Below are 57671 nucleotides of genomic sequence, written 5' to 3' on the forward strand. Positions count from 1 at the left end.
TCACACCCGTTCCCATACCGAACACGGAAGTTAAGCTCTTTAGCGCCGATGGTAGTTGGGGGCTTCCCCCTGTGAGAGTAGGACGTCGCTAGGCACAAAGTAGCCACTGAGAAATCAGTGGTTTTTTATTGTTTTAAAAACGCAGTAATAAATCCCTAAAAATGTTAAAATTAAATTAAACAAATAAAGGGGTGTGTTGAGATGGCAACAGGGTTATACCGTGAAAATATTCAAATTGAGAAAGCAAAGCTACAAGCGTTTATTAAAAATAAAGAGCAATGGGCTGTACTAATACCCGGTTATTTACATCATGAATTTCCAAATGAACAAAATATGATTTGGGTGTTTAAAGGGGATTTTGGCATTATCCAAAAAGCTGTAAAGGTTAATCTTAAGGACAAGGAATCGAACCCTAATCAAGTTATGTTTGATTTGGTAGGCTTATCAGACCCGATAAACGGTGATGGTTATATTGAAATTACACAAGATCAAAATGGTACATGTCAACTAATAGGCAATTTAACAATGAAGGCAAGTGGTTTCTTAGCAGGGATGATGAATCCAGTTTTAGAGAAGTTTGTACCACAATTAGTTGAACAGCTTGTACAAGAGATGGCGGTAAAGGCTCGTATGTTGTAGAGAAATTAGAGTTAAGTACATTTTAAAAAGTTTTACTGTTAAACGTAGAATATCATGTAATATAAAAGAAAGTTGCTATTAGGTGCAATGATCCTTTTATGGTTTAACACCAAAAGTTGCGGATGACATTGTTAATACGTGTACAGTTGATATAAGCTGATTGGAGAGAAGATTGGGCGACTTCTCTGATAACATTAATGTCACAGAGAGCGAAGGGGCTTATCGGACGCCCCGAGAAAGCGACCAATCGGAAACTGAAATCACTTTATGATGAGGGCTTTGGGGGAGGAATCATCATGGAACAATGGCTAGGTATTCAAACACTTATTTGGTTATTTCCTATTATGTTTATTCTTCATGATTTTGAAGAGATTATTATGGTTGAAAAGTGGCTAAATAAGAATTCTACTATATTGTACGAAAGATTGCCGGAAAAAATGGCTGATCGAGTTATGAAACAGTTTTCGATGTCGACTGCGCAGTTTGCGGTAGCGGTCATCGTAATATTCATGTTTGTAAGTAGTTCCACTTTTGTAGCAAATCAGTATGTGAATCATGGGCCATATGGAGAAATCTACTTTTTTACTGTTGTTACGCTAACTTACTTTTTACATGCATTCACTCACCTTGCACAGTCTATTTTTCTTCGTTCCATTACACCAGGTGCACGCACATCTTTGATAATTGTTATTCCATACAGTTTAATTTTGTATCATTCGTTATTAGTTAATAAAGTCATAACATGGAATATTATTTTTGTATGTTTACCATTTTGTCTTTTATTGATACCTATTGCCTTACTAGCACATTGGATCGGGAAAAAGGTTATATGAATTTCACTTTATTTATAGCCAATCAGCAAATGTTTTTGTACCGTAAGTGTTATAATTAACTGAGAATATAACGGAAATGAGTGTTTTGTTTTGCAAAAGAAAAGGCCGATTGTAGAAGGGTTAGAGCGCTTTCGACAACAACAAAATATTTCCTTTCATGTCCCAGGTCATAAGCATGGAGAACTCTCCCATCTTCCTCAGCCATTTAAAGATGTAATGCGATATGACGTAACAGAATTATCGGGACTTGATGACTTACATCACCCAGAGGAAATGATATTAGAGGCAGAAAACTTGTTAGCAGATACATATGGCGCGATGAAAAGTTTCTTTTTAGTAGGGGGATCTACAATTGGAAACTTAGCAATGATTTATGCCACATGTAAAAAAGGGGATAAGATTATTGTCCAACGTAATGCACATAAGTCTATATTTCACGCATTAGAGCTTGTTGGAGCAAAACCTGTATTTGTTTCCCCGCTTTGGGATGAACGTACGTTAACTGCAACACATGTTTCTTATAAAGATTTAAAGGATGCAGTTGATAGGTATCCAGAGGCCCGGGCTGTCGTTTTAACATATCCTACTTATTATGGTATGGCATCTAAAGAAATGCAGCAGCAAATTGCGTATTGTCATGGCAAGGGTATTCCTGTTTTAGTGGATGAAGCACATGGAGCCCATTTTAGTGCATGTACTTTATTTCAACCATCAGCATTGACATTTGGTGCAGATATAGTAGTACAGTCTGCACATAAAACATTGCCTGCTATGACTATGGCATCCTTTATGCATGTTAATTCTGATTTAATCGATGTCGACAAAATAAATTACTATTTACGTATGTTACAATCTAGCAGCCCATCCTATCTTCTATTGGCTTCATTAGATGATGCACGCTATTATATACAGACATATATGGAGAGTGACGGTGCATATATAATAGAAAAAAGAGATCAATGGGTAGAGGCATTACAAGCTATTGGCTCTTTGGAAGTTATTGAGGTAGACGACCCTATAAAATTATTGTTACGTGTTAATGGTTATAGCGGTTTTCAATTACAAGAGGCATTAGAAGCAAAGCATGTATATGTAGAACTAGCAGATGCCAATCAAGTGTTGCTTGTGCTACCCTTATTGAAACAGGGACATAGCTATCCATTTGCAGAAATACGTGTTCGTATTAAGGATGCTATAACATTGTTAGTAAGTACACCAAAGGCAGAAATAATAACGGCTTCACAAACAGCCTATAATTTTGTAGCTATTACGGAACCAGCCTACACATTTGATGAAATTGAAAAGGCGGAAAAAGAATGGTTTCCGTATATGCGAACAATAGGACGTATTTCTGCTAGTATGATTATTCCTTATCCACCAGGCATTCCATTGCTTGTTCCGGGAGAAAAAATAACAGTAGCAAAGCTAAGTCAGCTAGAGGAATTACTAGCTTGTGGTGCAACGTTCCAAGGAAATCACCGTTTAGAAGAAAAGATGATTGAGATCATTAAGTAGTTGGAGGCAATAACAGCATGAATTGCAATTTATTTATTACATTTGAAGGTCCAGAGGGTGCCGGAAAAACAACAGTTATTCAAAAAATAGCCGAGCGACTTGCAGAGGAAAATATTGATGTATTAGCAACGAGAGAACCTGGTGGTATTGAAATTGCTGAGAAAATTAGGAGCATTATTTTAAACCCTGAACATACAGCCATGGATGAGCGTACAGAAGCATTATTATACGCAGCAGCGAGAAGTCAGCACTTTTTTGAAAAAGTACGACCTGCGTTGGAGGCTAGTAAAACGGTTATTTGTGATCGATTTATCGATTCTTCATTAGCATATCAAGGATATGCGCGTGGTATTGGCGTTGATGAAGTATTATCTATTAATGAGTTCGCAATCGGTAAGATGTTACCTGATTTGACAATATTATTTGACCTTGCACCAGAGGTTGGCTTGGCACGCATTCATGCTCATGGAGAGCGAGAAGTAAATCGCTTAGATGTTGAAAGTTTAGCTTTTCATAAGAAGGTTCGGGAAGGATATTTACAGTTAGTGGAGCGTTACCCTGAGCGTATACGTGTCGTCAATGCGGATCAAAGTATTGAGCGTGTTGTTGAAGATGTATGGTCATTAATATATGAAGCAATACAGTAAATGCATGAAGTTGTCTACCACAATGTGATATAATGGTAACATCTATAATCATTCAGTAAATGTTTTCTGCGCGAAGCGAAGCGACAATAGCTGAATGCGGATATTGTTCCTATGCAGGAGATATCCAAACACCTACTGAAATAGAGGAACTCGGGCGTATATCATGGAATCGGAAAGGCGTACTTTGTGCAAGTACGAATCCGAACACAATTATGCCTCGGCATAATTGAAAAGGTAATAAAATTTATTTAGTTAAATTTTATCAAAGGGGTGAGTGCGAATGAAGTTAGTCGTAGCTGTAGTGCAAGATCAGGATAGCAGCCGCTTATCGAATGCTTTAACGAAAAATCAGTTTCGTGCAACTAAGTTAGCAAGCACAGGAGGATTTTTACGCTCTGGAAATACGACGTTTCTTATTGGGACGGAAGACTCTCTCATACCCAAAGTTTTAGATATTATTCGTGATAATTGTCGAGCGCGAGAACAAATGGTTGCTCCTGTTTCGCCATTAGGCGGGAATACAGATTCTTATATACCGTATCCTGTCGAGGTAGAGGTAGGAGGAGCGACAGTTTTTGTATTACCAATTGAACAGTTTCATCATTTTTAAATAATGCGACGTTAAAAGAAATACAACACATTATATATATTTGATAGCAAGTGGGGGCGAACAGCTTGAAGATCAATCAAGATATACGTGTCGGGTTAAATACTAATCGTAAAGAGCCGCTGCATAATAATAATCAAAATAACCGATTTGGAGATATGGTCGTCAAGCAAGGAACCAAATTACAGACTGAACAGCTTACACGATTGCTAGGGGATATTTCTACAGCAGGTGATCGTGTTGCAAGATCACGTAATTTACGAGAACTTGCTCGTTTTAAAATGCTTGTTAAACGATTTCTACAAGAAACGGTAGAGCATGGTATGGATTTAAAGCAATCACATACTTGGAATCGTTTTGGTGAAGGAAGACGCTTGAAAATAATCGAAACTATTGATACGCGTCTTGTAGAGCTTGCACAAGATATTTTAGATGAAGAAAAGGAAGCAATTGACCTTCTTGATAAAATCGGTGAGATTAAAGGCTTATTAATTAATTTGTATATGTAAAACCCGTGTCTCGTTCTCTTGTAGGCGCGGGCTTTTTTCAAATCTATTCAGCAGCCAAACTTATTTGTTGAATGACATAAAACCAATCTATATGCTCTAAGATATTTCCAAATTTGAGCAATAGGAAACAATTATGCTATGAGTGTAATGTAGGAAGGAATTTAAATATATGGCCAAGAATGTTGAAGAGCTATTCACACTACAACCAGTTGTAATGAAACAGCTTCAAACGATTTTTGACAAAAATAGATTAGCGCATGCATACATTTTTGATGGCGAAAAAGGGACAGGCAAAGTAGATATTATGCAGTTTTTTGTCAAATTAATGCTATGTGAGCAACCAAAGCAAAATGTTCCATGTGAAACATGTCGAAATTGCCGACGTGTTGATTCGGGTAATCATCCAAATATTCATCAAATTTATCCAGAAGGTCAATTTATTAAAATTGATCAAATACGTGAATTAATTGCAGAAATGAAGATGATGGGTGTGGAAGAGGGACGTAAAATTTATGTACTTCATCATGCAGATCGTCTCAATATTGCATCTGCAAACATGATACTTAAATTTTTAGAGGAACCAGAGGGGGAAGTAACGGCAATTTTGTTAACGGAGCAAATGCAGTCAATTTTACCAACGATTCGTTCTCGCTGCCAGCACATTAAATTCCAAAAAATGCCTCGACACATATTATTAAAGCATTTGCAAGATAACAATATTTCTTATTCGATGGCATCTACAGTGAGCATGATGACGAACGAACTCGAAACAGCTATGATTTTAGCAAATGATGAGCAGTTTGCACATGCTCGAAAAACAGTGTTAAAATTAGTAGAGGCAATTCGCCAAAATGTACATGAGGCAATGCTTGTTGTACATGAGGAATGGCTACCACTGTTTAAAGAAAAAAGCGAGATGGAGCAGGCATTAGATTTACTACTATTTGCTTACCGTGATATAGTGTCAATAAAAGCTAATCCCGAAGCAACTTGTACTTACCCAGACATGTTACAAACATTTAAAGAAGCTGCGCTACATTCGACTTATGAACGTCTATCTAGTCAAATGGAGTCTATTTTACAGGCACGTTCATCTTTACAGCGTAACATGAATAGGACGTTAATGATGGAGCAGTTAATGCTAAATCTGCAGGAGGGATATACATTTGTATAATGTAGTGGGAGTCCGTTTTAAAAAAGCGGGTAAAATATATTACTTTGATCCAGCATCATATCTACTTGAGGACAGCCAATATGTCATTGTAGAAACAGCTCGCGGTGTAGAATATGGTAAAGTAGTTGTCCCCCAAAAGGTTGTTGGGGATAATGATGTTGTATTACCACTTAAACAAGTTCTACGACCAGCGGATGAACGTGATCGTATCCAAGTAGAGGAAAATGCAGCCGAATCAAAGCACGCATTTGAACTAGCAAGCGCAAAAATCATTGAGCATAATTTAGAAATGAAGCTCGTTGATGTTGAATATACATTTGATCGTAATAAAATCATCTTTTATTTTACGGCTGAAGGACGCGTTGATTTCAGAGATCTTGTAAAAGATTTGGCTTCAGTTTTTAGAACACGTATCGAACTTCGTCAAATTGGTGTTCGTGATGAGGCGAAGTTGTTAGGTGGAATTGGCCCTTGTGGCCGAATGCTTTGCTGTTCAACGTTTTTAGGAGATTTTGAGCCGGTTTCTATTAAAATGGCTAAAGATCAAAACTTATCTTTAAATCCATCCAAAATTTCAGGTCTGTGCGGTCGTTTAATGTGCTGCTTGAAATATGAAAATGATGAGTATGAGGAAGCAAAAGAGGGTATGCCAGACGTTGGTGATATGACGATGACACCAGATGGCCGCGGTAAAGTTGTCGGTTTAAATGTATTAGAAAGACTCATTCAAGTATATTTACAAGAGCAGGAGCGCACAGTCGAGTATACATTAGAAGAACTGCTAGCATGCGAAAAAAATCTTATTTAAGATAGAGAATTGGACGAGGTGGCTTGGGTGAAGGACCGTAATTTCTTAGATACCGTTATGGAGTTCGAACAACAGCTCGAAGCAATGCAGGAGCAATTTGGTGCATTGAAACAATTTGTAGCGTTAATGATGGAGGAGCATAAGGCACTCGAAACAGAAAATCATCACCTTCGTACACGTCTAGAAGAGTTACTTTCTAATGAAAACATTGTACAGGCTTCTGATGAGAAGAAAGAGAATCCGTTAGATATTGGCGAAGGTTATGATAATCTAGCACGTTTATACCATGAAGGCTTCCATGTTTGTCATGTTCATTTCGGAAGTTCCCGTAAAGGTGAAGACTGTCTGTTTTGTCTATCATTTTTAAATAAACAAAATGTGTAATAGAAGGCTGATTCCCACTATAGTGGTGTCAGTCTTTTGTTTTGTATAGTAGGAGGAAGAAAAATGGAAAATTGGTTGAAGGGTGATGAACGATTAGACTATTTATTAGCTGAGAATTTGCGTATTATTCAAAGTCCCTCCGTCTTTTCGTTTTCATTGGATGCAGTGCTACTTTCTAAATTTGTCAATGTCCCATATCATAAAGGGAAAATTGTTGATTTGTGCTCAGGCAATGGTGTTATCCCACTTTTTCTAAGCGCCAGAACGAAGGGACATATTACAGGAGTAGAAATTCAACCACGTTTATTTGATATGGCTGAGCGAAGTATCCGTTACAATAAGTTAGAAGAACAAATTCATATGGTCCTTGGTGATGTGAAGGAAATTCCTAAGGAGCTTGGTATTGAAAAATATGATGTTGTAACCTGTAATCCACCATATTTTTTAGCACATGAAGCTAGTGATAAAAATTTAAGTGAGCATTACGCTATTGCACGTCATGAACTATATTTAACGTTAGAGGAAGCAATACAATCAGCAAGCAAATTATTAAAGCAGGGCGGAAAGGCAGCTTTTGTTCATCGTCCAGGTCGGTTACTAGATATTGTTACGGCAATGCGTGCAAATCGTATAGAGCCCAAACGTATGCAACTTATTTACCCGAAAGAAGGCAAAGAAGCCAATACACTATTAATAGAAGGAATTAAAGATGGTAAGCCCGATCTGAAAATATTACCGCCCTTGTATGTTTATAATGCGAATAATGAATATACAGCAGAAGTGAGAGAAATCCTTTATGGAAAAGAGCAATAGCCATTATTTTTATGTGTTAGAGTGTGCCGATCAATCCTTTTACGCTGGCTATACGAATAATGTAGACAGGCGTGTTGATATGCATAATGCTGGTAAGGGAGCAAAATATACGAGAGCGCGAGGTCCAGTGGAATGTATTTATGTAGAGGAATTCGACACAAAACAAGAAGCGATGCGTGCAGAATACGCTTTTAAACAGCTAACACGAAAGCAAAAAATGAAATATATAGGGAGGGATGACGCATGAAATCTCAGAAAAGTACAATGCACGGTCATACAGGTTGTTTATATTTAGTGGCAACGCCTATTGGTAACTTAGAGGATATGAGTGTACGTGCGTTACGTATTTTAAAGGAAGCAGATATTATTGCTGCCGAGGATACACGTAATACAAAGAAGCTATGCAACTACTTTGATATAGAAACACCACTGATCAGCTATCATGAGCATAATTTAGAGGTAGGGGGAGAAAAGCTATTAGCTTTCTTACGTGAAGGAAAAACAGTCGCATTAGTTAGTGATGCTGGTCTACCTTGTATTTCCGATCCTGGTGCAGATATAGTCGAAAAAGCAATCGATCAGGACTTTCCAGTTGTGCCGGTGCCAGGACCTAATGCTGCAATATCAGCATTAATCGCCTCTGGGTTAACACCGCAGCCATTTTTCTTTTATGGATTTTTACATCGAGGAAAAAAGGATCGTCGACAGCAATTAGAGCAACTAAAAAAACGTCAGGAAACTATTTTGTTTTATGAGGCTCCTCATCGTTTAAAGGACACTTTAAAAGATATGGAATCCATTCTTGGTAATCGTCGAATCGTATTAGCTCGGGAGTTAACTAAAAAATTTGAAGAGTTTTTACGTGGTACGTTGGCTGAAGCAGTGGAATGGTCACAAACAGAGGAAATTCGAGGGGAATTTTGTATTGTCCTTGAAGGAAACGAGAATGCCGAGGAAGAAATAAACGAAGAAACCTATTGGATGACAATGTCTGTCGTTGAACATGTCGATTATATTATGAATGATACAGGCATTACATCAAAAGAAGCGATAAAGGAAGTAGCAAAACTACGTCAAGTAGCTAAGCGAGAAGTCTATAACGAATACCATAGTTAATGGAAAGAAAGAGGTTGCCTTAATAGGGCGACCTCTTTTTTGTATATCTATTTAAATGGAGACTCTTCACCAATAGTCTTCGGGATGATAGTTGTTAAAACAATTGCCATGTGAGGCTGGGCTGCTCCGTGGGGGTTAGCAATAGAGGAGCGAAGGCTAAAACCATCACGTCCTGTGATAACCCCTTCGTAACCAACATCGTATTGGAGCGAGCAACACGAGTGAAGTGGCTATCGGACGCCCACAGAAAGCTTTACTTTGCGCGAAAGTGATGCGTCAGTCACAAAAGCGTCAGCAACAACAATAACAAAGCGTCTAGCCAGACGAAAATCAACCCCACATTAGTAGAGAGGAGTCTATAAATCATATAAATTGATAATAATTGTAAAAAATAGTATCCTTATTCATAAAAGGTCTGACATGGACATTATAAGGGGCTCCAAAATTGGGCATATTATAGTTATCTTCTATTAAATGAAGATAACGCCTACCGACCCAATTAAGCAAGGCGAAATTGATAAAAAAACACCTAAATCACAGTGCTTGATTTAGGTGAGTATATCAAATTATTTTTTTAAGTTAGATTGAATTTCTTTCACTAACATTTCTGCGCCTTCAGGGCTTAAAATTAATTTGCCTCCAACTAGACGGAAGTTATCATCAGAAACTTCACCAGTTACAGCACATGTCATGTTTGGCATATATTTTTTTAAGATGATTTTGTCATCATCCACATAGATTTCTAAAGCATCTTTTTCTGCAATACCTAGTGTACGGCGAAGTTCGATTGGAATTACTACACGTCCTAATTCATCGACTTTACGAACGATTCCTGTTGATTTCATAATTAATTTTCCTCCTAATGTTTAAAAAGTTATATTGGTATTTCGTCAAATTTCGACATAATTTCCTTGTCTGATAGTTATCATACCAAGTAATGCCATAAACGTCAATTAATTAATACACTAAGATTATTGTTTTTAAAAAAATTTTTGAGGAGAAAACAGATATTTTGGTTATTTTAAAAGGTTTTTATTATATATTTTAATTTCTAGTAAAAAAGCTTCTCATTTAAGACATTAAATGGATTGATTCTATCATTCGACATTTTTCGCGTCCGGCATCGCTTTTGTGCTTTGGCCTCCGTAATGCAGGTCAGTTAGCCGTTAATGATGCGATCGTTTTAGGCTAACTTCTTATATAAGAGCTCTTTTCCGATTCCGTGACATCCACCGGAGACTTTAACTTCTCTGGAGCGAGTGCTTGGACACTCGCTGAAAGAAGTTGAAACGAATTTCGTACTTAGTTAGAATAGATAGTATACTGTGAAACAATGGAGGCAGTTCTTGTGAGCGAACAAAACAAAACATTCTATATAACAACCCCTATTTATTACCCAAGCGGGAAATTCCATATTGGTACAGCGTATACAACTGTAGCATCAGATACAATTGCACGTTATAAACGTTTACGTGGTTATGATGTACGTTTTTTGACTGGAATGGATGAGCATGGGCAAAAAATTCAAGAAAAAGCTGCAGAAGCGGGTAAACATCCCCAAGAATACGTGAATGAAATTGCAGATGCTGCAAAAAAGCTTTGGTCATTAATGGACATTTCATACGATGACTTTATTCAAACGACGCAAGAGCGTCATACGAAAACTGTCGAAAAGATTTTCCAAAAGTTTTTAGATAATGGTGATATTTATAAAGGTGAGTATGAAGGGTCGTACTGTACACCATGTGAATCATTCTTTACTGAGACACAATTAGTAGATGGTAACTGCCCAGACTGTGGTCGTCCCGTACACAAAGTTAAAGAGGAATCTTACTTCTTTAATATGAAGAAATATGCTGATCGTCTATTAGCTTATTATGAAGAGAACGTTGATTTCATTGAGCCTGAATCTCGAAAAAATGAAATGATTAATAACTTTATTAAACCGGGGTTAGAAGATTTATCTGTTTCAAGAACTTCATTTGATTGGGGCATTAAAGTTCCTGGAGATCCTAAACATGTCATTTATGTATGGGTAGATGCCTTAACTAACTATATCACGTCATTAGGTTATCTTTCAGAAGATGAAGCATTATTCAATAAGTATTGGCCGGCAGATGTACATGTAGTTGGTAAAGATATTGTTCGATTCCATACTATTTATTGGCCAATTTTCCTAATGGCACTAGATTTACCACTTCCGAAAAAAATATTTGCCCATGGTTTTATCATGATGAAAGACGGTAAAATGTCTAAATCAAAGGGCAATGTTATTTATCCTGAGATGTTAATAGAACGTTATGGGTTAGATGCGACACGATATTTCCTATTACGTGAGTTACCATTCGGATCTGATGGTGTATTTTCACCAGAATCTTTTGTTGAACGTACAAACTTCGACTTAGCAAATGATTTAGGTAATTTATTGAATCGTACTATTTCAATGATAAATAAATATTTCGATGGCATGATTCCAACTGAAAGTCTTCAGTCGACAGAATTTGATGCGGCTTTAAAAGAACAAGCTGAATCGGTACGTATTAAATATGAAGAAAGTATGGAAAAAATGCAGTTTAGTGTCGTATTAGCAGATGTATGGACACTTGTTTCAAGAACGAATAAATATATAGATGAAACTCAACCGTGGGTGCTAGCAAAAGAGGAATCAGATAAGCCGAAATTAGGAGCTGTTATGCGAAATTTGGCGGAGAGTTTACACCAAATTGCTGTCATGCTACAACCATTTATGACATCTACCCCTAAACGAATTATTGAACAATTAGGTTTGGATGACAAATTCTTAGCATGGGAAACAATTGAAACATTCGGCAATACTATTCCAGCAAACATTAAAGTGGTAGAAAAAGGTATTCCGATTTTCCCTCGTTTAGAGAGTGAAGTTGAAATTGCGTATATTCGTGAAGAAATGCGAGGCTCGGTGAAAACTCCGCAAGTAGAAGAAACAAAAAATGAGCAAAAAGCAGCTGAAGTTCCAGAAATTCCTGAAATTACTATTGATGATTTTATGAAAGTTGATTTACGAGTAGCTACTGTAACAGCGTGTGAAACGATTCCGAAGGCAGATAAATTATTAAAGCTTCAAGTGGATCTTGGATATGAGCAACGACAAGTAGTTTCAGGTATTGCAAAGTTTTATTCTCCAGAAGAATTGATTGGTCAAAAAGTGATTGTAGTCTCTAACTTAAAGCCGGTTAAATTACGCGGTGAATTATCACAAGGAATGATTTTAGCTGGAGAAAAAGATGGGATTTTAAAATTAGCATCGGTTGATCCGAAACTAGAAAACGGCGCAAAAGTAAAGTAATAAATTTTAGGAAGGCCTGCTGAATGTAAAAAGTTCAGTAGGCTTTTAAAATCCGTTTCGAAAAGGAGTAGTTTATTATCTTGAAATAATTTATGCATACTATTCATTGCGTTTTTTTAGGTATATAGTAATGGATGGGGTGTCTGAGGTTGTGAGTAATGTTATAATACAAAATTGTTTGTAACAAAATTGTAACACTGCCGAAAAATATGAAATAATAATTTTTAATAAAATCTATGTTAGGAGAATGACGATGTTCATTGATACACATGTACACTTAAATGCAGATCAGTATGAAGAAGACTTACAAGAGGTTATAGATAGAGCTCTTGCAGCCAAAGTAGAAACAATGGTTGTTGTTGGTTTCGACCGCAAAACTATTGAAAAAACAATGCAACTGGTTGAACAGTATGATTTTGTTTATGGTGTCATTGGTTGGCACCCTGTTGACGCCATTGATTGTACAGAAGAGGATTTAAAATGGATTGAGGAATTGGCAGCACATCCGAAAATAGTAGGTATTGGTGAAACTGGATTGGACTACTATTGGGATAAATCCCCGAAAGATGTTCAACAAGCGCTTTTCCGCAAGCAAATTCATTTAGCGCAAAAGCTGAATTTACCAATTATTATTCATAACAGGGATGCTACTGGAGATGTTGTACAAATTTTACGTGAAGAAAACGCAGCTTCCGTGGGAGGCGTTATGCATTGTTATAGTGGCAGCGTGGAAACCGCACAAGCATGTATTGCTATGAATTTTATGATTAGTCTTGGTGGGCCGGTGACATTTAAAAATGCACGAATGCCGAAAGAAGTGGCGACAGAAATACCTTTAGAACATTTAATGATTGAAACTGATGCACCGTATTTAGCACCTCACCCATACCGAGGAAAACGTAATGAGCCAGCTTTAGTGCCATTAGTTGCAGAAGAAATTGCCCGTTTAAAAGGATTAACAATTGGGGAAATTGCACAAGCAACGACAGCCAATGCGAAAAAATTTTTTAGGATTGACAATTAACTAGCTGAGATGCCTCCAATACTGGGTTTGTGGTTGGCTAAAAAGGTAATGTCAATTTTCTTTGAAATACATTCGGGTTGACAGTGCCAAATCTAGTACGTATAATCCAACTTTGTATTAAGGAGGCGTTTTTTCATGTCAAATAATTCCATGAAAAACTTGTTCTTAGGATCATTGAGGAGTAAGCAAACAGTGATAAGCATTATTTCACTTGTCCTGTTTGTATCTGTAATTTCATTTGTACTTTATCAAGGTACTAAAAAGTCCGTAACGCTTGATGCGAACGGAGAAACAATCGAAGTAACAACACATGCCAAAACTGTAGAACAATTATTACAAGATCAAAATATAGACGTAGCAGAGCATGACAAAATATCACCCTCTCTGAACACCAAAATTGTTAATGGATTAGCAATTTCATGGGAACAGGCAAAAGAAGTAACTATTTCAGTTGATGGAAATCAGTCAAAAGTTTGGACAACTGAAACACAAGTGAAAGACATTTTGAAAGAAGCAAATATTGAAGTATCAGAGCATGACTCATTAGTACAAGGTCTAGATACAGAAATAGGAGCAGACAACAAGATCGATATTCAAAAGGCGTTTCAAGTATCGCTTGTCGATGGCGTAAACAAGAGACAAGTTTGGTCCACTTCGACTACGGTCGCTAACTTTTTAAAACAACAAGGAATTCAACTAAATGAATTCGATCGTGTCGAGAATAACCTGAAGGACGTAATCACTCCGCAGAGTAAAATCACAGTAGTTCGCGTAGAAAAGGTTATCGATGTAGTGGAAGAATCTTTAGATTTCGCAATTGAAAAGAAACAGGATGCTTCATTGCAAAAAGGAAAACAAAAAGTTGTAACAGCTGGCCAAAAAGGTTTAATGACTAAAACGTTTGAAGTTGTGAAAGAGAATGGCCAAGTTGTAGCTAAAAATCTACAATCAGAAAAAGTTGTGAAGGAATCGCAAAAGCAAGTGATTGCAGTAGGTACTAAAACTGTAGTAGCTAGTGCTGCGACTGTATCACGTGGTTCATCAGAGCCAGCTAGTGGTAAAGAATTTTATGTAACGGCAACCGCTTATACACCTAATTGTAACGGCTGCTCGGGGATATCTGCCACTGGAATTAATTTAAAATCAGGATCGGGATTGAAAGTAATAGCTGTAGACCCATCTGTTATTAAGCTTGGCTCAAAAGTTTGGGTTGAAGGCTATGGAACAGCTATTGCAGGAGATACTGGTGGTGCAATTAAGGGTAATCGGATCGACATACTTGTACAATCTGAATCCCAAGCTAGTAATTGGGGAGTAAGGAAAGTGCGTGTAAAAGTATTAAATTAAAAAAATTGTAAAATTAATCAAAATGTTTTTCACTATTATTAGCTTTCCTGTTTTGACTGGCGGGAAAGCCTTTTTATTTTTTTAGTAATTTATTTTGGAGAATCGCCAATAACAAAATCAAAAAGGTGAATAGCCGGGTATTTCTGTACAATCGTACAGTGCAGTTGTAAAATGGTCTGAAGATAAGGTAGAAAAGAGGAGCCTTTTTGCAAATAAAAGAAATCATTGTTGTTGAAGGAAAAGATGATACAACAGCTATTAAGCGAGCTGTACAAGCAGATACTATAGAAACAAATGGATCGGCTATTTCAGAGGAAACACTAAAGAGAATTCAACATGCACAGGATAAAAGAGGTGTTATTGTTTTTACTGATCCAGATTATCCAGGACGTCGAATTCGTTCCATTATCGAGGAGCATGTAAAAGGTGTAAAACACGCTTTTTTACCGAAAGCTAAAACAATTGCGAAAAACGGTAAAGGACTAGGCATTGAGCATGCAGCAGATGAAGATATACGCGAGGCACTGCAACATGTCTATACCCCAAATGAGGTTGAGCCAACCACAGATGACATCACTCTCGAAGATTTAATGACGGCACATTTAATTGGCCATCCACGGGCGAAGACTCGACGTGATCGTCTTGGAGAAATTTTGAATATTGGTGCAACAAACGGCAAACAACTTCATAAAAGATTGAAAATGTTTCAAATTACAGAAAAGCAATTTGGTGCGGCAATCGCACAGTTAGATCAGGAGGAAAACGATGCATAAGGATATTGCAACACCCATTAGAACACAGGAAATATTAAAAAAATACGGATTTTCATTTAAAAAAAGCTTAGGTCAAAACTTTTTAATAGATCCGAACATTTTACGAAATATTGTTAGTCATGCAAATTTAACTGAAAATAGTGGTGCAATCGAAGTTGGTCCTGGCATTGGAGCATTAACAGAGCATTTAGCAAGAAGTGCAAAAAAGGTTGTATCTTTTGAAATTGATCAGCGATTATTACCTGTATTAGAAGACACACTTAGCCCATATAATAATGTAACTATTGTACATTCAGATGTTTTAAAGGCGGATGTTGCTAAAGTAATTCAGGAAGAGATGCCAGGTATTGAGGATATTATGGTTGTAGCAAATTTACCTTATTATGTGACGACACCGATTTTAATGAAATTACTTAATGATCGTTTGCCGATTCGCGGTTTCGTTGTCATGATGCAAAAGGAGGTTGCAGATCGTATTACAGCTAAGCCTGGAACGAAGGAGTACGGTTCTTTATCAATTGCGATTCAATATTATGTAAAGGCTGATATTGCCATGACGGTACCGAAAACTGTTTTTATGCCGCAACCAAACGTGGATTCTGCAGTGATCCGTCTTATTAAGCATGATGAACCTCCAGTAAAAGTAATTGATGAGGATTTTTTATTCGTTGTTACTCGTGCGTCGTTTGTACAACGACGAAAAACAATCTTCAATAATTTACAATCAGGTTTACCAAATGGTAAGGTACACAAAGAAAAAATTATGGATGCTTTAAAAGCGGTAAATATTGAACCAACACGTAGAGGAGAGACCCTAACCATTCAAGAGTTTGGAAAATTAGCCGATGCACTATACCCTACATTTGCAAAGTAAAAAATTTTTGTTAACTTTTTTGAGTATAAGTAAAAAAACATGACTTTTTTATGAAAAATAAGTTGACAATATTTATTAAAGGCTGATAAAATATTATATTTTGTTGACATTTTTGGGCGAATCGCTTATACTATTTATTAGTGAGGTGTAAGCGAAAATGCCAAAAACTTTAGCGGACATTAAAAAGTCGTTGGATTGTCATTTGGGTAAACGTTTGCAGTTAAAAGCAAACGGAGGTCGCAAGAAAACGGTCGAGTGTGCAGGGGTATTGCGTGAGACATATCGCGCTATCTTTGTAGTTGAGCTTGATCAAGAAGACAATACGTGCAAGCGCGTATCGTATAGCTACACAGATATTTTAACTGAGGCAGTAGAGATTACATTTTTAGACGAAGCAAAAGCTGCTATCGCAAAATAGTTTCTAGTACTTTTTTCTATATTTTGAAACACTCATGTAAAAAACTACATGAGTGTTTTGCGTTTTCTGGGGCATACTAAAATCGTCAGTTGTTAAGGAGGAGTTTATATGCCTAGAAAAGGTATCATGTCACCTCGTTTAAAGGAAGAGATCGCTAAAGAGCTTGGATTTTATGATGTTGTGCAACGAGAAGGCTGGGGCGGCATAAAAGCTCGAGACGCCGGTAATATGGTCAAACGTGCCATCGAAATGGCTGAAAGAGCAAGTAGTGAGCAAGAGCATAATAAGTAGCCTCTTTGTGAAAATAGACCACTTATTATTTTGAAACCAATTACAGGGATGAGAACTTCCTGTATACACAACAACACGACTGACGAAAGAGAACCGTTACACCAAATAGGGGTATACGGTTCTTTTTTTCCATTTTCACATGACCATTATGGTAAAATAAAATGAATAATCTTGTGAAAGATGAATGAAAGTTTTCTTCATTCAGAAAATGTTTTATATAGCGAAGTGAACGCCAGCTACTGATGTTTTGTAACAGTTACAGAAGACTCCTACATCTAAAGGCAGAAGAAAGTGAAATTTTTAGTCAGGGTGTATTAAAATATCAAACTGAATGATCTGTCAGTGTTACGGTTTAAAGGACAAGCTAATGCGATAAGGCTTACTAACCTGAATTTTAAATTAGGAGCATTGTTTATCTGTGCAAGGCGAAGTGTCAGCAAATTGCGCTAATGCGTAATTGATAAGTGTAGCTATAAGGAGGAAGAAAGATGCTTTATGTAAAGGCGCCTGCAAAAATAAATTTAACATTAGATGTGCTTTATAAAAGACCAGATAATTTTCATGAGGTAGAGATGGTCATGACAACTGTGGATTTAGCAGATCGTATTTGCCTAGAATCTCGAGAAGATGGTGTAATTGAAATAATTTCTACTGATAATTTCGTGCCAAATGATCACCGGAATTTTGCTTATCAGGCAGCGCGTCTAGTTAAAGATACATACGGCATTGGACAAGGTGTATCCATTACTATAGAAAAAGAAATACCAATCGCAGCAGGATTAGCAGGTGGCAGTAGTGATGCGGCTGCTACACTAAAGGGTTTAAATGAGCTGTGGAATTTAGGATTATCTATAGATGAGTTAGCGGAATTAGGTGCAAAAATTGGTTCGGATGTTTCATTTTGTGTCTATGGTGGCACAGCATTAGCAACGGGGCGTGGAGAAAAAATTCAGGAATTGCCTGCACCACCAAATTGTTGGGTAGTTTTAGCTAAACCTAAAATAGGTGTCTCTACTGCAGAAGTGTATGGAGGATTAAAGGTTGAAGGGTTAGAACATCCAAATACGAAGCAAATGATCCATGCTATTGAAACGGAAGATTATGACCTACTTTGTGCATCATTAGGGAATGTTTTGGAAACTGTAACTTTTAAGCTACATCCAGAAGTAGTAATGTTAAAGGAACAAATGAGGCGCTTTGGCGCAGATGCAACATTAATGAGTGGAAGCGGTCCGACGGTGTTTGGTTTAGTGGATAGTGAAGCTCGAGTGAGCCGAATTTATAATGGTTTACGTGGTTTTTGTGAAGAAGTATATGCCGTTCGGATTTTGGGCGAGCGAAATACGCTTGCTTAAAACCGCAAATTTATGTTAATTTTACCTATAAATATTCGTGTTTAGGAGAGGGTCGCATGAAATGGAAGCGTAGTGAACGACTAGTTGATATGACGTACTATTTACTAGAACATCCACATCAGCTGATCCCGCTAACTTATTTTTCTGAACTATATCAATCTGCAAAGTCTTCTATTAGTGAAGATTTGACGATTGTAAAAGAAACTTTCGAAGAAAAAGGAATCGGGTTATTGATGACAGTACCGGGCGCTGCAGGAGGAGTTAAGTATATTCCTAAAATGTCCGAAGCTGAGGTCCGTTTAGTTATTGACGATTTAAAAGCGGAGCTTGAGCATTCAGATCGTTTGTTACCAGGCGGTTATTTATTTATGACGGACTTACTCGGCAATCCAGATTTAATTAATCGGGTTGGAAAGGTATTTGCATCCGCATTTGCGAATCAACAAATTGACGTCATCATGACTGTCGCAACGAAGGGAATTTCTATTGCCCACGCGATTGCAAGACATTTAAATGTACCAGTTGTTGTTGTTAGAAGAGATAGTAAAGTAACTGAAGGCTCTACAGTCAGCATTAACTATGTATCTGGTTCTTCCAGAAGAATTCAGACAATGGTATTATCAAAAAGAAGCATGAAGAGTGGACAACGAGTGCTTATTACTGACGACTTTATGAAGGTCGGTGGTACTATGAATGGCATGAAAAATCTATTAGAGGAATTTGATTGTCAGCTAGCTGGTATTGCAGTGCTTGTAGAGGCTGAGCATGCAGACGAAACTTTAGTAGATGATTATTATTCACTAGTAAAGCTTCATGAGGTCAATGAAAAAGACCGTACAATTGCATTAAGTGAAGGTAACTATTTTTCTAAAAGGGGAAATGACAAATGAAAGTAGTAGCAACAACAAATGCACCAGCAGCAATTGGACCATATTCACAAGGGATTATTGTCAATGGCATGTTTTATAGCTCAGGTCAGATTCCACTAACAGCAACAGGCGAATTAGTGGAAGGCGATATCGCTGTTCAAACAAATCAAGTATTTGCAAATTTAAAAGCAGTTTTAGCTGCCGCTGGATCATCATTGGACAATGTTATTAAAACAACCGTTTTCATGAAGGATATGAACGACTTTGTTGCAATGAACGAAGTATATGCTAGCCACTTTGGTGATCATAAACCAGCTCGTTCAGCAGTAGAGGTTGCACGTCTGCCAAAAGATGTACGCGTAGAAATTGAAGTTATTGCCATCGTTAAATAAGAAGTTTTAAAGCTCACTAGAAGAGAAGCTCTTTTAGTGGGTTTTTTATTTTCGTTCAGCAAATATTTGTTGTAACGGGCGAAAGCGAAGCAAGTGGCAATCGCTGATAAAGACAATCTGCTAATAAAACTGAAAAGTACAATTATGTTCAAAGTCATACCAATCGGAAAGGGAGACTGACAAAAAATTGTCAAATTTAAAGTAAATTAAAGGAAATATTATACTGTTGAGTATTCAAATTTTTTAGATAATTTGATAGACTAGAAAAAGGAAAATATTCGGTAATAAAGAATATTATATTTTCATTTAGGCATCTAAGAAGAGAGGTGGTGAGAAAATGGAAGTTACTGATGTAAGGTTACGTCGTGTACAGACGGATGGTCGCATGCGTGCGATTGCTTCCATTACACTCGACAATGAGTTCGTAGTTCATGATATTCGTGTAATTGATGGCAATACAGGTTTGTTTGTTGCTATGCCAAGTAAACGAACGCCAGACGGTGAATTTAGAGATATTGCACATCCTATCAATTCTACTACTCGTAATAAAATTCAGGAAATCATTTTAAACGAGTACCATAATTCAAGTGAGGTAGAAGCAACAGAAAAACCAGAAGAATTAGAAGGAATTGGCGTATAGTTAAAAAGAGCTCTTCATAATTGGAGAGTTCTTTTCTTTTTGAGAATAAGAGAAAATGAGCAGTTTTAGGACATACATATTAACATTCGAGCATAAGGTGCATTTGATTTTGAAATTCATGTTTTTGTCAAGTCAACATGCCTTGAAAATAGATGGATTTTGCTATATAGTCATAAGAGAAAATGAGCGTATTGGAGGACTTACAGATGAGCAACATTTTTGCTGTCATTTTGGCTGCAGGTCAAGGTACACGTATGAAGTCCAAATTATATAAAGTGCTCCATCCAGTATGTGGGAAGCCAATGGTACAACATGTGGTGGATCACATTCAAACGTTAGATGTGAATCGCATTGTAACGGTTGTAGGACATGGTGCAGAAAAGGTGAAACAACAGCTTGGCGATAAAAGCGAGTATGTTTTACAGGCTGAACAGCTAGGGACAGCTCATGCTGTACAACAGGCTGAGGCAATTTTAGGTAGCGAAGAAGGGACAACACTAGTTGTTTGTGGCGATACACCACTTATTCGCCCTGAAACGATGCAAGCTTTGTTCGAGCATCATCAAGCAAAGAATGCAAAAGCAACAATTTTAACAGCTATTGCTGAAAATCCAACAGGCTATGGTCGTATTTTACGTGGCGACAATGGACAAGTGGAACAAATTGTTGAGCAAAAGGATGCTTCTGCAGAGCAGCAATTAGTTAAAGAAATTAATACTGGCACATATTGCTTCGATAATAAAGCGTTATTTGAGACATTAAAGCTTGTGAAAAATGACAATGCTCAGGGTGAGTATTATTTACCTGATGTGATTGAAATTTTACAAACACAAGGTGATGTCGTTGAAGCATTTGTAACGGAAGATTTTGAAGAAACACTTGGTGTCAATGATCGTGTTGCGCTGTCTCAAGCAGAGACGCTAATGCGTGCAAGAATTAATGAAAAGCATATGCGTAACGGTGTCACAATTATTAATCCAGAAGCCACATATATTAGTGTGGATGCAATGATTGGTCGTGATACTGTCATCCAACCAGGTTCTATGATTGAAGGTACAACTGTTATCGGTGAAGATTGTATAATCGGGCCTAACACACAAATCGTAGATAGCCGTATTGGTGATCGAACAACTGTGCATTCTTCTGTTGTGCGTGAAAGCGTTGTAGCGGAAGAAACAGCTATTGGACCGTATGCACATATTCGACCACTTTCTGACATTGGTAGCCATGTGAAGATTGGTAACTTTGTAGAAGTGAAGAAAAGTAAACTAGGTAATGACACGAAAGTATCACACTTAAGCTATATTGGCGATGCTGAAATTGGAAGTAATGTCAATATTGGCTGTGGTTCCATTACAGTAAACTATGATGGGAAAAACAAGTTCCAAACAGTTATTGAAGATGATGTATTTGTAGGATGTAATACTAACTTAGTAGCGCCAGTGAAAGTTGGAAAAGGTTCATTTATTGCAGCAGGATCTACAATTACAAAAGAAGTTCCTGAGGATGCACTTGCAATTGCTCGTGCAAGACAAGAAAACAAACCGAATTACGTAAGTAAATTAAATTCAAAATAATTATCAACTAAACAGGAGGCCATCATGCCGTATCATTATGCAAACTCACAATTAAAAATATTTTCACTTAATTCTAATAATCCACTTGCTCAAGAAATTGCTCAAGAAATGGGTGTTGAATTAGGTAAATCTTCTGTTAAGCACTTCAGCGATGGTGAGGTTCAAATTAGCATTGAAGAAAGTATTCGTGGTTGTGATGTGTTTATCGTGCAATCTACTTCTGCACCTGTAAACGAACATTTAATGGAGCTTTTAATTATGGTAGACGCTGTAAAACGCGCATCTGCTCGTACAGTAAACGTTGTAATGCCTTACTATGGCTATGCTCGTCAAGACCGCAAAGCAAAAGCACGCGAGCCAATTACAGCTAAATTAGTAGCAAACTTACTTGAAACAGCTGGTGCAACACGTGTGATCGTTTTAGATTTACATGCACCTCAAATCCAAGGTTTCTTCGATATTTTAATCGACCACTTGATGGCAGTTCCTTTATTATCTGATTACTTTAAAACAAAAGGTATCCCAGAAGATGAAATCGTTATTGTTTCTCCAGACCATGGTGGTGTAACACGTGCTCGTAAAATGGCAGAACGTTTAAAAGCACCTATTGCAATTATTGACAAACGCCGTCCGAAACCAAATGTTGCAGAAGTAATGAACATTGTTGGTAATGTTGATGGTAAAGTGGCAATCTTGATTGATGATATTATTGATACTGCAGGTACGATTACAATTGGCGCGGATGCATTACGTACAGCTGGTGCGAAAGAAGTTTATGCTTGTTGTTCACACCCAGTATTATCAGGTCCGGCAATCGAGCGTATCGAAAACTCTTCGATTAAAGAATTAGTTGTAACAAATACAATCCAACTTCCTGAAGAGAAAAAATCTCCAAAAATTACAGAGCTTTCAGTCGCTAAATTGATGGCAGATGCAATCTCTCGTGTCTATGAAAATAAATCTGTAAGTACTCTATTTGATTAATATAAAGCAAGTTTACCTTGGCTTAATTGTGTCCGGATTTTGAATTACGAATTCGTGATATTAACCGGGGGCTTTATCTTCACTTAGCAGATGTGATGGACCACATCCGCATTCATCTCTCAAGATGAGAGTGTTCTGTTGAATGAAGATAAATAAACGCCACATGCAGTAAAATGTGGCGTATTAAGGACAAATCTACGTTTGCAAGTAGATTTGTCCTTTTTTAGATGTTCCATTTGTGTGAATTTTCTTATAAAAGGGTATAATAGAAACTGTGACTTAATAATATTTACTTTACTTTATAAAAAATAGTTTGCCGCCTAAGGTTGGGATACATTTTGTTAAAACGAAACCGACGCCATGGCGATGAACCAAAAAATATAAAGGTAAATATTATTATAGCCTTAACAAATGTCATTAATTTAACTTATGTAGCGAAAGCGTACAGAAGACTCCTACCTCTTTAGGTGGTGAGATGAATGCGGATTTAAGCTGCTTTTTAGAGGGTATTCAAACACCCGCTGAAAGGAGTAATAATTCGAAAGTAGTGACATTCTAATAAGGCGTAAATAATTTTTTCTTGGAAGGGGAAGATAGATATGAGTACAGTATTAAGTGTTAAAAAGCGCGAAGCTGGGCATCGTTCGACATTAACCCAACTTAGAAAAGGGGGAGCCATTCCTGCGGTTATTTACGGCTATAATTTAGATTCGACCCCAATTTCTATTTCAGCGAATGAATTCAGAAAATCCGTTCAAAAAAATGGGCAAAACGGTGTGTTTTTGATGGAGTTAGATGGGAAAAAAGTGAATGTTGTTGTGTCTGAAATTCAACAATGTTCTATGAAAGATGAAGTAAATCATATCGACTTTTTAGCAATTAATATGTCCGAAGCGATAGAGTCTGAGGTGCCTATTAAACTCGTAGGAGAGTCAGTTGGTATTAGTTTAGGTGGCATATTAATGCAGCCTAACTTAGACGTGAAAATTAAAGTAAAGCCAGCAAATATCCCGGAAGCTATTGAAGTTGATATTACTGAGCTTAAAATTGGTGAAACAATTACAGTAGCAGATATTCGAGATACGACTGATTTTGAGATTATCAGTGAAGATGATCATACATTGGTAACAATTATGGCTCCAGTCGCTGCTGTTGAAGAAACGGCAGACATTGCACAGGAACAAGAGTAAAAAGATATGTTAAGGAAAGGCTACTAAGGAAGACTAAAAACTTCTTTAGTAGCCTTTTGAATTTAATGGACGACATTATTCGTATGTTTGCTTTTGTTCTTTGATACGGCATGTATTATTTTACCGATATGTACGGTTAAAGTGTGGATTTCATATAATATCAAGCCATTATTGAACTTTTACTTTCAAAAACTGTACAAACTGCTTTCTTAGCGTATGGTATGGTAAAATAATGACTATTAGATTTGAAAGAAGAGGGGTACTTATGAAAATTATCGTTGGTTTAGGAAATCCGGGTAAGCCTTATGAGCATACAAGACATAATATTGGCTTCGATGTTATTGATGCATTAGCTGAAAAATGGGGTACACCTTTAACTAATTCAAAGTTTAATGGTATGTATGCAACGGTACATCGTCCTGAAGGAAAGGTTCTACTTGTTAAACCTTTAACATATATGAATTTATCGGGGGAATGTGTTGGGCCTCTTATGAACTATTTTGATATTGATGTGGAAGACTTAATTGTTATTTATGACGATTTAGATTTAGAAACAGGAAAATTGCGCCTGCGTCAAAAAGGAAGTGCGGGTGGACATAACGGTATTAAATCATTAATTCAGCATTTAGGTACACAAGAATTTAATCGCATACGTGTTGGGGTTAATCGCCCACCAGCTGGTATGAAAGTAGCAGATTATGTGTTATCAAAATTTTCAAAAGAAGATCAAGCTATTGTTGGCGAAGCGATTGAAAAATGTGTAGATGCAGTAGAAGAATCTCTTTCAAAGCCATTTCTTGATGTGATGAATCGCTTTAACGGGTAATAATAGATTAAAGCGTAGTGTGGATATTACAGTTGGTTTATGCCTAAGGTTGGGGAAAAATAGGTTAAAACTTATGTTATATAAATAAGTTGATCTTCGTTCCGATTGGGTGACTCCTTAGGGATCAGCAATAAAGGAACAAAGGCTACAACCATCACGTCCTGTGATAACGCTTTCGTGTCCAATATCGTGCCGCTGTGCTTTCGTACAGAAGCATTTGCCGCTGTCGCTGCGTTTTCGCACAGTTGACCTAAGCGGCTTATCGGACGTCCCTAGGAAAGCGCCCGGTTGGTACGAAAATCAACCCCAAGTTTCTATACCTAAATGGCAAGGCGAAATTGGAAGTGCATAATCTGTTTTACAAATGTCTATACTTTAAGTAGTAAGTTGCTTAAAGGAGGATGATTTGGAGATGTCAGTTCGCTATCGATGTCGTCATTGTGAAGTAGAAATAGGAACACTACCATTTGATGCAGATGATACAATTCGAAAACTACATATTTTCGAAATGGGTGAAGCGGATGATTATGTTGAGAAAGATCAGCATGGTCACACGACGGTGCACTGCATTTGTGAGCAGTGTGAGGATTCACTGAAACAATATCCAGATTATCACGCACTCAATAAATGGATTCAATGATTGGAAGGATGCTTTGGCGCACATCATGTGCGTTCAAAGCTTTTTCCATTTAACTTTTTTCAGCAATTGTTTTATGTACCGAAAGCGTAGCGACAGGTACAGAAGTCTCCCATCTTTATAGGTGGTGTGATGAATGTGGTTTTAAGTCATTTTTCAGCGGGTTCCAAACATCCGCTAAAATAGAGGAACTCAGGATAAGAATGATATATCCTGTGAAAATGTCTGAGTGACCAACATCGTGTTGGCCTAAAGCCTCCGGCGGATGTCAGGGAATCGAAAAGGAGTACTTTGTGCAAGAGCAAAGCCGGTTCCGGACGCAATTATGTGGAGGCATAATTGATAAAAAATACAATAAAGATGCATATTATAGTACTAGATTACTAGTAATTGTGAATAGAATTATGCGCTGAAAGGAGCTTTTGACATTGGAAGTTTTACGACAGCTTGTGATGCAGGACAAACATATCGCATCATTTTTACAGGAGATTCAGAGCGGTCATTCTGCAACACAGCTTATAACAGGATTAACAGGAAGCGCGCGCCCAGCAATGGTCGATGCGTTATTTGAATATGTAAAAAAACCTATTTATATTGTATCTCCTAATCTATTGCAGGCACAAAAAATGGTTGACGAGCTGGCGGGACTTTTAGGTGAGGAGCATGTTCATTATTATCCTGCCGATGAGTTTATTGCTGCAGATTTGTCTGTTGCCTCTCCAGAATTGCGAGCTGAGCGTATTGCAACGCTTGATTGCCTAGCAAGAGGCGAAAAAGCTGTTTATGTGATACCAGTTGCGGGCTTACGAAAAATGATGCAGCCTAAAGAGCATTGGCAACAATATTTTTTACAAATTTCAGTAGGCGAAGATATTCAGATTGATGAATGGCTACAAACGTTAGTAGAGATGGGGTACGTGCGTAATTCGATGGTGACAACACCTGGAGAGTTTGCGCTACGTGGAGGGATATTAGACATATATCCACCATATTTAGAAGAGCCGATTCGAATAGAATTATTTGATACGGAAGTTGACTCGATTCGAACATTTTCTGCGGACGATCAACGTTCAATTGATAAATTGCAGAAGGTTCGTATTTTACCAGCGTCAGAAGTTATTTTGACAAAGGAAGAAAGAATGGCATTAGCAGGCCGTTTAGAAGCTGCATTAGCGACAAGTTTAAAGAAGGTCAAAAAGCAGGAGACGAAGGAATTACTGTATCAGCATATTCAATATGATATTGAATTGTTACAACAAGGGAATTTACCGGACTATGTAAATAAATATGGTTCGTTATTATATGAGAAAACATCCTATTTAGGAGATTATTTTGTACAGGATGGCATTGTGCTGTTTGATGAGCTCGGACGTATTCAGGAGGTTATGGATGCCTGGGAGCGTGAAGAGGATGAATGGTTTTTATCATTAATTGAAGAAGGAAAAATGGTGCATGACGTAAAGCCAGCATTCTCCTTGAAAGAAATTTTAGCAATGCTGTCTCAACAAAAACTATATTTCTCATTATTTTCACGAACTTTTGCGGGTGTATCCTTTAATAAGACGACAAACTTTTCTTGCAAGCCAATGCAACAATTTCATGGCCAAATGTCATTATTACAAAGTGAGATTGAACGCTGGCTGCTTGGTAAATTTACAGTACTAATTGTTGCGAGAGATAAAGATCGTGTTAAACGTGTACAGCAAATGCTCGGAGAATACGATATTCATACGACAATTGGTAAGCCGACAGAAGCCGGTATTTATATTGTGGATGGCTCACTATCTAGTGGCTTTGAATTACCACTACAACGCTTGGTGATTGTTACAGAGGATGAGCTATTTAAACAACAGGCGAAGAAAAAGGCGCGTCCTCAAAAAATGACGAACGCAGAACGTATTAAAAGCTATACAGAAATTAAACCGGGCGACTATGTGGTACATGTACATCACGGTATTGGGAAATATATAGGCTTAGAAACATTAGAGGTAAATGGTACACATAAGGATTACTTACACATCCGATACCGTGCAGATGATAAGTTATATGTTCCGGTAGAGCAAATAGATTTAATCCAAAAATATGTAGCATCTGAAGACCGAGAACCGAAGCTACATAAATTAGGTGGAGCAGAGTGGAAAAAAGCTAAAGCAAAGGTATCCTCTGCTGTGCAAGATATTGCTGATGATTTAATTAAGCTGTATGCGAAACGTGAAGCAGAGAAAGGCCATGCATTCGCGATTGACAACGACGATCAGCGTAATTTTGAGGCTTCTTTCCCTTATGAAGAAACAGAGGATCAGCTACGTTCAATTATCGAAGTAAAACGTGATATGGAACGTGAGCGTCCGATGGATCGTCTTGTATGTGGAGACGTAGGGTACGGCAAAACAGAGGTAGCGATCCGCGCGGCATTTAAAGCAATTCAAGATGGCAAGCAAGTAGCTTTCCTTGTGCCGACAACGATATTAGCGCAGCAACATTACGAAACGATTCGTGAGAGATTCCAAGACTTTGCTATTAATGTGGGCCTCTTGTCTCGTTTCCGCACAAAAAAAGAGCAAACAGCGACATTAAAAGGTTTAAAAGAAGGGCAAGTTGATATTGTCGTTGGCACGCATCGGATATTATCTAAAGATTTAACATTCCAAGACCTTGGACTACTGATTGTTGATGAGGAGCAACGTTTTGGTGTAACACATAAGGAAAAAATTAAACAACTAAAGACGAATGTTGATGTATTAACGCTAACGGCAACTCCGATTCCGAGAACACTTCATATGTCGATGGTAGGTGTTCGTGATTTATCGGTAATTGAAACGCCACCAGCGAACCGTTTCCCTGTGCAAACTTATGTAATGGAGCATAGCGGTGCATTAGTGCGGGAAGCTATTGAGAGAGAAATGGCGCGTGGTGGGCAAGTATTCTACTTATACAATCGTGTAGAAGATATGGCTCGTAAGGTTGATGAAATTCAAATGCTTGTCCCAGAAGCGCGTATTGGGCATGCACATGGCAAAATGACGGAATCAGAATTAGAATCTGTTATATTAGCCTTTTTAGAAGGTGACTATGATGTGCTTGTAACAACAACTATTATTGAGACTGGCGTGGATATACCAAACGTTAACACATTGATTGTTCATGATGCGGATCGAATGGGCTTAGCGCAACTTTATCAATTGCGTGGACGTGTTGGGCGTTCTAATAGGGTGGCTTATGCTTACTTTATGTATCAACGTGATAAAGTTCTTACGGATGTAGCTGAGCAAAGATTACAGGCGATTAAAGAATTTACAGAGTTAGGTTCAGGATTTAAAATTGCTATGCGTGACTTATCTATTCGTGGTGCTGGAAATCTACTTGGAGCGCAGCAGCATGGCTTTATTGATTCTGTTGGTTTTGACTTATATTCACAAATGCTGGAAGAGGCGATAGCTGAGCGCCAAACAGGTGTCAAAAAAGAAGAGAAGCCTGACATTGAAATTTTATTGAGTGTGGATGCGTATATCCCGGATGTATACATCCCTGATGGCTATCAAAAAATTCAAATGTATAAACGTATAAAAGCAATGGATCGAGTGGAGGAGTACAGCGAAATCATAGAGGAATTACAGGATCGTTTTGGTGATCTTCCAATTGAAACAGAGCGTTTACTGCGGGTTGCGCGTATGAAGGTATGGGGCTTAAGTACAGGTGTATTGTCTGTAAAAGAAAAGCAAAAAATCATCACAATATTGTTGTCAGAACAAGGTACAGGGCAAGTTGACGGCGGTAAAATTGTGGAAGAATCTATGAAATTTGAACGTGCTGTCGGGTTTGGTATGGATGGTATGCAATTGAAATTAACGATTGATGAACGAAAGTGTGGGAAATATCAACCCTTTGATATTTTAGAAGAAATGATGCATATTATTGCTGACGCAAAAAAACAACAATAGAAAAAAAGCTGATCTTATCTCTAGGATAATGATCAGCTTTTTATCATTAAAAACAAAAAATTACAAGGAAAACTCTGTGAATGTTGTGGCGCTTTATCTTCATTCGTTAATTTTACTGTAGACTGTGTGGCTCCTTAGAGAGCAATATTACAAATTGAGACTCAGGAGCTAGATAGTAGGGAAAATAAGGTTAAAAGTATCGCTTTTTGTTATGGTTCTTTTGTGATAAACATCCTTTTGTCTTATTGACGTAATGGTAAAGATTGAATTATTATTATTTCTTGTTAAAAATATTTTATAAATTATTTATAAAAATTTGTTTTTGTGGTTAATCTAAGATAAGTTGATTGAAGTTGAAAATTCTACAGGTATTTGCTTAGGTTTTTAAGGCCTTTTTGAAAATATTGTTGGGTGTGAAATCCTTTTTCTTCAGTTTTTGCATAGATTGCTTCATAAAAAACCATACTAAAATTGAAAAAATTTCATTGTAGCGAAAGCGAGGATTATGAATGAAGGCAACAGGAATTGTTCGTCGTATTGATGATTTAGGGCGTGTGGTTATTCCAAAAGAAATTCGTAGAACGTTACGTATTCGTGAGGGAGACCCGCTAGAAATTTATACAGACCGTGAAGGTGAAGTCATTTTAAAGAAATATTCTCCAATTAATGATTTAGGAGAATTTGCAAGAGAATATGTGGAAACATTATATGAAACGTTAGGTACTCCTGCATTTGTAACTGACCGAGATGAAGTAATTGCTGTCTCAGGGATCGGTAAAAAAGAGTATATTAATCGTCGTATAACTTCCTTTGCGGAAAGTTTTATGGACGAACGTTCAACAAAAATAGAAAAAATGGAAACAACTATCGAGATTGTTCCTGGACAATATGAGCAAGTTAAGTCTTATTGTGCAACGCCTATTATGGTAAACGGTGATCCGATCGGCTGTATTATCATTTTGTCTAAAGTACATTTTATCGGTGAAGTTGAAGTGAAAGTTGCTGAAACAGCTGCTAACTTCTTAGCTAAACAAATGAATAGTTGATGAGAATTGAAAGTTATTGCGCTGACCTTTTTAGGCTGAACAATAACTTTTTTTCGTACATAGTTATACGGTAGTGCTACCCGCGCGCGTCAAACTTTGGAGATATGCTATACTATTGGCATTGTTAAAGAAGGAAAGAGGGCAATTTATGTCGGAACGTTTTGGCATGAAAAGCTACATGAAGGGAGCGGCCTTACTTACAATTGCTGCTCTTATTGTGAAGGTTCTTAGTGCAATTTATCGTGTGCCTTTTCAAAATCTTGTTGGTGATGAAGGGTTTTATATTTATCAGCAGGTGTATCCGGTTATATCTATTTTTGTCGTATGGACAGCTAGTGGATTTGCAGTCGCTATTTCTAAAATGCTTGCAGATAATGATTGTATTTTAGACCCACTAGAGAGGGATCAAAAACGAAGCGGTATTATGCGTATTGTCTTTCATTATTTAACAGTACTATCGTTATTGTTTTTTGTCGCTTTATTTAGTGGTGCTGAAATAATTGCGCAGCTTATGGGCGATACGCAGCTTGCGCCTATAATACGGACGGGTTCATTTATAGTACTTGTTATGCCAGCACATGCTATTTTAAAGGGTGGGTTTCAATCAAGAGGCATTATGGAGCCGATTGCTTACGCGCAAGTCCTTGAACAGGCTGTGAGAGTATCAGTTATTTTAGCTGGAACATTTATCATTATGAAGACGACAGAATCACTATATAGTGCTGGACAAATGGCTATCATAGGTACAGTTATTGGCGAAATTGTAGGCTTTATATTACTTGCGTTTATTTTTAAAAAACGTTTTGGTTTATTTAATAATAAGAAACAACAGCGGCGTATCGAAAGTTTCCCCATTATTAAAGAGGTAACATTGCTAAGTTTAAGTGTGAGCATGAGTGGTTTATTGTTACTTGGCTATCAGTTAGTTGATTCCTTTACAATTTATTCGCTATTAATAGATGGTGGAATGGATCAGACGGTAGCTAAGGCAACAAAAGGCGTTTATGATCGCGGGCAGCCATTGGTGCAGCTCGGAGTTGTCATTGCTTCTTCACTTTCTCTTGCTATTGTGCCTCTTGTCGCGCATATGTCCAAAAAACAGGAAGGCCGTAGTGCGATTCCGTTTATTCAACTAACGTATAAAGCGTCTGTATTATTTGGCTGGGCGGCATCTCTAGGTTTAATACTCGTTATGCCTTATATTAATGCCATGCTCTTTAAAACAGATGCACTGTCGGAAGTACTTATGGTTTATGTATTACAAATTGTGCCATTGTCGGTTATTTTAACATTTACAGCTATTTTGCAAGGCTATGGCAAATTAAAAAAGCCAGCTTTATTGTTGATTATAGGTTTTATGTTAAAAATAATATTGAATGTGCTGACAATTGATTTATTTGGTGTATTAGGTGCAGCTATTGCTAACAATGTGGGTCTTTTGTTTACGGCTCTAATGCTTATTTTTTATTTAAAGAGAATGACTGCCATTCAATTAGCGTCAGCCAGTTTTTATAAAAAAGTTGGAATTGCATCACTTAGCATGGCAGCTGTAGTGCTAGTTTGGCTACAGTTTATACCACCGTTGTTAAGCCAATTTTTATCACCTCGATTTGTCGCAGTGGTAGTCGGTTTTTCAGCCGTGTGTTTAGGAGCATTTGTAATGATCACCATAATTGCTAAGTTACGAGTACTAGTCGAAAAAGAGTGGTACTTACTACCGTTTGGGCGCAAAATGGCAGTTTATCAATTATGGTTAAATCGAAAAAAGTAGGTGGATTGATTGAATACGTTAACAGTTATAGGTCTAGGTGCGGGTGATTTTAATCAGTTGCAAATGGGTGTCTATAAAAAACTAAAAGCGGCAAGAAAATTATATGTTCGTACAGTGGATCATCCGGTATTAGAAGAATTATCTGCTGAGGGCTTACAATTTGAAAGCTTTGACGCAGTCTATGAAAAACATAATACGTTCCAGCCTGTGTATGAGGAAATTGCAGAAAAGCTTGTGGCTGCTACAACAAATGAAGATGTCATGTACGCCGTACCGGGGCATCCACTTGTCGCAGAGCAGACTGTACAATTGCTTATTGCTGCTGCGGATGAGGGAAAAATAAAACTAGTCATTGAAGGTGGGCAAAGCTTTTTAGATCCAATATTTGGCGCGTTAAAAATCGACCCAATTGAAGGTTTTCAACTGCTGGATGGCACTAGCTTTTCTATGCATGACATTAACATGCGTCAACATATTTTAATAGCCCAAGTATATGATACATTTAGTGCATCAGAAGTAAAGCTAACGTTAATGGAGAAATACGATGACGAATACCCTGTTACAGTCGTGACAGCAGCGGGCTCGTCACAGGAAAAATTAGTAACGGTACCACTTTATGAGCTCGACCAAAGCGTTGAGGTAGATAATTTAACAACGGTATATGTGCCGCCTGTGAAATCACAAGAGGAAGCTTTACGAGACTGGACAACCTTCCGTCAAATTATTGCCGTTTTACGAGGTCCGGATGGCTGTCCGTGGGATCAAAAGCAAACACATGAGTCGCTGAAAAAATATTTACTAGAAGAAGCACACGAATATTTGGCAGCGGTAGATGCAGAGGATGACTTTGCGATGATTGAGGAGCTTGGAGATGTACTGTTACAAGTGTTCCTTCATGCACAAATCGGAGAAGATCAAGGTTACTTTACGTTGGAAGATGTATTGGCTTCGATAAGTGAAAAAATGATTCGTCGACACCCGCATGTATTTGGAGATGTATCGGTGGAAGATGCAGAGGGTGTTGTAGCAAACTGGGAAGTTATAAAAGCGGAAGAAAAGGGTATAAGTGATAAGCCACTATTAAAAGAGGAATACCGGGCGTCCTCTGCTCTACAAACAGCATATAATTATCAAAAAAGAGCTGCAAAGGTAGGATTTGATTGGCCTGATGTAGAGGGTGCATGGGACAAGTTTGCGGAGGAATGGCAGGAATTTCGTAATGAGGTGACGAAGGGTACAAATGCGTCACGTCTTGATGAATTTGGGGATGTCTTGTTCACACTTGTGAATTTAGCGCGTTTCTACAAGCTATCTCCAGAAGAGGCTATGTTACATGCGAATGAGAAGTTTGCGAGACGCTTTGGTTATGTGGAAACAAAGGTAAAGGAAAGTGGAAAGCCATTTTCTGATTATACATTAGAACAATTAGATGCTTTCTGGAATGAAGCGAAGCTGCAAGAAAAGGAGTAAAAATATGCGATTAGATAAATTTTTAAAAGTATCACGTTTAATTAAACGTCGTACATTAGCGAAGGAAGTAGCAGACCAAGGCCGTATTACGATTAATGATAAGGTCGCGAAAGCTAGTAGTGCTGTTAAAGCTGGCGATGAGCTAGCTATTCGTTTTGGACAAAAAATTGTGACAGCGCGTGTAGAGGAATTACGTGATACTGTGAAAAAAGAAGATGCCGCAAAAATGTTTACTATTTTGAAGGAAGAGCGTCTTGAAAAAATTGAACCTGAATTTATTGATGATGAGGACTAATGAATAATAGTGTAGGAGTCTTCTGAAGTTGTCGTTTAGCTTTGGCCATAAACGTGCTGAAGTGGAGATAAAAGTGAAACAACTTTAATAAAGTTGTCATGCTTTTAAGGTTGTCCGCATAAAGTGAACAGAAGCTAGGACGACTAAAGGAGGAAGAAAATGACGCTACATCAAGAAAGTAACCGTTACACAATTCCATCTGGAGAGCATATTTTAACGATTCGTAATCGTAAAAGAATGGACATGACTTCTGTAAAATCGATTGAACGCTTTGATCAGGAAGAATTTTTCATCAAGACGTCCCAAGGGCATTTGTTAATCCGTGGAGAAGAACTGCATATCGTTCACTTAGATGTTGACAAAGGGTTATTGACGCTTGAAGGAACTGTAAAAACTTTGCAGTATGACGAGGAGGAAAGTGGCTTCTCGAAAGGTTTCCTTCATAAACTGTTTGGATGATTGTTAGTGAACAATTTGTTCAGCTATTAGTCATGGTTTTGAGCGGTATAGCAGTTGGGTTCATTATTGATAGTGTAAGACTCATTGTTTTTTCAACTCCAAAAAGGTCAAGCCTTCGAAGGTGGATGATGGTATTTGAACTACTTACCTGGATTTTGCTTGGAGGCCTGACATACTATTTGTTATTTTGGCTAAAAGATGGCGCTTGGCGGGCTTATGACCCGCTAGCGCAAATAGCCGGAATTTTTTTGTATCAAACGTTTTTTCAAACTTTTTTACGTTTCGTCGCAAGGGTTTTTGTGAATATAACATGGAGACCTCTGTGGTTCATTATACGACTAATAAGTGCTATTATTCGACATATTTTTAAATTCTTAATAAGTATTTGTGCGTTTCTTTTAAGACCTTTTGTCAAAATTTATTCGTATTTGTCCAACACTTTTTTTAAAAAAGTTCGATTTATCAAGTATAATAAAAGACAACAATAATTTTCGGAGGTGCGGGCATGACTATACGTCGTTCATCAAAGGATGACCAACAAAACTATACTAAACTTGATAATGACTATGTCCGTAACACGGATAAAGCTATAAATCGTAAAATTCAAGCGCGAAAACGGAAAATGCGCCGTATTGCCTTTTTTGCGATTGTGCCAGTCGTTATTATTGCCTTTCTCTTAAATATACTTTTGAATCAAAATGAAACGCTAGCTGCAAAAGAGCAAAAAAAGATTGAAGCGAAGGAGCATCTTTCTGAATTGAAAGATGAGCGAGATTCGTTAAATCTTAAAATTAAACAGTTAGAGGATGATGAGTATATCGCAAAATTATTACGCAAAGATTATTTTCTATCCGAAAAAGGTGAAATAATTTTCATTATACCGGACGAAAAAGGGCAAAAAGACGATATACCGGAGAAAAAAGATAAAAAAGACAGCATATCAGAAAAGAAAGGTAAAAAAGAAGACTGAAAAGCTATGTATTGTTGACACTCTTTTATTGTTATATATAATGAAAAGAGAAACTTATTGTAGTAAAAAGTTTGATTAAATTGATTACATGACTCAAATGAGTCGCTTAATTTTTAAGGAGGAGCATTTTTTTTATGTCAATTGAAGTAGGCAGCAAGGTACAAGGTAAAGTAACAGGAATCACAAATTTTGGAGCATTCGTTGAGCTGCCAGACGGCAAAACAGGCTTAGTACACATCAGTGAAGTTGCTGACAATTATGTAAAAGATATCAATGAGCATCTAAAAGTTGGAGATGAAGTTGAAGTAAAAGTGATGAATGTTGAAGCGGACGGGAAGATCGGTCTTTCAATCCGTAAAGCAAAGCCTCAAGCAGAGAGACCAGAGCGTCCGGAGCGTCCAGCACGTCCACGTCGCGATAATCGTTCTAATGATCGCAACGATCGTCATCAGCCAAAAGAAAATTTTGAGCAAAAAATGGCACGTTTCTTAAAAGATAGTGATGAACGCCTAGCAACACTTAAACGTGCTACAGAATCAAAACGCGGTGGTCGTGGAGCTAGAAGAGGGTAGTTTGCTGACTGTTTTAATCGTAGAAAAAGTGTATTAAATAGATTTGGGATTAGCTTTTTAATAAAGCTAATCCCTTTTTTTAATAATGTTTGCATACACCTCATCTAGCTATAAGTCATAAAACCCTTCTAGTAGGATCTATGTATCGTCCTACAACGTGGATGTCGGTCTTTTCTTCTTTTTAGGAGCTTGTTCTGTTAGTGTTTCTAATGACTTTTCGGGTGGCTTAACGACCATTTTGACAAGTAAAAACACACCATAAACACTAACCGCTAATCCGGCGAGGAGTAAAAATGTTTGTACGGCAAATGGTAAATTAATAAGAATGGATATGAGAATAATCATAGAGCCACTTCCACAAATTAAAGCAGCTTTAGTTAATGAACCCAAAGGAAATAAACCCCCTAGTTTATACGCTTTTTTCATTATTAGTATGCCATATTTTTCTCCTTACCACCATAACTTGGGGTGATTTCCGTTTAAGCTAGGACCTTCTAAGGGGAAGTTAGGAGCAACGAGTATTTTTTACGTCGAAAGCAAAGCAACAGCAACAAAGTTTTTGTCTGTGCGAAAGCGAAGCGACAGCAACAACAGGGTATTGTCTGTGCGAAAGCGAAGCGACAGCAACAACAGCTGCAATAACTAAGGGAAACTGCTCATGGAACGTTATCGCAGGACGTTCCTAAACTGAATGCTCCAGGGTAATAAATAAATTCGATGTTTCTAGAATCCAATTTTAATATGTAAAAAAAATAGGCGCCTCAGAAATCGTTCTGAGACGCCTATTTGAGATGACCCCTACGGGATTCGAACCCGTGTTACCGCCGTGAAAGGGCGGTGTCTTAACCACTTGACCAAGGGGCCTACTATGGTGGCGGCCGAGGGGATCGAACCCCCGACCTTACGGGTATGAACCGTACGCTCTAGCCAGCTGAGCTAGGCCGCCATTAAATATTATGGAGCGGAAGACGAGGTTCGAACTCGCGACCCCCACCTTGGCAAGGTGGTGTTCTACCACTGAACTACTTCCGCGTTTTGTCTTAAGCAACAAGTTATATAATACATGCCTTTGTAACTAACGTCAAGAAGTTTTTATAAAAAAATTAATAAAAATATATGGTTTTATAAATTATTTAACCTTTTTTATACGAAAGTGAAACGGCAGTTCAAATGTTTTGATAGCAAAAGCGAAGCGTCAGTTACAAAGGTAGTCTTCTACTGAATGAAGATAAATGATAAATGGAGTAAGTTTAACAAATGTCATCTACTACTTTTGGTGGTGAGCCTTTTGACTGGGAATTTATCAAACTTTTTGTTCTTAAGTAGAAAAATATCGGTGTAATTGTTGATTTAGTATTGTGATGAAATTGGGAGTATCGATCAATGAAAAAGACATTAGAACGCTCATGTAAAAATTTGCAACGTTTTTTTATGTAGCAAAGGTGGTACTGGGTTATGTAATTTTCGTAATTTTTAAACAAATTTTATGGAAAGTGATGTTTATATTGATGTGCAGCTTATCGTCTTTGTAGATATTGTTGCCATTTCTCGTATTTATGCATATGTATTCGTCGAAATGTTTATATTTTTTTCTGTCACCTTCAGACAATCTTTCCATACATAATTTCTTATAATAGCTCCAAACGTGCAGAAAGGGGATAGTGAAATGACGAGTATTGAATGGTATAACACGGCAAATGTAGACGAACAGAAATTAGGAGTGAGAAAAAGGCAATTGTTAATAGGCTCTTTATTTTTTTTAACATCCTTCTTTTTAGCTCAGTCTGTAGTATTTGAAGCGGCCGTACCTTTCTCAGTTCCTTTTTGGGCAATTATTCGAACAAAATATAAAGAATATGCCAAATATGTTTTGTTCGGTGGTTTAATAGGGTGTTTTTTCCTCGGTTTTGGACAAGTCTTCATTTTAGCTTTGCAGATCGTCTTGTATGAATGTATTATGCGCTTCCGTTATTGGCAGCTACCACAAAGTATAGCAGTATCATTAGCGGTACTACTTGTGCAAATAATGTGGCAGGGAGTTATGTATCAAGGTTTACCTCCGGTGCTTGTGCAATTTTATGTAGGCTGTGAAGCAGCTTTAGCTCTTATTATGACGTTGTTTATGCAAGTGTTGTTTGTCAATTCTCATGAATGGTTTACGAGTCATTGGACTTATGAGAAGCTAGGCTCTGGATTAGTTGTATTTGCTGCTATGCTTACAGGGATGCAAGCAATTGTCATAAGCTATTTTTCACTCCCCATTTTTTTATTACAACTATTCATTTGCTTCGGTGCGTTAGTAGGAAGTGTACCGTTAGCGACGGTTATCGGAGCCGTGCTCGGGACTCTCATTGGGGTTGCAAAACTTTCATTTACGGGTATGCTGTCTGTAGCCACCTTAACAGGATTGTGTGCCGGGATGGGGGCTCGTGTTGGACGATTCGGTGTAGCAATTGGCAGCATTTTGCCAAGTGTGTTTTTTTTATTTTACGATGCAACATTGCCGTTAGATAGCGTTTATTTTACATCGATTGTTGTGGGGAGTATCGTTTTTATAACTATTCCTAGTAAATATTCCGAAAAGGTGCGGGACAAGTTGTTTCCACAGCGTGAGGAGATCTTACTCGCTCGTCAAAATTGGTTAACGGAGCATGTTACGTTTAAATTAGAGCATTTTCAACATTTTGTACAGTTTATGAAGGAGCTTGTGTTTGAGCGTTTTATGACAACCCCTATAGAAGAGGCGAAGGAAGTGTCACCAATGAATACATGCTTAAGCTGTTTCCGCTATGATCGTTGTTGGGGAGCGCAAAGTAATGGAATGGACAAGCTTATGACAGACTGGTTTCATATGAAAGGTGTTGGCAAGGATTCTGGTATTCATCGTGTCGAAGAGCAAATACGCTATAAATGTGTGAAATCAACGAAAATTTTCGAGGAATTGGAAACGGAGCTGTATCGAGAGCGCATTAATGGTCAGTATTTTCATGGTAAGAAAATGATAGCGCTTCAGCTACGTGATATGAGTAATCACCTAAATCAGTTAATAGCGGAGATGAAAGAAGAGACTATTTCATTCGTAAGTGTGGAGAAGGACATTACGCAACGATTAAAAGATGCTCATATTGAATGTTTTCAACTAGATGTGCTTAGTAATAAGCCTGGAGCACGAAAAATTGTCTGTGCTTTAGCACCAGCACGAGTCAATTGGGAGGAAGACACTACAGTAGCTGAGCGGATGATATTGCCGATTTTATATGATATTTTTGAAGAGCCATTTGAAATTGAAAAAGTAGTAGCAAGCGATATACCATTTCGTCACATTCAAGTAAGCTTTAGATCAGCTATTAGCTTTGAAGTAGAGTATGATATATACAGCATGTCTAAAGATGCGACGTTATATTCCGGTGATTCCCATGCATTATTTCAATTACATCCAGGACTATTTGCAATTTTATTGTCAGATGGTATGGGTCAGAGTAAAGAAGCACAGCATGAGAGTAGAAAGTTAATACACTTAATGCGAGAATGTTTAAATTACAATATGAACCCAGAGACTGCGATGCATACGTTGCATTATGTCATGTCCTTGAAGCAACAAGACGATATGTATGCAACGCTTGATTTTGCACTTGTCGATTTACAACACGGAGATTTATGGTCGTGGAAGGCCGGGGGTATGTCTACGTATATTTTACGTGGAAAAGAAGTGCTGAAGGTAGAAAGTAATGCAGCGCCTGTAGGTTTTTTATCCATTTCAGCAGTCGAGGCTGAAAAAAGAAAGCTTAAAGCTGGCGATGTAATTTTAATGCATTCTGATGGATTATTTTCTAGTGTTGATGATTGGGACGAGCAGGAAGAGCTATTTTTAGCGTATGCACAGCAAGTGGCTGGAACTACTAAAACCATCCAGGAAAAACTAACAACGATTATGCAATCTTTCCAAGCTTACTATGCTATTGAAGACGATTGCACTGTATTGATGCTAGAAGTTACGCATGTTGTACCTACGTGGGCTGTATTTAAGCCAGTTCAACACTCTATGAGCAATTCATCATAAAAGAGAACGAAAAGGGGAGGAGAAGCGTTTGTCACTTGAATTAAAGGTCAAAAAATTTATCGAAGAAGAGCAATTATTGCAGCAAGACGACCATCTTCTCATCGCCGTTTCGGGTGGAGTGGATTCAATGGCTTTGCTCCATTATTTTGTCAAAACAAAAGAGCAGTGGGGAATTACGATAGGAGCCATACATGTTGATCATATGCTAAGAGGTGAAGCATCTGCTGAGGACAGAGCTTTTGTCCAGAAATATTGTGATGAGAATGGTGTATACTTATATGCAAAGGCAATTCCAATACCAGAGATTATGGCTTCAGAAAATGGCAATACACAGCTTATTTGTCGTAGAGAGCGGTATCGATATTTTAAAGAGGTTATTGAAAAAACGAATGCTAGCAAGCTTGTAACTGCACATCATGCGGACGACCAACTGGAGTCAGTATTAATGGCCCTGACAAAAAATGCAACGATAAACGGTATGCAAGGTATACGTTCACAACGTATTTTTGAAGGAAAAACATTAATTCGTCCGTTTTTAACGGTTACAAAGTTAGAAATAAGGGAATATTTACTTAAGCAAGGTTTAGATTATCGGGAAGACGCTAGCAATGCTAAGGATACCTATGTACGCAATCGTTTTAGACATCATGTGGTGCCTTTGTTGGAGGCAGAAAACCCAAGGGTAACAGAGCAGGTAACCCATTTTACAAAACTATTGCAAGAAGACGATGCCTATTTAATGACATTAGCGGAGGATGTATTTTCTAGAATAGTAAAAAGAAAAGACGGAAATACATATAGCATGGAAATTAAGGCTCTTCAATTGGTACCACTTGCTTTACAAAGGAGGCTCATTTTAATACTATTAAACTATCTTTACAAAGATTCAAATACGATACAAAGTTATGCTTTATTGACTTCAATTTTAAAGCTTTGTGATACGACAGCAGGGTATGCTGAAGTTCACTTGCCAGAAGATTTTATAGCAGTTCGCCGTTACGGAAAATTAACGATTCAGAAGAAAGAGCCATTAGAAGGTCACGCTTCTCCTGAGAAAAAGATTATTTCGACTGCTAATGGGTGGACAACACTGACGAATGGTGAACGTTTATGCGTAGTCGAGTTGCCTGATTTATCGTCTGAAATGCTGACGGATACTGCACAACTTTTTTATTTTAACGCTAGCAAACTCAAACTTCCACTCTATGTTAGGGCGCGTAAGGAAGGGGACAGAATACTGTTAAAAGGAATGAGTCAGCCTAAACGCTTATCTCGCCTTTTTATAGATGAAAAGATTCCTTTAAATGAGCGAAATAGCTGGCCGTTACTGATTTCTCAATCTGATGAGGTCGTAGCGGTAATTGGTGTGCGTATGGGAATGTTTTTTTCAACCTCTCCGCAACCAAACGATGATACAGTGCTCATCGTAGACTAAGGTCTTTGTAAAATTTCACCGCTAATGGTTGAACATTTTTTTATACACACGAGGAGGAATCGCTATGTTACAAAATGACATCGAAAAAGTTATGATTACAGAAGAACAATTACAAGAAAGAATCGCTGAGTTAGGGGCACAATTGACAGAGGAATACAAAGATTCATTCCCGTTAGCTGTTGGTGTTTTAAAAGGGGCAATGCCTTTTATGACAGACTTGATGAAACGTTTCGATTCTTTCATTGAGCTAGATTTTATGGATGTTTCTAGCTATGGCAATGCTACAGTTTCATCAGGGGAAGTTAAAATTTTAAAAGATTTAAATACGAGCGTTGAGGGACGTGATGTATTAATCATCGAGGATATTATTGATAGCGGCTTAACGTTAAGCTATTTAGTAGACTTATTTAAATACCGCAAAGCAAAATCCATTAAAATTGTTACATTGTTAGATAAACCATCAGGTCGTAAAGTAGACTTAGGTGCTGATTATGTTGGATTTGAAGTACCAGATGGCTTTGTAGTAGGGTATGGTTTAGACTACGCAGAAAAATACCGTAATTTACCGTATATCGGCATTTTAAAACCGGCAGTTTATTCTTTCTAACAAGTAAGAAATTAACGAAAGAACACCAGCTATGAAAAGTAAAAGCCTCCAGCGAAGGTCATAGATTTTTATTTTTTAACTACATTCAGCAAAGAAAGCAAAGTGTTAGCTACAAATGTTTTCTGTACCGAAAGCGCAGCGACAGGTACAGAAGTCTCCCACCTCTATAGGCGATGAGATGAATGCGGTTTTAAGTCACTTTTCAGCGGGTGTCCAAATATCCATCAAGTCCTGTGGCACGAGGCATAATTGATCGTAATTCAAAAATTTAGGTACATTGTTAGATACAACTACGCTGGAACATACTTGTTAAATGCATAAATATTTTTCGATTTCGACAAAAATGGGACGAAACTTTTTTTATGTAGGGCTTTTCGTTGTATGATGAAATCATGATATGTTAAGATTTTACTTATAATTTTTCTGTTTGTAATGAGGAGGCTGGAGATGAATCGAATATTTCGATATACCATATTCTATTTACTGATTTTCTTAGTGATTATCGGTATATTTGGTACTTTCAATGGGGGAAATGCGCCAACGAAAGAGTTAACTTATTCTGAGTTTCAAGATGCTCTAGATAAGAAAGAAATAACAAGTGCTACAATTCAACCTGATAAATCAGTATACATCGTTGAGGGTACGATGAAGGGGTATGAGAAGGGTCAAAGCTTTACAGCGAATATCCCTCGTGATAACCAATCTTTATTGAACCGCATCGATGAGGCTGCTAAGGATAAGAATAGTAATATTAAATATTTAACAGCGCCAGAAACAAGTGGATGGATTCAGTTCTTTACAGGGATTATTCCTTTCATCATTATCATTTTCTTATTCTTCTTCCTAATGAGTCAATCTCAAGGTGGCGGTAATAAAGTGATGAGCTTTGGTAAAAGTAAAGCCAAACTTTATGACGATCAGAAGAAAAAAGTTCGTTTTACAGATGTAGCGGGTGCTGATGAAGAGAAAGCAGAGCTTGTAGAGGTTGTTGACTTCTTAAAGGATCACCGTAAATTTACTGAAATTGGTGCCCGAATTCCAAAGGGTATCTTACTTGTAGGTCCTCCTGGTACAGGTAAAACATTACTTGCACGAGCGGTAGCAGGTGAGGCAGGCGTACCATTCTTCTCGATTTCAGGTTCTGACTTCGTAGAAATGTTTGTCGGTGTCGGTGCATCACGTGTGCGTGACTTATTCGAAAATGCAAAGAAAAATGCACCTTGTATCATCTTTATCGATGAGATTGATGCAGTAGGTCGTCAACGTGGCGCAGGTCTTGGTGGTGGCCATGACGAGCGCGAACAAACATTGAACCAATTGCTTGTTGAAATGGATGGTTTCGGAGCAAACGAAGGTATTATTATTATCGCTGCAACAAACCGCCCAGATATTTTAGATAAAGCGTTATTACGTCCTGGTCGATTTGACCGTCAAATTACAGTAGGACATCCTGATGTAAAAGGTCGTGAAGCAATTCTAAAAGTACATGCGCGTAACAAGCCTTTATCAGATACAGTGGATTTGGCAGCTGTTGCACAACGTACACCAGGTTTCTCAGGTGCTGATTTAGAGAACTTGTTAAATGAAGCTGCACTTGTAGCGGCTCGTAAAAGCAAACGTACAATTAATATGGCAGATATCGATGAAGCATCTGACCGAGTAATTGCAGGTCCGGCAAAAGCTAGCCGCGTTTACTCAGCGAAAGAGAAGAAACTTGTATCGTTCCATGAAGCCGGCCACGTAGTTGTAGGCCTGGAGCTGGATGAAGCAGATACAGTACACAAAGTAACAATCGTCCCTCGTGGCCAAGCTGGAGGTTACGCGATTATGTTACCGAAGGAAGAACGTTTCTTCACAACAAAACAAGAACTATTAGACCGTATTGCAGGCCTACTTGGTGGTCGTGTTGCAGAGGAAATCGTACTTGGAGAAGTATCTACTGGGGCACATAATGACTTCCAAAAGGTAACAAGTATTGCGCGTGCTATGGTCACTGAATATGGTATGAGTGAAAATCTTGGAGCAATGCAGTTTGGTTCAAGTCAGGGTGGGAATGTATTCCTTGGACGTGACTTTAATTCAGATCAAAACTACTCTGATTCAATCGCTTATGAAATTGATAAGGAAATGCAAAAAATTATCGATTCACAATATGAGCGTACTAAACGAATCCTAACTGAAAAACGTCATTTACTTGATTTAATTGCTAACACATTAATGCAAAAAGAAACATTGAATGCGCAAGAAATCGAGCATTTACGAGATCACGGTGTCTTACCTGAACCAGAGGTAGAAACGGTTGTGGAAAAAGCGCCTAAAGCTGAAGTTCAACCAGTATTAGATGTAGTTGGTGAACAGACAATTAAAAAAGAATTGCTTAGCAATGAGCCAGATCCAACAACAGCTGATTTACCTAAAGAAGGTAGAGAATCGAATGATACACCAAAAGGTATCGATGAAAAGCGTGATTAATATGAGAAAGACTGTTTACGATTTTAGTAAGCAGTCTTTTTCTTTGCCTTTTTTCGGTAATAGGTATTACGATGGAATCTATATTACGCAACTGCGAAATATAGATTCTTTAATGTTTTAAGGACAAAATAGATAGGAGTGTTGAAACATGGGAAACGTAACATTGAATAATGGTTTAGAGATGCCGTTAATCGGCTATGGCGTTTTTCGAGTGCCTGAAGGAGATGACTTGGCTGAGGCGGTTAAAACAGCTATTGCAAAAGGTTACCGTAGCATTGATACAGCCCAAGTATATCGCAATGAAGAAAGTGTTGGACGAGGAATTCGTGCAGCAATTGACGAGGGCTTAGTAACACGTGAAGAACTATTCGTAACATCAAAGGTTTGGAATGATGGACTTTCCTATGAAGAAACACTTGCAGCTTATGATAGTAGTTTAGAGAAATTAGGACTAGATTATTTAGATTTATATTTAGTTCATTGGCCGGGAATAGATACAAATTATATTAATGTTTATAAAGCGCTTGAAAAAATCTATCAGGATGGACGTGTACGCTCAATTGGCGTTAGTAACTTCCATGTTCAACATTTAGAAAATTTATTAAAGGAAACATCAGTTGTTCCTGTAATTAATCAAATTGAATTCCATCCTCACTTAACTCAAGAGGAAGTACGTGCCTATTGTAAGGAAAAAGGAATACAAATAGAAGCGTGGTCGCCGCTAATGAATGGTTCTTTATTGGAAGAATCATTGATTCAGCAGCTAGCTTCTAAATATGGCAAAACACCTGCACAAATCGTTTTACGCTATGATGTGCAGCATGGTGTAGTAACTATTCCAAAAACAATGACTCCTGCACGTATGACGGAAAATCTAACGGTCTTTGACTTTGCATTAACAGAGGAAGAAATGACTCAGTTAGATGCACTAAATGATGGACTACGTTGCGGACCAGACCCAGAAAAATTTAATTTTAAATAATGTGTAAGGAGCTACCTAATATGGGGTAGCTCCTTTCAAAATAAATTTCATACTAAAAAAGTGAAGTTGATTTCCGTTCCGACTGGGCGCTTTGTAGCTGCCGCTTCGCTTTCGCTACAGAAAGCATTTGTTGCTGCCGCTTCGCTTTCGCACAGAGCAAAGCTTCCTGGGGGCGTCCGATGAGCCGCTTCACTCGCTCCAGGGTCTCATTTATGACGCTAATCCCCAAGGAGTCGCCCGGTCTTACTCCGATCAACCAAATCACATGACATACGTTTTAAAAAAGTAAATCAACTGATTTACATAGCAAGTATCCTCTGACATGTAGTTTTATAGCAAAAGGGTTTCGTCTGTGCGACAGCAACAACAAATGCACAAATTTTATAAAAGTTCTACACTATTGCTGATTGGAGTGGAAGGATACTCGACTCCCGTGGGAAAGCGAGACAGGCGAGACCCTGCACGGAGCGAAGCGGAGGAAGCGGAGGAAGCGGCTCGACGCTCGCCCACAGGAAAGCGAGTAGCCTGGAACGGAAATCAACCCTACGTTTTGGTGAAGGGATTTAATTTAAAATAATATGAATGGAGCTACCTAATATGAAGGTGGCTCCTTTTTTGAGTGAGCATGTATGCTATTTCATAGTAATAAAAATGTGGTATCATTTTCTAAAGTGTTTTAAGTTCTTTGTGCAAGCGCAAATCCCATTCCGGACGCAATTATGCCGAGGGACAATTAATCTTGATTTTTTGTGCATGAATATGCATTGTTTTAGTTGTATCAATCGCATAGTGACAGGTACAATTACGATGAAGGGCAATAAATAGGAGGCATCAACCATGATTTTAGTTTTAGATGCAGGAAATTCGAATATCGTATTAGGTGTCTATGATGACAACGATCAATTGGCCTTCCATTGGCGTATGGTGACTGACCTTCATAAAACAGAAGATGAATATGCAATGCAAGTATTATCTTTCTTTCATCATGCAGGCATTTCATTTGAACAGGTTAAAGGCATTATTATATCCTCTGTTGTACCACCAATAATGTTTTCGTTAGAAACGATGTGTCAAAAGTATTTTCGTAAAAAACCGCTCGTTGTAGGACCGGGTGTGAAAACAGGACTGAATATTAAATATGAAAACCCGCGTGAAGTTGGCTCAGACCGCATAGTGAACGCTATTGCAGCTCTTGATGTTTATAAAGCACCACTGATTATTGTTGATTTTGGAACTGCTACAACATATTGTTACTTAAACGAAAAGGGCGATTATATGGGCGGTGCTATCGCTCCAGGTATTTCGATTTCAACGGAGGCGCTTTATACACAGGCAGCTAGATTGCCACGTATTGAAATATTGCGCTCTACACATATTGTTGGAAAGACAACCGTATCTGCGATGCAGGCCGGGATATTTTATGGCTTCGTTGGGCAAGTTGAGGGAATTGTTAATCGCATGAAAGCACAAAGTAAGGAAGAGCCTTTAGTAATTGCTACTGGAGGATTAGCAAATTTAATTGCTGGTGAGACGCAAGCTATTGATGTAGTCGATCCGTTTTTAACATTAAAAGGCTTATATAAGCTATATAAACGCAATCAATAAGAAATGAGGGACATTTCATTTATGAAAGACTATTTAGTACGAGGTTTAGGGTTCAACGGACAGGTTCGTGTTTTTGCAGCTTGTACGACAACAACTATAGGAGAAGCGCAACGTCGTCATAATACATGGCCTGTTGTGTCGGCAGCCCTTGGTCGTTCTATGACTGCTGCGGTGATGATGGGTGCTATGTTAAAAGGTGAGGAAAAAATCACTGTAAAAATTGAGGGGAACGGTCCAATCGGTCCGATGGTAATTGACAGTAACGCGCACGGTGAAGTACGCGGTTTTGTAACAAATCCCCACGTTCATTTCGATTTAAACGAGCACGGCAAGCTTGATGTTCGGGCAGGTGTTGGGACAGAGGGCTCATTAACAGTTGTAAAAGATCTTGGTTTGAGAGACATGTTCTCTGGACAAACGCCAATTGTATCGGGTGAAATTGCTGAGGACTTTACTTACTATTTCGCTACATCAGAGCAAGTGCCTTCATCAGTTGGATTAGGGGTTTTAGTTAATCCTGATAACACAATTCTAGCGGCTGGTGGGTTTATCCTTCAATTAATGCCAGGCTGTGAAGAAGAAACAATTGACGAAATTGAGCAGCATCTTGCTTCTATAGAGCCTGTTTCAAAAATGATTGAAAAAGGTTTTACACCGGAGCAAATTTTAGAAGCGGTATTAGGAAACGGTCATCTGCAAATTTTAGATTCCATGCCGGTAGAATTTAAATGTCAATGTTCAAAAGAGCGATTTGGTGCAGCGATTTTAGGGTTAGGGACACACGAGATTCGAGAAATGATAAAAGAGGATGGCGCAGCAGAAGCACAATGTCACTTCTGTTTAGAAAAATACCACTTCTCAAAAGAAGAGTTAGAAGGATTCATCGATGAGCTCAACGCGTAATCGACGACCTTTATCCGCTGAAACACCCAACCAAACGCCCTTATTGCAACGTCGTCTGAAGACAAAACCTGCATTAACAGTTATGGCAATCTTATTATTAGGAAATATTTTGTGGTTGATAACTTGGCTCATTCCTAATAAAGACCAGGAAATTGGTAGCGACGAGCAAGTCGCTGCCGTTGATGGGGATATTATTACACGTCAAAAGTGGATGGTTGCCATGGAAGAACGCTATGGTAAAGAGACACTACAAAATTTAGTGAATGAATCAGTGATGGAAAAAGCAGCTGAAAAGTTTAACATAAAAGTAACGGATAAAGAGATTGATTTAGAGTTAGCCTTAATGCGTTCTGCCCAAGATAAATTTGATACTGCAATGCAAAACCTTTCATCAGAGCAACTGCGACAAAAAATTCGCTCACAGCTTATATTGGATAAAGTACTGACAAAAGATGTGGTTATAAAAGAAGGTAGTATTGAAAAATATTATGAGGAAAATCAGGCACTGTACAACACGAAAACAAGTTATCGTACGAATTTTATAGAAGTGAATTCAAAAAAAGCAGCTGAGGAAGCATTAAGTGAAATAAAAGCTCCCGCTGATTTTTCGGTGCTAGCACGTGAGGTTTCAGTAGACAGTGCTTCAGCTAGCTTAGGCGGAGATATTGGTTTCCTCACAGAAAAACAGGAAAACGTTGATCCTGCCATTTTAAAAGCAGTGAAGGCTTTAAAAGCAGATGAGGTTAGTAAAGCATTTAAGCTTGCTAACGGTCATTACGGAATTGTACAAGTTCAAGAGATAACAGAAGGACAATCCTTTACATATGACGATGTGAAAGAACATATTGAACGTGAGCTTGCGTTAGAACAATTGCCACAACATGTTACACCGGAATCATTCTGGTCTGAATTCAATGCGACTTGGTATTACGGAGAAGCGAAAAAAGATAAATAACAGATTGCTCTGAAATGAGTATCAACTATGCCTCGGCATAATTATGTCCGGAATCGGCTACCGATTCCGTGACATCCGCCGGAGGCTTTAACTTCTTTCAGCTCACCATCTATAGAGGTGGGAGACTTCTGTATTTGTTGCTTCGCTTTCGCTCCATAAAATATGTGCTGAAAGAAGTTCAAGAATCTGCAAGATATCTGCGGGAAAAGTGAGCCAGGGAAACCCTGCAGACGTTTAGCGTCAACAGAGTAATGGCCACTCCGGGATATTGAGCAGATTTTTGTTTCCCTTCATGCGTCAATATTAGCCAATAACCTTTGACGTAGGTGAAGCAATAAATATTCTGAAAATATAAGTTATATTTATTGACAATCGAATGGAAAAATTGATAAAATCAAAATAAGTAAAACCTATAAAATTAGTAGGGATTAGGAGTGGATTGATAAATGAGTAGATTAGCAAACTCGGTAGCTGAATTAGTAGGTAAAACGCCAATTGTTAAATTAAATCATGCAACAGGTGAAAACGAAGGTACTGTTTATGTAAAATTAGAATATTTTAACCCAGGTAGCTCAGTGAAAGACCGTTTAGCTTTAGCAATGATTGAAGCGGCAGAAAAAGACGGTACATTAAAGCCTGGTGGTACAATTATTGAACCTACTTCTGGTAACACGGGTATTGGTCTAGCGATGATTGCTGCGGCTAAGGGCTATAAAGCGATTTTAGTAATGCCGGAAACAATGAGCTTAGAGCGTCGTAACTTATTACGTGCATATGGTGCAGAGCTTGTATTAACACCTGGGCCAGCAGGTATGAAAGGTGCGATTTCTAAGGCGGAGGAATTAGCTGCTGAGCATGGCTACTTCTTACCACAACAATTCACGAACCCAGCTAATGCAGTTGTTCACCGTTTAACAACAGGTCCTGAGATTGTAGAAGCATTTGAAGGTTTAAAATTAGATGCATTTGTTGCTGGTGTTGGTACAGGTGGTACAATTACGGGTGCGGGTGCTGTGCTAAAAGAGCAGTATCCAGAGATTGAAATTATTGCTGTTGAACCAAAAGATTCACCAGTACTTTCTGGCGGCCAACCAGGGCCTCATAAAATTCAAGGTATCGGGGCTGGCTTCGTACCTGAAGTGTTAGATACAGATGTGTATTCTTCTGTATTCCCTGTGGAAAATGAAATTGCTTTCGAGGTAGCTCGTAAAGTAGCGCGTGAAGAAGGTATCTTATGCGGTATTTCATCAGGTGCAGCTATTCATGTTGCGATTGAAGCCGCAAAACGTTTAGGTAAGGGCTCGAATGTTCTTGCGATCGTACCTTCTAATGGGGAACGTTATTTATCAACACCTTTATATCAATTTGAAGACTAATCCAATTATTTGAACGTTAAGGCTCCTTAAACGAGGAGTCTTTTTTATTTGTTAAAGAATCTAATTCTATTTTTAAATTATGGATTAGATGTTTCGTTCGCAAAAGACGTGGAGTGCGTCTTGTTCCTTCGGTTCTCCAACCTTTTTTCGGATGTAAATAGGCGCTTTAGCACTTTGGTTATCACCGATCGGATATAGAAACATTCGGTAATTAAATTTTAAGTGGCTACCTGAAAAATATTCGCTTCCAAGCAATATTCAAGTTAAGATGGAATCACATCATATGACTTAAAGGGGAATAGCGATTTGAAGACAATACTGACGAAAACAATATCGATGGATGCAGATTCGTTTTTTTATAGTTATAAGAAGCAAACAGAAGCAGAACAAGCACATGTATTTTTAGAAAGTGGACGTGGAGGAAATTTTACAATAGCTGCTTGGAATCCACTAGCTATAGCACAATCGATCGAGAACGGTTTACTTGTAAATTGGAGAAATGGTGAGACTGAAAATTTAAACGGTGAACCTCTTGCTTTGTTAGAGAAATTAGTAGAGAACTATCACATTGCATATAATTCTGAGCTTCCTGTTTTTCAAGGTGGGGCTATTGGGTTTGTAGCATACGATTACGCTCGTAAAATTGAAGTGTTACCTCATACTGCTGTAGATGATTTACATATACCAGATATTTATTTTTATATTTTTGATTGCTGGGCAGTACACGATGTGAAAACAAATAAAGTAACGCTTATGAAGCTAGCTGATTGCCATGTAGATTTGGAAGAATGGGCTAATGTGTGGCAAGGGGCAGCACAAGAAGGATTGCTTACACGAAAATTTGAAAAAACAAGCGCTGTTGAAATAGTAAATGACGAAAGTGAGTTGTTAGTATCATTTGCGGGGACTGCCTTTGAGGAAGCAGTAAGTAAAATTCAAACATACATAGCGCAAGGCGATGTATTTCAAGTGAATTTGTCGGTACGTCAATCCAAAAAATTAAACGCAACTGCAATGGATGTATATGAAGCATTACGTGCATTTAATCCTTCACCTTATATGGCTTATATAGAAGCACCGAATTTTGCAGTTGTTTCGGGTTCACCTGAGCTTTTGGTGAAGCGTCACGGTAATGAGTTGTCTACTCGACCAATCGCTGGTACACGTCCAAGAGGAAAATCCGAGGCTGAGGATTTAGCGTTAGCGCAGGAATTGATAGATAACGATAAGGAACGTGCTGAACATGTAATGCTTGTTGATTTAGAGCGTAATGATTTAGGGAGAGTATCTACATATGGGACTGTTGAAGTAGATGAGTTCATGGTGATTGAACGCTATTCACACGTGATGCATATTGTTTCCAATGTACGAGGAGAAATAGCTGAGGGAAAAACCAATGCAGACGTTATCCGTGCCATGTTCCCAGGAGGGACAATAACAGGTGCACCTAAAATTCGTACGATGGAGATTATTGAAGAATTAGAACCTGTAAGACGAGGGTTATATACGGGTTCAATTGGCTGGCTAGGTTTTACAGGTGATATGGAATTTAATATCGTTATTCGTACAGCATTTATTAAAGATGGAGTAGCACATATTCAGGCAGGAGCAGGCATTGTTATTGATTCTGTTCCAGAAAGAGAATATCAAGAATCCTTAAATAAAGCGAAGGCGATGTGGCAGGCAAAGGCAATGGCAGAGGAGCGAGCAAAATGATTTTAATGATTGATAACTACGATTCTTTTACGTATAACCTTGTACAATATTTTGGGGAATTTGGACATGAATTAGTGGTCAAAAGAAACGATGTATTAACGGTGAAAGATATTGAGCAGCTTGCACCAAATATGATTGTTATTTCTCCGGGGCCATGTAGCCCCAATGAAGCGGGTGAAAGCCTGAACATTATTAAGTATTTCGCGGGAAATATTCCGATTTTAGGCGTTTGCCTTGGCCATCAAGCCATTGCTCAAGTATTCGGAGGGAATGTTATACGAGCTGAACGTTTGATGCATGGTAAAACGTCACCTGTGCTACATGCTGAAATAGGTTTGCATAAGGGGATGCCAAATCCATTTGCAGCTACTCGTTACCACTCCTTAATTGTAGAAAGGGAAACGTTACCGGCATGTTTTGAAGTGACGGCATGGACAGAAGAAGGCGAAATTATGGGCATTCGGCATAAGGACTATCCCATTGAGGGAGTGCAATACCATCCTGAATCGATTATGACGGAGCGAGGTAAAGAGCTTCTACGCCAGTTTATAGATTTGTATGTTGGGGGAGCGAAGTAAATGCTGTGCTGGATGAATGGAGACTATATAGTGGCGCAGGATTTGCGTATTTCACCATTTGATCATGGATTTTTATACGGGTTAGGCTTTTTTGAAACGTTTCGAACGTATAAGGGCAAAGTGTTTTACTGGGAAGCACATATGGAAAGGTTGCAAACCGCGCTTTCTCAATATCGTATTCATATGCCGTATACGGAAGAGGATTTATTAAAGGTTGTTCAGCAATTAAATGAACAGGCTAATGGACAAGATGGGTATTTCCGTATAAATGTCTCGGCTGGAGAACATAGTATCGGATTGCAGCCTACTGACTATAGACAACCGAATGTTATTGTTTTTCGCAAAGAATTACATGATACACCTCGAGGTATGGAAAAAAACGCACAGTGGCTTGTGACACCGCGTAATACTCCTGAAAAAGGGCTTCGAGTGAAATCGCACCATTATGGCAATAACGTTCTTGGACGTTTTGAGATGCCATCTTTGGCGCAACAAGAGGGCTTCTTTTTAACGGGAAATGGCTTTGTTGCTGAAGGTGTAACATCAAATATCTTTTGGGTGAAAGATGATATACTATATACGCCTTCTTTAGAGACTGGCATTTTACCTGGAATTATCCGAGCGTGGGTAATTGAGCGAGCACAATCTCTAGGGATTAAGGTAAAAGAAGGCTTCTTTACTAAAGAGGATGTAGAGCAAAGTTCAGAGTGCTTTATTACTAACTCTATACAAGAGCTTGTTCCAATTTTTAAATTAGAGAGCAAGCGGTTATTAGGCAATAAAGGGCCTGTTTATTCGCGTTTACATGAAGTGTTTGTCAATGAAGTGGAACAAGAATAAAAGGAGAGTTAACATGCTTGAAAAATATACAACACCATTAACGATTAACGGGATCACGTTAGACTATACAGCAGAAACTTTTGTGATGGGTATTTTAAATGTCACACCAGATTCATTTTCAGATGGAGGAAAGTACAATAACGTTGAAGCTGCCGTTGCTCAAGCGAAAAAAATGGTAGCTGATGGCGCTAAAATTATTGATGTTGGCGGAGAATCAACACGACCGGGTTATGAACGTATTTCCGATGAAGATGAAATTGCACGAATTGTACCAGTTATTCAAGCTTTAGTAGCGGAAGTGCCAGCGGTTATATCAGTTGATACGTATAAAGCGAACGTAGCCCGTGCAGCCATTGAAGCGGGTGCCCATATTATTAATGATATTTGGGGAGCGCAAGCTGAACCCGAGATCGCACAGGTTGCTGCGGATTTAAATGTACCGATTATTTTAATGCATAATCGAGAAAACACTAATTATGGTACTGATTTCTGGATGACGGCAAAGGCTGACTTAGAGAAGAGTATTGCTGTTGCTCGGAATGCAGGTATACCAGATAATCATATTATTTTAGATCCAGGCATAGGCTTTGCGAAAACTACTGCTCAAAATATTGAAATGATGCAGCATTTAGAGGATTTAGTAGCAATGGGTTATCCTGTTTTGCTAGCGACTTCACGTAAGTCAATGATTGGTAATGTCTTAAAGCTGCCTGTTGAGGAACGTATAGAAGGTACAGGAGCAACAGTTGTTTACGGTATTGAAAAAGGCTGCCATATGATTCGTGTGCATGATGTAAAGGAAATGGCACGATCTACACATATGGCTGATATTTTAGTAGGTAAGCGTATTTATAAGGAGGAAGCATGATGGACTATATTCATTTAAAGGATATGCAGTTTTACGGCTATCATGGCGTTTTAGCGGCAGAAACAACACTTGGCCAACGCTTCCGTGCCAATGTTTCACTTGCTGTAGATATGACAAAGGCTGGAGAGACGGATGACTTAAATCATACGGTGAACTATGCTGAGGTTTATGCGTTATGCCGTGATATTGTAGAAGGAGAGCCGTTCAAGCTTATTGAAGCGCTTGTCTCGAAAATAGCAAACAGTATTTTAGAAACATACTCAGAAAAGGTAAAGGGGGTTCGCGTGGAGCTTATTAAACCAGATCCACCAATCCATGGCTATTATAAAGAAGTATCGGTAGAAATAACGCGAGGTGATTACGAATGAATGATGTGTATTTATCAATCGGTACAAATATGGGAGATCGATTTGAAAACTTACAACATGCTGTTACCCTTTTAAAGGGCAAAGAGGAAATTGAAGTTGTACACATTTCATCTGTTTATGAAACAGCTGCTGTAGGCTACACGGATCAGGCAGATTTTTTAAATATTGCTGTTCATATTAAAACGAGTTACTCATCTTCCGAAATGCTGAAAATTTGCCAATGGGTTGAAAGTGAACTTGGGCGTGTTCGTGAATTTCAATGGGGCCCTCGCATCATAGACCTTGACATTCTACTCTACAATCACGAAAATGTTGAAACAGAGAGCTTAATTGTTCCGCATCCAAGAATGTATGAGCGAGCTTTCGTATTAGTACCACTAATAGAAATTACGCCTGCACCAGTTGGACTACAACTGCAAACGGCACATGATATAATGCAACGGATGAATTGTGAAGAGGAAGGCGTAACTTTATGGCGAGCATCAGCAGAGCTGAAAATTTTGCAGTCCGTTCATTAAGTTCCTATCCAATGGTCAAAGATAATGGGTGTATCGGCTGACTAACATCTACAGGCAAAAGCCAAATTCGGATACCATCATGCTGAGGCATAATTGATTTGAGTAGCATTAACAATTGATATATATATGGAATAGGTGAAAACCTATAGAAGGAGGAAAACAGCGTTGAGTCAGACAACTGAGAAGCCGTTTCAAATTGGCGATATAGTCATGGACAACCGTGTTGTATTAGCGCCAATGGCAGGAATCTGTAACTCTGCTTTCCGTTTGACGGTTAAGGAGTTCGGAGCAGGGCTAGTATATGCAGAAATGATTAGTGATAAAGGGATTGTCCAGAAGAACGAAAAAACACTAGGCATGCTTTATATCGATGAGCGTGAAAATCCACTTTCATTGCAAATTTTTGGTGGTGATAAAGCAACGCTAGTGGAAGCGGCTAAGTATGTAGATGAAAACACAACTGCCGATATTATCGATATTAATATGGGTTGCCCAGTTAATAAAATTATTAAATGTGAAGCGGGCGCCCGTTTACTTTTAGATCCGAATAAATTATATGAAATGGTAGCGGCTGTTGTAGATGCAGTAAAAAAACCTGTCAGCGTGAAAATGCGTATTGGTTGGGATGACGAGCATATCTTTGCTGTAGAGAACGCACAAGCTGCCGAACGTGCCGGTGCTTCAGCTGTAGCTGTTCATGGACGTACACGTGTACAAATGTACGAAGGAAAAGCAAATTGGGATTTCATTCGTCAAGTGAAGGAAAATGTAAAAATCCCTGTGCTAGGTAATGGTGATGTAGAAACTCCTCAAGATGCAAAACGTATGCTTGATACTACTGGGGTGGATGCAGTAATGATTGGACGCGCTGCGCTAGGCAATCCATGGATGATTTATCGTACAGTGCAATACCTTGAAACTGGCGAGTTAAAGGAAGAGCCGAGTGTACGCGAAAAAATTGATGTGTGCTTGCTACACTTTGAACGCCTTATGCAATTAAAAGGAGAAGGTGTGGCGGTACGTGAAATGCGTAAGCATGCTTCATGGTATTTAAAAGGTATTCGTGGTAATGGTAAAGCGCGTAAAGCGATTAACCAAACAGAGACTGCGGTAGAGCTTCGTGCGCTATTAAATGGAATCGTACAAGACTATGAAGAGCTTGAATCTAAATTAATAGTACCAGAAGCAAAAGAATTAATTCTTTAATACATTAAATAGACGTCTCTCTGTTCGTTTTGAGACGTCTATTTTTCTGCTAACATCAATTTTTAGAATTATTAATCATTTTTTCTCTTATGGAAATTAAAACGAAACAGATGATTACAACAATAAAATTGTGTACAATAGAAATATTATGGACGTAAACGCAACGCGGACAATTTAATAAGGAGTGAAACAAGTGTCAAACATAGAAGAATTAAATGATCAGCTTTTGGTGAGACGCCAAAAAATGACGGCTATTCGAGACAATGGTCAAGATCCATTTGGTAGTCGTTTTGAACGTACGCATTTATCAACAGAAGTGCGTGAACAATTTGCAGATCAAACAAAAGAGCAGCTAGAAGAAAACCTACAAGAGGTAATTATTGCGGGTCGTATTATGACGAAACGCGGTAAAGGAAAAGCTGGCTTTGCGCATATGCAAGATTTAGGTGGCCAAATTCAAATTTACGTTCGTCAGGATCATGTTGGCGAAGAAGCATATGAATTATTTAAACAAGCTGACCTAGGTGATATCGTAGGTATTCGTGGTAATGTATTCCGAACACAAGTAGGAGAGCTTTCAGTCAAAGCTGAAGAATTCACATTCCTATCAAAAGCTCTACGCCCTATGCCAGAAAAATTCCATGGCTTACAAGATGTTGAGCAACGTTATCGTCAACGTTATTTAGATTTAATGACGAATGAAGATAGTAAAACAACATTCATTACACGTTCTAAAATTATCCGTGCTATTCGCAATTATTTAGATAATGCAGGATACTTAGAAGTAGAAACACCAATGCTTCATACAATCGCTGGTGGTGCAGCGGCTCGTCCGTTTATTACACACCATAATGCACTTGATATGGAATTATATATGCGTATTGCAATCGAACTACATTTGAAACGTCTAATTGTTGGTGGGCTAGAGAAAGTATACGAAATTGGTCGTGTTTTCCGAAATGAAGGGATTTCAACACGCCATAATCCTGAATTCACAATGATAGAACTGTATGAAGCTTATGCGGATTACAAAGATATTATGTCTCTAACTGAAAACCTTATTGCTCATGTAGCTCAAGAGGTTTTAGGTA

General features: G+C 38.2%; 56 protein-coding genes, 3 tRNA genes and 1 rRNA gene (1 of these 60 running past the window's edge). 55 read left to right on the plus strand and 5 right to left on the minus strand.

Annotated elements, in window-relative coordinates; genetic code table 11:
- The 13 genes from rrf to rsmI all read left to right on the plus strand — a co-directional run.
- Nucleotides 1–94 (plus strand): 5S ribosomal RNA (rrf, locus tag ACIQ7N_RS18365); the annotation flags it as partial.
- Between the two features lie 107 nt (nt 95–201).
- The gene (locus tag ACIQ7N_RS18370; RefSeq protein ID WP_402934750.1) at nt 202–639 is read left to right on the plus strand and encodes an SRPBCC domain-containing protein; all 438 of its coding nucleotides are present in this window, start codon (nt 202–204) and stop codon (nt 637–639) included.
- 296 nt (nt 640–935) lie between these two features.
- A complete protein-coding gene (locus ACIQ7N_RS18375; protein ID WP_402934753.1) occupies nt 936–1472 on the plus strand; it encodes an HXXEE domain-containing protein in 537 nt (178 codons plus the stop codon).
- Nucleotides 1473–1562: 90 nt separating this feature from the next.
- Nucleotides 1563–2987, plus strand: coding sequence for an aminotransferase class I/II-fold pyridoxal phosphate-dependent enzyme (locus tag ACIQ7N_RS18380; RefSeq protein WP_402934756.1), 1425 nt, complete (start codon nt 1563–1565; stop codon nt 2985–2987).
- A 17-nt stretch (nt 2988–3004) separates the two neighbouring features.
- Nucleotides 3005–3634, plus strand: coding sequence for a dTMP kinase (gene tmk, locus ACIQ7N_RS18385; RefSeq protein WP_132364273.1), 630 nt, complete (start codon nt 3005–3007; stop codon nt 3632–3634).
- A gap of 280 nt (nt 3635–3914) precedes the next feature.
- Nucleotides 3915–4244, plus strand: a complete 330-nt coding sequence (locus ACIQ7N_RS18390; protein ID WP_049667342.1) for a cyclic-di-AMP receptor — start codon at nt 3915–3917, stop codon at nt 4242–4244.
- Nucleotides 4245–4309: 65 nt separating this feature from the next.
- Nucleotides 4310–4750, plus strand: a complete 441-nt coding sequence (locus ACIQ7N_RS18395; RefSeq protein WP_132364275.1) for a YaaR family protein — start codon at nt 4310–4312, stop codon at nt 4748–4750.
- Nucleotides 4751–4919: 169 nt separating this feature from the next.
- A complete protein-coding gene (holB, locus tag ACIQ7N_RS18400; protein ID WP_132364278.1) occupies nt 4920–5924 on the plus strand; it encodes a DNA polymerase III subunit delta' in 1005 nt (334 codons plus the stop codon).
- Nucleotides 5917–6732 (plus strand): PSP1 domain-containing protein, encoded by an 816-nt coding sequence (locus tag ACIQ7N_RS18405; protein ID WP_132364280.1) that lies wholly within the window; start codon nt 5917–5919, stop codon nt 6730–6732. Before holB ends, ACIQ7N_RS18405 begins: the two co-directional genes overlap by 8 nt.
- A gap of 27 nt (nt 6733–6759) precedes the next feature.
- Nucleotides 6760–7116 (plus strand): DNA replication initiation control protein YabA, encoded by a 357-nt coding sequence (gene yabA, locus ACIQ7N_RS18410; RefSeq protein WP_132364283.1) that lies wholly within the window; start codon nt 6760–6762, stop codon nt 7114–7116.
- Between the two features lie 63 nt (nt 7117–7179).
- Nucleotides 7180–7929, plus strand: coding sequence for a tRNA1(Val) (adenine(37)-N6)-methyltransferase (locus ACIQ7N_RS18415; RefSeq protein ID WP_402934761.1), 750 nt, complete (start codon nt 7180–7182; stop codon nt 7927–7929).
- On the plus strand, nt 7913–8176 hold the full coding sequence (locus ACIQ7N_RS18420; RefSeq protein ID WP_132364287.1) for a GIY-YIG nuclease family protein: 264 nt from the start codon (nt 7913–7915) through the stop codon (nt 8174–8176). Before ACIQ7N_RS18415 ends, ACIQ7N_RS18420 begins: the two co-directional genes overlap by 17 nt.
- Nucleotides 8173–9045 (plus strand): 16S rRNA (cytidine(1402)-2'-O)-methyltransferase, encoded by an 873-nt coding sequence (rsmI, locus tag ACIQ7N_RS18425; RefSeq protein WP_402934764.1) that lies wholly within the window; start codon nt 8173–8175, stop codon nt 9043–9045. Before ACIQ7N_RS18420 ends, rsmI begins: the two co-directional genes overlap by 4 nt.
- 566 nt (nt 9046–9611) lie before the next feature.
- On the opposite strand, the gene ACIQ7N_RS18430 is transcribed toward rsmI, so the two are convergent.
- Nucleotides 9612–9890 carry a transition state genes transcriptional regulator AbrB gene (locus tag ACIQ7N_RS18430; RefSeq protein WP_004229214.1) on the minus strand — a complete coding sequence of 93 codons (279 nt, stop codon included), beginning with the start codon at nt 9888–9890 and terminating at the stop codon, nt 9612–9614.
- 503 nt (nt 9891–10393) lie between these two features.
- Between ACIQ7N_RS18430 and metG the strand changes: the two genes are divergently transcribed.
- From metG to ACIQ7N_RS18555, 25 genes are all read left to right on the plus strand, one after another.
- Nucleotides 10394–12370, plus strand: coding sequence for a methionine--tRNA ligase (gene metG / locus ACIQ7N_RS18435; RefSeq protein ID WP_402934767.1), 1977 nt, complete (start codon nt 10394–10396; stop codon nt 12368–12370).
- A gap of 253 nt (nt 12371–12623) precedes the next feature.
- Nucleotides 12624–13394, plus strand: coding sequence for a TatD family hydrolase (locus ACIQ7N_RS18440; protein ID WP_402934770.1), 771 nt, complete (start codon nt 12624–12626; stop codon nt 13392–13394).
- Nucleotides 13395–13529: 135 nt separating this feature from the next.
- Nucleotides 13530–14741: a resuscitation-promoting factor gene (locus ACIQ7N_RS18445; RefSeq protein WP_132364297.1), complete on the plus strand. Its 1212-nt coding sequence runs from the start codon at nt 13530–13532 to the stop codon at nt 14739–14741.
- A gap of 206 nt (nt 14742–14947) precedes the next feature.
- Nucleotides 14948–15514 carry a ribonuclease M5 gene (gene rnmV / locus ACIQ7N_RS18450; RefSeq protein ID WP_402934774.1) on the plus strand — a complete coding sequence of 189 codons (567 nt, stop codon included), beginning with the start codon at nt 14948–14950 and terminating at the stop codon, nt 15512–15514.
- Nucleotides 15507–16388 carry a 16S rRNA (adenine(1518)-N(6)/adenine(1519)-N(6))-dimethyltransferase RsmA gene (gene rsmA / locus ACIQ7N_RS18455; RefSeq protein ID WP_402934777.1) on the plus strand — a complete coding sequence of 294 codons (882 nt, stop codon included), beginning with the start codon at nt 15507–15509 and terminating at the stop codon, nt 16386–16388. The genes rnmV and rsmA overlap by 8 nt, the downstream gene beginning before the upstream one ends.
- 157 nt (nt 16389–16545) lie before the next feature.
- Entirely contained in the window at nt 16546–16806 is a 261-nt protein-coding gene (gene veg, locus ACIQ7N_RS18460) for a biofilm formation stimulator Veg (RefSeq protein WP_402934780.1), read from the plus strand.
- A gap of 108 nt (nt 16807–16914) precedes the next feature.
- Nucleotides 16915–17097, plus strand: coding sequence for a small, acid-soluble spore protein, alpha/beta type (locus tag ACIQ7N_RS18465; protein ID WP_053594103.1), 183 nt, complete (start codon nt 16915–16917; stop codon nt 17095–17097).
- A gap of 488 nt (nt 17098–17585) precedes the next feature.
- Nucleotides 17586–18452 (plus strand): 4-(cytidine 5'-diphospho)-2-C-methyl-D-erythritol kinase, encoded by an 867-nt coding sequence (gene ispE / locus ACIQ7N_RS18470; protein ID WP_248717603.1) that lies wholly within the window; start codon nt 17586–17588, stop codon nt 18450–18452.
- Nucleotides 18453–18508: 56 nt separating this feature from the next.
- Nucleotides 18509–19342: a pur operon repressor gene (purR, locus tag ACIQ7N_RS18475; RefSeq protein ID WP_402934783.1), complete on the plus strand. Its 834-nt coding sequence runs from the start codon at nt 18509–18511 to the stop codon at nt 19340–19342.
- Nucleotides 19339–19713 (plus strand): RidA family protein, encoded by a 375-nt coding sequence (locus ACIQ7N_RS18480; RefSeq protein WP_132364312.1) that lies wholly within the window; start codon nt 19339–19341, stop codon nt 19711–19713. The genes purR and ACIQ7N_RS18480 overlap by 4 nt, the downstream gene beginning before the upstream one ends.
- A 337-nt stretch (nt 19714–20050) precedes the next feature.
- Nucleotides 20051–20353 (plus strand): septation regulator SpoVG, encoded by a 303-nt coding sequence (spoVG, locus tag ACIQ7N_RS18485; RefSeq protein ID WP_132364315.1) that lies wholly within the window; start codon nt 20051–20053, stop codon nt 20351–20353.
- Nucleotides 20354–20559: 206 nt separating this feature from the next.
- A complete protein-coding gene (gene glmU / locus ACIQ7N_RS18490) occupies nt 20560–21930 on the plus strand; it encodes a bifunctional UDP-N-acetylglucosamine diphosphorylase/glucosamine-1-phosphate N-acetyltransferase GlmU (protein WP_132364317.1) in 1371 nt (456 codons plus the stop codon).
- A 24-nt stretch (nt 21931–21954) separates the two neighbouring features.
- Nucleotides 21955–22914 carry a ribose-phosphate diphosphokinase gene (locus ACIQ7N_RS18495; protein ID WP_402934788.1) on the plus strand — a complete coding sequence of 320 codons (960 nt, stop codon included), beginning with the start codon at nt 21955–21957 and terminating at the stop codon, nt 22912–22914.
- A 599-nt stretch (nt 22915–23513) separates the two neighbouring features.
- Nucleotides 23514–24104 (plus strand): 50S ribosomal protein L25/general stress protein Ctc, encoded by a 591-nt coding sequence (locus ACIQ7N_RS18500; protein WP_402934790.1) that lies wholly within the window; start codon nt 23514–23516, stop codon nt 24102–24104.
- A gap of 265 nt (nt 24105–24369) precedes the next feature.
- Nucleotides 24370–24930, plus strand: coding sequence for an aminoacyl-tRNA hydrolase (pth, locus tag ACIQ7N_RS18505; protein WP_132364325.1), 561 nt, complete (start codon nt 24370–24372; stop codon nt 24928–24930).
- A 412-nt stretch (nt 24931–25342) separates the two neighbouring features.
- Nucleotides 25343–25570, plus strand: coding sequence for an anti-sigma-F factor Fin (locus ACIQ7N_RS18510; protein WP_132364328.1), 228 nt, complete (start codon nt 25343–25345; stop codon nt 25568–25570).
- Nucleotides 25571–25995: 425 nt separating this feature from the next.
- Nucleotides 25996–29508 (plus strand): transcription-repair coupling factor, encoded by a 3513-nt coding sequence (mfd, locus tag ACIQ7N_RS18515; protein WP_402934794.1) that lies wholly within the window; start codon nt 25996–25998, stop codon nt 29506–29508.
- A 509-nt stretch (nt 29509–30017) separates the two neighbouring features.
- Nucleotides 30018–30554, plus strand: a complete 537-nt coding sequence (spoVT, locus tag ACIQ7N_RS18520; RefSeq protein WP_402934797.1) for a stage V sporulation protein T — start codon at nt 30018–30020, stop codon at nt 30552–30554.
- Nucleotides 30555–30702: 148 nt separating this feature from the next.
- A complete protein-coding gene (locus tag ACIQ7N_RS18525; RefSeq protein WP_402934800.1) occupies nt 30703–32325 on the plus strand; it encodes a putative polysaccharide biosynthesis protein in 1623 nt (540 codons plus the stop codon).
- A 9-nt stretch (nt 32326–32334) separates the two neighbouring features.
- On the plus strand, nt 32335–33795 hold the full coding sequence (gene yabN / locus ACIQ7N_RS18530) for a bifunctional methyltransferase/pyrophosphohydrolase YabN (protein WP_402934803.1): 1461 nt from the start codon (nt 32335–32337) through the stop codon (nt 33793–33795).
- A 4-nt stretch (nt 33796–33799) separates the two neighbouring features.
- Nucleotides 33800–34090: an RNA-binding S4 domain-containing protein gene (locus ACIQ7N_RS18535; protein ID WP_132364343.1), complete on the plus strand. Its 291-nt coding sequence runs from the start codon at nt 33800–33802 to the stop codon at nt 34088–34090.
- A 159-nt stretch (nt 34091–34249) separates the two neighbouring features.
- Nucleotides 34250–34549 (plus strand): sporulation protein YabP, encoded by a 300-nt coding sequence (yabP, locus tag ACIQ7N_RS18540; protein ID WP_004229167.1) that lies wholly within the window; start codon nt 34250–34252, stop codon nt 34547–34549.
- Nucleotides 34546–35037, plus strand: coding sequence for a spore cortex biosynthesis protein YabQ (yabQ, locus tag ACIQ7N_RS18545; RefSeq protein ID WP_402934806.1), 492 nt, complete (start codon nt 34546–34548; stop codon nt 35035–35037). Before yabP ends, yabQ begins: the two co-directional genes overlap by 4 nt.
- Nucleotides 35038–35054: 17 nt before the next feature.
- Nucleotides 35055–35519: an FtsB family cell division protein gene (locus ACIQ7N_RS18550; protein ID WP_402934809.1), complete on the plus strand. Its 465-nt coding sequence runs from the start codon at nt 35055–35057 to the stop codon at nt 35517–35519.
- Nucleotides 35520–35653: 134 nt separating this feature from the next.
- Nucleotides 35654–36091, plus strand: a complete 438-nt coding sequence (locus tag ACIQ7N_RS18555) for a S1 domain-containing RNA-binding protein (RefSeq protein ID WP_008180281.1) — start codon at nt 35654–35656, stop codon at nt 36089–36091.
- Between the two features lie 150 nt (nt 36092–36241).
- Here the strand turns inward: ACIQ7N_RS18555 and ACIQ7N_RS18560 are convergent, their stop codons facing one another.
- The 4 genes from ACIQ7N_RS18560 to ACIQ7N_RS18575 form a co-directional block, all read right to left on the minus strand.
- Nucleotides 36242–36481: a hypothetical protein gene (locus tag ACIQ7N_RS18560; RefSeq protein WP_402934812.1), complete on the minus strand. Its 240-nt coding sequence runs from the start codon at nt 36479–36481 to the stop codon at nt 36242–36244.
- A 402-nt stretch (nt 36482–36883) separates the two neighbouring features.
- Nucleotides 36884–36955, minus strand: a tRNA-Glu gene (locus tag ACIQ7N_RS18565).
- Between the two features lie 5 nt (nt 36956–36960).
- Nucleotides 36961–37037: transfer RNA gene (locus ACIQ7N_RS18570), tRNA-Met, on the minus strand.
- Nucleotides 37038–37048: 11 nt separating this feature from the next.
- Nucleotides 37049–37123: transfer RNA gene (locus ACIQ7N_RS18575), tRNA-Gly, on the minus strand.
- 634 nt (nt 37124–37757) lie between these two features.
- Here ACIQ7N_RS18575 and ACIQ7N_RS18580 point away from each other — a divergent pair.
- From ACIQ7N_RS18580 to lysS, 17 genes are all read left to right on the plus strand, one after another.
- Nucleotides 37758–40151 carry a SpoIIE family protein phosphatase gene (locus ACIQ7N_RS18580; protein ID WP_402934815.1) on the plus strand — a complete coding sequence of 798 codons (2394 nt, stop codon included), beginning with the start codon at nt 37758–37760 and terminating at the stop codon, nt 40149–40151.
- 28 nt (nt 40152–40179) lie between these two features.
- Nucleotides 40180–41586, plus strand: a complete 1407-nt coding sequence (gene tilS, locus ACIQ7N_RS18585) for a tRNA lysidine(34) synthetase TilS (RefSeq protein ID WP_402934818.1) — start codon at nt 40180–40182, stop codon at nt 41584–41586.
- Nucleotides 41587–41650: 64 nt separating this feature from the next.
- A complete protein-coding gene (gene hpt / locus ACIQ7N_RS18590) occupies nt 41651–42193 on the plus strand; it encodes a hypoxanthine phosphoribosyltransferase (protein ID WP_132364364.1) in 543 nt (180 codons plus the stop codon).
- Between the two features lie 447 nt (nt 42194–42640).
- The gene (gene ftsH / locus ACIQ7N_RS18595) at nt 42641–44665 is read left to right on the plus strand and encodes an ATP-dependent zinc metalloprotease FtsH (protein WP_132364367.1); all 2025 of its coding nucleotides are present in this window, start codon (nt 42641–42643) and stop codon (nt 44663–44665) included.
- Between the two features lie 148 nt (nt 44666–44813).
- Nucleotides 44814–45647 carry an aldo/keto reductase gene (locus ACIQ7N_RS18600; protein WP_402934822.1) on the plus strand — a complete coding sequence of 278 codons (834 nt, stop codon included), beginning with the start codon at nt 44814–44816 and terminating at the stop codon, nt 45645–45647.
- Between the two features lie 837 nt (nt 45648–46484).
- Nucleotides 46485–47252, plus strand: a complete 768-nt coding sequence (locus ACIQ7N_RS18605) for a type III pantothenate kinase (RefSeq protein WP_402934825.1) — start codon at nt 46485–46487, stop codon at nt 47250–47252.
- Between the two features lie 21 nt (nt 47253–47273).
- Nucleotides 47274–48155 (plus strand): Hsp33 family molecular chaperone HslO, encoded by an 882-nt coding sequence (hslO, locus tag ACIQ7N_RS18610; RefSeq protein ID WP_402934828.1) that lies wholly within the window; start codon nt 47274–47276, stop codon nt 48153–48155.
- Nucleotides 48139–49110, plus strand: coding sequence for a peptidyl-prolyl cis-trans isomerase (locus ACIQ7N_RS18615; protein ID WP_402934830.1), 972 nt, complete (start codon nt 48139–48141; stop codon nt 49108–49110). Before hslO ends, ACIQ7N_RS18615 begins: the two co-directional genes overlap by 17 nt.
- A gap of 446 nt (nt 49111–49556) precedes the next feature.
- Nucleotides 49557–50486, plus strand: a complete 930-nt coding sequence (gene cysK, locus ACIQ7N_RS18620) for a cysteine synthase A (protein WP_248717618.1) — start codon at nt 49557–49559, stop codon at nt 50484–50486.
- 306 nt (nt 50487–50792) lie between these two features.
- Nucleotides 50793–52202 (plus strand): aminodeoxychorismate synthase, component I, encoded by a 1410-nt coding sequence (gene pabB, locus ACIQ7N_RS18625; protein ID WP_402934834.1) that lies wholly within the window; start codon nt 50793–50795, stop codon nt 52200–52202.
- A complete protein-coding gene (pabA, locus tag ACIQ7N_RS18630; RefSeq protein WP_402934837.1) occupies nt 52199–52780 on the plus strand; it encodes an aminodeoxychorismate/anthranilate synthase component II in 582 nt (193 codons plus the stop codon). Before pabB ends, pabA begins: the two co-directional genes overlap by 4 nt.
- Nucleotides 52781–53620 carry an aminodeoxychorismate lyase gene (gene pabC, locus ACIQ7N_RS18635; RefSeq protein ID WP_402934840.1) on the plus strand — a complete coding sequence of 280 codons (840 nt, stop codon included), beginning with the start codon at nt 52781–52783 and terminating at the stop codon, nt 53618–53620. It abuts the gene before it with no gap.
- A 13-nt stretch (nt 53621–53633) separates the two neighbouring features.
- On the plus strand, nt 53634–54488 hold the full coding sequence (folP, locus tag ACIQ7N_RS18640; protein ID WP_402934843.1) for a dihydropteroate synthase: 855 nt from the start codon (nt 53634–53636) through the stop codon (nt 54486–54488).
- Nucleotides 54488–54856, plus strand: coding sequence for a dihydroneopterin aldolase (gene folB, locus ACIQ7N_RS18645; protein ID WP_370081936.1), 369 nt, complete (start codon nt 54488–54490; stop codon nt 54854–54856). The genes folP and folB overlap by 1 nt, the downstream gene beginning before the upstream one ends.
- The gene (folK, locus tag ACIQ7N_RS18650) at nt 54853–55374 is read left to right on the plus strand and encodes a 2-amino-4-hydroxy-6-hydroxymethyldihydropteridine diphosphokinase (RefSeq protein ID WP_402934846.1); all 522 of its coding nucleotides are present in this window, start codon (nt 54853–54855) and stop codon (nt 55372–55374) included. Before folB ends, folK begins: the two co-directional genes overlap by 4 nt.
- 165 nt (nt 55375–55539) lie before the next feature.
- Nucleotides 55540–56580: a tRNA dihydrouridine synthase DusB gene (gene dusB, locus ACIQ7N_RS18655; protein WP_248717623.1), complete on the plus strand. Its 1041-nt coding sequence runs from the start codon at nt 55540–55542 to the stop codon at nt 56578–56580.
- A 184-nt stretch (nt 56581–56764) separates the two neighbouring features.
- Nucleotides 56765–57671, plus strand: partial view of a lysine--tRNA ligase gene (lysS, locus tag ACIQ7N_RS18660; protein ID WP_274069022.1) — the 5' portion only. The gene runs 596 nt beyond the window's last position; only the first 907 of its 1503 coding nucleotides appear in the window; the start codon lies at nt 56765–56767; its stop codon lies beyond the right edge, outside the window.

It is taken from the genome of Lysinibacillus sp. NPDC095746 (genome assembly GCF_044763535.1).
Lineage (GTDB): Bacteria > Bacillota > Bacilli > Bacillales_A > Planococcaceae > Lysinibacillus.

Bases quoted from the DNA above. Each gene is read 5' to 3' on its own strand.
- ACIQ7N_RS18370 (WP_402934750.1), top strand. From the start codon at position 202: ATGGCAACAGGGTTATACCGTGAAAATATTCAAATTGAGAAAGCAAAG.
- ACIQ7N_RS18375 (WP_402934753.1), top strand. From the start codon at position 936: ATGGAACAATGGCTAGGTATTCAAACACTTATTTGGTTATTTCCTATT.
- tmk (WP_132364273.1), top strand. From the start codon at position 3,005: ATGAATTGCAATTTATTTATTACATTTGAAGGTCCAGAGGGTGCCGGA.
- ACIQ7N_RS18390 (WP_049667342.1), top strand. From the start codon at position 3,915: ATGAAGTTAGTCGTAGCTGTAGTGCAAGATCAGGATAGCAGCCGCTTA.
- holB (WP_132364278.1), top strand. From the start codon at position 4,920: ATGGCCAAGAATGTTGAAGAGCTATTCACACTACAACCAGTTGTAATG.
- ACIQ7N_RS18415 (WP_402934761.1), top strand. From the start codon at position 7,180: ATGGAAAATTGGTTGAAGGGTGATGAACGATTAGACTATTTATTAGCT.
- ACIQ7N_RS18420 (WP_132364287.1), top strand. From the start codon at position 7,913: ATGGAAAAGAGCAATAGCCATTATTTTTATGTGTTAGAGTGTGCCGAT.
- rsmI (WP_402934764.1), top strand. From the start codon at position 8,173: ATGAAATCTCAGAAAAGTACAATGCACGGTCATACAGGTTGTTTATAT.
- ACIQ7N_RS18430 (WP_004229214.1), bottom strand. From the start codon at position 9,890: ATGAAATCAACAGGAATCGTTCGTAAAGTCGATGAATTAGGACGTGTA.
- ACIQ7N_RS18440 (WP_402934770.1), top strand. From the start codon at position 12,624: ATGTTCATTGATACACATGTACACTTAAATGCAGATCAGTATGAAGAA.
- ACIQ7N_RS18445 (WP_132364297.1), top strand. From the start codon at position 13,530: ATGTCAAATAATTCCATGAAAAACTTGTTCTTAGGATCATTGAGGAGT.
- rsmA (WP_402934777.1), top strand. From the start codon at position 15,507: ATGCATAAGGATATTGCAACACCCATTAGAACACAGGAAATATTAAAA.
- veg (WP_402934780.1), top strand. From the start codon at position 16,546: ATGCCAAAAACTTTAGCGGACATTAAAAAGTCGTTGGATTGTCATTTG.
- ACIQ7N_RS18465 (WP_053594103.1), top strand. From the start codon at position 16,915: ATGCCTAGAAAAGGTATCATGTCACCTCGTTTAAAGGAAGAGATCGCT.
- ispE (WP_248717603.1), top strand. From the start codon at position 17,586: ATGCTTTATGTAAAGGCGCCTGCAAAAATAAATTTAACATTAGATGTG.
- purR (WP_402934783.1), top strand. From the start codon at position 18,509: ATGAAATGGAAGCGTAGTGAACGACTAGTTGATATGACGTACTATTTA.
- ACIQ7N_RS18480 (WP_132364312.1), top strand. From the start codon at position 19,339: ATGAAAGTAGTAGCAACAACAAATGCACCAGCAGCAATTGGACCATAT.
- spoVG (WP_132364315.1), top strand. From the start codon at position 20,051: ATGGAAGTTACTGATGTAAGGTTACGTCGTGTACAGACGGATGGTCGC.
- glmU (WP_132364317.1), top strand. From the start codon at position 20,560: ATGAGCAACATTTTTGCTGTCATTTTGGCTGCAGGTCAAGGTACACGT.
- ACIQ7N_RS18495 (WP_402934788.1), top strand. From the start codon at position 21,955: ATGCCGTATCATTATGCAAACTCACAATTAAAAATATTTTCACTTAAT.
- ACIQ7N_RS18500 (WP_402934790.1), top strand. From the start codon at position 23,514: ATGAGTACAGTATTAAGTGTTAAAAAGCGCGAAGCTGGGCATCGTTCG.
- pth (WP_132364325.1), top strand. From the start codon at position 24,370: ATGAAAATTATCGTTGGTTTAGGAAATCCGGGTAAGCCTTATGAGCAT.
- ACIQ7N_RS18510 (WP_132364328.1), top strand. From the start codon at position 25,343: ATGTCAGTTCGCTATCGATGTCGTCATTGTGAAGTAGAAATAGGAACA.
- spoVT (WP_402934797.1), top strand. From the start codon at position 30,018: ATGAAGGCAACAGGAATTGTTCGTCGTATTGATGATTTAGGGCGTGTG.
- ACIQ7N_RS18525 (WP_402934800.1), top strand. From the start codon at position 30,703: ATGTCGGAACGTTTTGGCATGAAAAGCTACATGAAGGGAGCGGCCTTA.
- ACIQ7N_RS18535 (WP_132364343.1), top strand. From the start codon at position 33,800: ATGCGATTAGATAAATTTTTAAAAGTATCACGTTTAATTAAACGTCGT.
- yabP (WP_004229167.1), top strand. From the start codon at position 34,250: ATGACGCTACATCAAGAAAGTAACCGTTACACAATTCCATCTGGAGAG.
- yabQ (WP_402934806.1), top strand. From the start codon at position 34,546: ATGATTGTTAGTGAACAATTTGTTCAGCTATTAGTCATGGTTTTGAGC.
- ACIQ7N_RS18550 (WP_402934809.1), top strand. From the start codon at position 35,055: ATGACTATACGTCGTTCATCAAAGGATGACCAACAAAACTATACTAAA.
- ACIQ7N_RS18555 (WP_008180281.1), top strand. From the start codon at position 35,654: ATGTCAATTGAAGTAGGCAGCAAGGTACAAGGTAAAGTAACAGGAATC.
- ACIQ7N_RS18580 (WP_402934815.1), top strand. From the start codon at position 37,758: ATGACGAGTATTGAATGGTATAACACGGCAAATGTAGACGAACAGAAA.
- hpt (WP_132364364.1), top strand. From the start codon at position 41,651: ATGTTACAAAATGACATCGAAAAAGTTATGATTACAGAAGAACAATTA.
- ftsH (WP_132364367.1), top strand. From the start codon at position 42,641: ATGAATCGAATATTTCGATATACCATATTCTATTTACTGATTTTCTTA.
- ACIQ7N_RS18600 (WP_402934822.1), top strand. From the start codon at position 44,814: ATGGGAAACGTAACATTGAATAATGGTTTAGAGATGCCGTTAATCGGC.
- ACIQ7N_RS18605 (WP_402934825.1), top strand. From the start codon at position 46,485: ATGATTTTAGTTTTAGATGCAGGAAATTCGAATATCGTATTAGGTGTC.
- hslO (WP_402934828.1), top strand. From the start codon at position 47,274: ATGAAAGACTATTTAGTACGAGGTTTAGGGTTCAACGGACAGGTTCGT.
- ACIQ7N_RS18615 (WP_402934830.1), top strand. From the start codon at position 48,139: ATGAGCTCAACGCGTAATCGACGACCTTTATCCGCTGAAACACCCAAC.
- cysK (WP_248717618.1), top strand. From the start codon at position 49,557: ATGAGTAGATTAGCAAACTCGGTAGCTGAATTAGTAGGTAAAACGCCA.
- pabA (WP_402934837.1), top strand. From the start codon at position 52,199: ATGATTTTAATGATTGATAACTACGATTCTTTTACGTATAACCTTGTA.
- pabC (WP_402934840.1), top strand. From the start codon at position 52,781: ATGCTGTGCTGGATGAATGGAGACTATATAGTGGCGCAGGATTTGCGT.
- folP (WP_402934843.1), top strand. From the start codon at position 53,634: ATGCTTGAAAAATATACAACACCATTAACGATTAACGGGATCACGTTA.
- folB (WP_370081936.1), top strand. From the start codon at position 54,488: ATGGACTATATTCATTTAAAGGATATGCAGTTTTACGGCTATCATGGC.
- folK (WP_402934846.1), top strand. From the start codon at position 54,853: ATGAATGATGTGTATTTATCAATCGGTACAAATATGGGAGATCGATTT.